This is a genomic window from Bartonella sp. PS17NMGDW (assembly GCF_042193555.1).
In the GTDB taxonomy this organism is placed as follows: Bacteria; Pseudomonadota; Alphaproteobacteria; order Rhizobiales; family Rhizobiaceae; genus Bartonella; species Bartonella grahamii.
The window spans coordinates 230,687-288,357 of record NZ_JBHILY010000002.1 but is presented as its reverse complement, the minus strand read 5'-3'; the positions used below and the strand labels follow the sequence as shown (position 1 = coordinate 288,357).

The window sequence follows — 57,671 nt, the reverse complement described above, 5'->3', positions numbered from 1 at the left end:
TTTCATATTAAGTAATAATTCTGAATAACGTGAAGTTTCTCAACACCTTCTTATTTTCTCAACACCTTCTTATATTGAATCAATCAAGATTATTTCTTGTACATCATAAGCAGGGTTAGTATGCAAATAGAATAAAAGCTATTTAAGAAAAAAATAAAAATGCTTCTTATGAACGCCATAAATAATAAGAACTACGTAACATTGAGAGCTCCTAAAGGTATAATGGATCGAGCTTATCTACCATACCGATAAGCATTATCATGGCATGAAATTATAGTATAGCAAATTTTATAAAATGGATTATCACGAAAAACTGTCCTGTTAAAATCAGCCCTTCATATATCAATCTACTTCATAATTTTTCTCATATTTTTAAGCTTAACTGTTTTATTCATCGTATTATTTTGTCCATTCAAAACTTCTTTTCAAGCCACATGATAACCCCTTTACTGAACAGCTCTTTGTATAATATGCATATATGTACTTTTACTTCGAGAAACAAACTCAGAAAAGAGATGCAATACTTTAGCCCTAATTTCCTGTACAAAAATTGCTATGGACCCAGTATACTTTACTGTTTTATCACGCGTACAGCTGCATAAAAATCCAGTTTTTATTTATATTTATCCCCTTATAAACAAGATAAGCACTAAAAAATACAAACTTTTGTTTTCCTTATTTTGCTATTCTCGTAACAATTTTTTCATTGTTTAGATCTCTTTAACGAGCGATATGTCATAATTTTAGTCTTATATTTCAGATTTTAAATTTCCAATATATGACGAAATAAAGGAGTTCAGTGTGCAAAATTCTCGTTGGTTTCGCGTTTCAATGCTCGCATCATGTATCTTAATAACAACAGTCATTGTATTGGGTTCACCTCATTTGTTGCACGCACAAACATTTAATCAAAATTTAGGGCCCAGTGGTTTACCACTTCCGCGATTTGCTTCGATTAAACCCACCAGCGTTAATGTGCGCGTCGGACCAGGAAGCAACTATTCTATCATTTTTACCTACAAAAAGAAGGGCTTGCCTATTGAAATCATTCAAGAATATGATCAATGGCGCAAAATTCGTGATGCAGAAGGCGATGAGGGGTGGGTGTATCAATCGCTTTTATCGGGAAAGCGAACTGCTATAACTATTCCATGGCAAAAAGATAAAACAAAAAGGCTGATGCTCCGAAAAAACCCCACCGACAACGCAGAGCTTGTGGCAGAAGTAGAACCTAATGTCATTGGCAATATCCGCCAATGTGATGGACAATGGTGCGAACTAAACATTAATAATATGCGCGGATGGCTTCAGCAACCCCAGTTATGGGGAATCTATCCTGATGAAAAAGTAAAAGGTTGGTAAATGCACAAACTCATTAAATTTAATTTTTATTCCTCATTGAATATCCTCACTGCCTATCACAAGATTGATTTTTTGGTTTCAATCGCACGATCAAATCAACATGTGAAATTTCCATACCTTCTGGTGGCTTAGGCAAATTTCTAATAATGGGAGCTTCTTCCAAATTGTAAGGAATATCAAGAATACGATTTTCACCTTCTATATAAAAATGGTAGTGATCAGAGGTATTGGTATCAAACCAAGTTTTTGAGCCTTCTACGGCAATAATCCGTAATAATCCCGCTTCCGTAAATTGATGAAGCGTATTATAAACCGTTGCTAAAGATACAGGTACACCTGCCCTCACTGCTTCCTCATAGAGCTCTTCAGCAGTAATATGACGATTTCCTTGAGAAAAAATCATATGCGCAAGTTCCAACCGCTGACGTGTTGGACGCAAACCATTCTGACGCAAACGTTTTTCTAACATAGAAATGGAATAATATTGCACAATTTTTCCACACTCTTTTGTGAACTGTTGCTCTTCATTCATATCTAAATCGTCTGCACTCACTGACATATTACAAACCCAAATATATTCCTGCTAAATAAGATCAAAATACAAAAAAATGGGAATAGTATGGTGTAATCTTGTATTCCATTTTTAAATAATTACCTGTGTAGAATACATAAAAAAGGCCTTTTGTCATTAAAAATGATATAAAATCATTTCCCTCTCTTTAAAATTTGCTCTAAAAGTAGGTTGGGAAAAGCGCAGAAATAAAAATATATGCAAATAAATGGAGTAACAATGGCTGAACAAAAGTCTCGCTACACTTATGAAGAGCTTCTAAGCTGCGCTCGCGGCGAAATGTTTGGTAAAGGTAATGCGCAATTGCCAGCACCGCCAATGTTAATGATTCATCGAATCACTCAAATTAGTGAAACTGATGGTAAATACGATAAAGGAATGGTTCGCGCCGAATTTGACATTACACCAGACCTGTGGTTCTTTAATTGTCACTTTATAGGCGATCCCGTCATGCCAGGATGTCTCGGACTGGATGGTATGTGGCAATTGACAGGATTTTTTCTTGGTTGGCTAGGCGAACCAGGAAAAGGAAGAGCGATATCAACAGGTGAAGTAAAGTTATCAGGGATGGTAACTCCACAAACCAAAATTCTTGAATATGAAATAGATTTTAAGCGTATTCGGCGTGGAAATTTAGTCTTAGGAATAGCTGATGGGTGGCTAAAAGCAGATGGAGAGACTATTTATAAGGCGAGTGATTTACGCGTTGCTTTATTCAAAGAAGATTGAACGTTATTTCCGTCAGAAAGAACTTTTCACTATTCTGTATGGAACGAGGAGGTATGAATGCGTCGAGTTGTTGTAACTGGAATGGGAATTGTCTCCGCGATTGGAAATGGACCTGAAGCTGTTTTAACCAGTTTACGTGAAGCAAAATCCGGAATTTCTTACGCACCTCAATATGCCGAATTAGGCTTTCGTAGCAGAGTTTACGGCAAACCTGATATTAATATAGAAGAACTCGTAGATCGACGTGCTCTACGTTTTCATGGGCGTGGAACAGCATGGAATCACATCGCCATGGATCAGGCAATTGCTGATGCGGGTCTAGAACCGCATGAAGTATCGAATGAACACACGGGTATTATTATGGGTTCTGGAGGTGCTTCAACTCAGTCAATCGTTGAGGCTGCTGATATTACACGCCAAAAAGGTCCAAAACGCATCGGTCCTTTTGTTGTGCCTAAAGTGATGAGTTCCACGGCATCCGCAACACTTGCAACTTTTTTTAAAATTAAGGGCGTAAACTATTCAATCTCTTCCGCATGTGCTACATCCAATCATTGTATCGGCAATGCTTATGAAACAATCCAATATGGAAAACAAGATCGCATTTTTGCTGGTGGTTGCGAAGATCTGGATTGGACATTATCTGTTTTATTCGATGCTATGGGTGCTATGTCCAGCAAATATAATGATGTACCAGAAAAAGCTTCGCGTGCTTATGACGCTAATCGTGATGGATTTGTTATTGCTGGTGGCGCTGGCGTTTTGGTTCTTGAAGAACTAGAAGTCGCTAAAGCGCGTGGTGCAAAAATCTATGGAGAAATTGTTGGTTATGGCGCTACATCCGATGGATACGATATGGTCTCTCCGTCGGGTGAGGGAGCAGAACGGTGCATGCGCATGGCACTTGCGACCGTCAAAAATAAGATTGATTATATCAATCCCCATGCAACAGCAACACCTGTTGGTGATCCTCCTGAAATAGAAGCGATCCGCCGTATCTTCGGAGCAGGTGATCAATGCCCGCCAATTTCTGCCACAAAATCTCTGACTGGTCATTCCTTGGGTGCAGCTGGTGTTCAAGAAGCAATCTACACACTGTTAATGATGCAGCATAATTTTATTTGTGAAAGTGCCCATATTGAAGAACTTGATCCAGCTTTTGCTGATATGCCAATCGTTCGTAAACGACGTGATCATCAACAACTGAATACCGTATTGTCAAATACTTTTGGCTTTGGCGGTACCAATGCAACGCTTGTTTTCCAACGCTATGAATAAACACACGTTCTTAGTAATTGAAAAAAGTACGGTCTTACGGAGAATAATATGAAAGGTTTGATGGAGGGCAAACGTGGCCTTATTATGGGGATTGCGAATGACCATTCAATTGCTTGGGGCATTGCCTGTCAGCTCGCACAAGCAGGAGCTGAATTAGCATTGACTTATCAAGGGAATGCTTTTGGAAAACGTGTTCAGCCTCTAGCTGATAAACTTGGCTGCAAATTAGTGCTAGAGTGTGATGTTGAAAAAATTGAAAATATTGACTACGTCTTTGAGCAACTTGAAAAAGAATGGAAAACTATTGATTTTATTGTCCATGCCATTGGTTTTTCAGATAAAACTCAGCTAAAAGGACGTTATGTTGATGTTACAACACGTGAAAACTTCCAACGCACGATGGTTATTTCAGCTTATTCCTTTACTGAAATTGCCCAGCGCGCGGGTAGGCTTATGCCCAATGGAGGAACACTTTTAACTCTTACCTACGGTGCTTCACAGCAAGTTGTGCCTAATTATAACATCATGGGTGTTGCTAAAGCAGCTCTAGAAGCTATGGTACGTTATTTAGCAGCGGACTTTGGTCCTCAAAATATCCGTGTCAATGCGATTTCCGCTGGTCCTGTTAGAACTTTAGCAGGTAATGGTATTGCAGCTGCACGTGCAATATTTTCACATCAACGCCGTAATGCCCCATTACGTCGTACCGTAAATATTCATGAAATTGGAAAATCTGCTCTTTATCTACTCTCTGACTTATCATCAGGTGTTACAGGTGAAATCCATTATGTTGATTCAGGCTATAACATCATGTCTATGCCAATACTTGAAGAGCTGAAAAAAAGTGATGATACTCAGGAAGGATAAAAATCATCGCACTTAGAAAAATATGACGTAAGGCACGTGTGCAGGTCTTTATAAGAATAAGTCTAATACAAAACCAGATACCTTGTTTTGCAAAGTGTTTCATAAAAATCCGGAATATTTCTTCAATCCATGGTTGATAAATTTTGTATTTTATGACGTTATTTACCTTACTAAAGCATACGCTTTTGCTGTTGCTTATAAATCAATCCCCAGCCCTCGCAGTGTGAAACAGAGATTAGGGGATTATTAAAATCCTTAGCTTCAGCTTTTGTATACCAGATTGAAAAAAATATTGCCTACCGTTTTATTTATTCTTGAAACGCAAAGGCAATCTAATTTAGGAAGAATATGAAGGCGTAAAGAAATCAATCATTAATCTGACTATTATTCTTTAATGAGGCTTTACAATTTTAAAAGCACCCACACAATATTTTTTTAAATAAGGGAGGTTACGCTTTACCTCACACCTTTATTTTCTCGTTCTTTAATGAAAGCATTTCTCTGATATATCAGGTAAAATAGAACGCCCAAAAACACTACGGCTGTTGCTCCTTCATGCATTTTTTTAAAAGATATCTCTCAATACACGCAATTCCATTTCACAATGGTATCTGTAGAACGTATAAAAATCCCCGTGAAGTACATAAATCCTTTTTGCTCCACCATTTTAATGTTTATAAAAATGACAAACCGACACCATCATTTTACTTGCCATGTTCTAATGTTGAAACACCCCTTGATGCTTGAGATGATTCATTAGAAGTATTTTTAATAATTTTTATCCACATACTAACCCGCTTGTGACAAGCAAACACATATTTTTAATTAATTCAATACAAAAATAAAATGAATTATTCATATAAATCAATTTTTTATCTTTATAATCACATTATTTTTTCAGTTTAAATGACAGCCACAAATAAGTACAATAACATTTTTTCAATTTTAGATTTTCAAATTTATAATTCCAAAAGTCATTTCTTGCATATAAAAAACAGAATTGACATGTGAGAAAATAAAAGGCGTAAACATCTCTACGGAACAGGCTCAAGTGCCAAGAGCTGTCTCAAGGTAGGATGTGTGATGATGCTCGGCTTCCTCCTTCATAAACATAAAGATGGGGACGTGCACAATGGCTTTATCGTTACACTATTTACGGTCACCGTCGCGAATTGGGCTTGGGAGTTTTAAGAGAGGTCTCTTTAAAACAAGCGCGTAAATATACAACAGCAATAGTGTTTTATTTTGGGCGTTCTATTTTACCTGACACATCAAGGTGTGAGGTAATCTCCATTATTTAAAAGATATGCTTTAGATAGCGTAAAACTGAATTTAAAAATGATGGTAGAAATGGAAACTGGTTTTCATCTTTAAAATTTCATCTTCTTCCCAAATTAGATTGTCTTCTTGTTTTAAAGAATTACACAAACAGAGACACACGATATCCCTGCCCCTATCGAGATATAAACGCTGTTACACGCAGCAAATAATATTGAAAATTGGATAATAGCAATGATATTTTTAGCTTATACGTTAATAAATAAGATGCTTCCACCTAATGAGTCTTGTATTATTCTGTTTGCAAATATCCTTGTATTATTCTGTTTGCAAATATCATTGTGAGATGAATTTAAGAGAAAATCAAAATATCTTCTTCATTACATTGCATAAATTCATTATATTACATAAACATGTGTAAGTGGAAACGATAATTTATTTTCAAAGAGATAGTTTTTAGACAAAAGCCAAAACTTTTATATTTCATCCATGTTTCATAAAGAATCGAATGATATGAATCTATAATTTCCTAGAATATGACTGTCTTATACAACCATCAATACAATCTATTTTATATGCCTATCATAGCATGTTTCTATTTTTTACAATTGGAATTATTTAAAAAAACAGGATATCATTGTATTTCATCCTTAAGAGTACGGCTTAGTAATGCGTTCGCCGCTTCAGTTATGTTTTTACCACAATAGAGAATTTGATAAATTTGTTCTACAATGGGCATTTCTATCCCAATACGTTGCGCCAACGTATGTACTTCCTTGGTATTTAAGTACCCTTCCACAACCTGACCAATTTGTTTTTCCGCTTCTTTGATATCTACTCCTTTACCAAGAAGTATTCCAAAACGGCGATTACGCGACTGATTATCAGTACATGTCAAAACCAGATCACCTAAGCCTGTCATTCCCATAAATGTGGAAAGCTCAGCACCCATAGCCCCTCCTAAACGACTGATTTCAGCTAGTCCTCGTGTGATGAGAGCTATTCGTGCATTTGCCCCAAATCCCATGCCATCTGATATTCCTGCACCAATAGCAATAACATTTTTAACTGCTCCCCCTAATTGAACGCCAATCATATCTGAACTTTTATAAACTCTAAAACTTTTGTCACAATGAAAAAGTTGCTGCAATTCTTTACCAAACTCAACATCAGAAGCTGCTATCGTCATTGCAGTAGGCCAACCAACAGCTAGTTCTTGAGCAAAAGTTGGTCCAGAAAAAACAGCTAAAGGAATTTTTTCACCTAAAATCTCACGAGCAACCTCTTGTAAGAAACGTCCGGTACCATGTTCTAAACCTTTTGTTGCCCAAATAACACGTGAATGCTGATCTAAATAAGGCTGAATGTTATACAAAACTTGATGAAATACATGGCTTGGAACAGCGATTAATATATTGTGACTTGCTACTATTGCAGTTTCAAGCGAAGCTTCAAGTAATAAATTTTCAGGAAATTGAATATCGGGTAAATATACTTTATTACAACGTTGTTCTTGTAATTCTTTGATATGTTGGGGTTTATATCCCCAAAGTAAAACATTATGACCATTACGGGCAAGAGCAATCGCTAATGCAGTACCAAAAGAACCAGCACCAATAACTGTCATTGCAACGGTTTTCATTAAGTTTTCTGATTATTCTCTAAATTTTTGATTTCAATGGCATATTATTATTACAAATAACTTTAATGCTATCTTTAATATAAATCCTGTAAATCATAAAAACGTTACCGCCTCGTAGCTTTTATCTCACACAACATAAAAACTTGTTTCTCACATTCTCTTTCTTTGTAGTAAATTGTATAAATATCACTTTTTGTATATCCTACAAACAGCTATTTATCTCAAAAATTAAGGCTTGACTAAATACTCCATGGAATTTCTCTTTTAAAATAAAAGTACATTCAAAATCATGATACTCATTCCACTGATATCTTGTACCTACCCCTCTCTTTAATATCCTACGAATTTCTTGTAAGAGCTGATACATGCCGCATCAGCTCCCACAGATATTTCTAACAACTACTCCACAGGAGACTGCGTACTTAGCCCCCCCTGCTCCATAGGCATTTCTGAGCCCTGTATCTTTTCTGGCTGTTTTCTTACGGATATATCTTTGTTTGATAACTGCTCAGATACTGAAGAACCATCTCTACTTGATATTTCCGGTTCAATAACACGTCCTGAACCACCCATCATATTATAATTCAAATGAGAGATAGCCCACCAAGTTCCCCCAATAATAACAAAAACGCAAATAGCAGCAAACCACAATGCGCTTAAATTCCACTTGGCATCTGGACCAGAGTTCAAGTGCAAAAAGAAAACAATTTGTACTATAATCTGAATGATAGCCATCCCAATAAGATACACAACTTTTGTACTAACTGCCCAACTTTCCATCATTCCATACATCACAGGAACAAAAGAACCTAGGGTGAAAAATACAGCCAGAATAAAGCCGACCAAATAGGAACCAGTACTGGGACCATGTGTTTCATTTTGCATGCTCATCACAACGCTCCTAATAGATAAACCATGGTGAAAACACCAACCCATACAATATCAAGTAAATGCCAAAAAATGGAAAGGCATGCTAAACGTGTTTTATTGTTCTGATCCAAGCCATTACGACGAAGATGAAAAAACATCACAACCATCCAAAGAAGACCAACACTTACGTGAAGTCCATGGGTGCCAACCAAAGCAAAAAATGCTGACCAATAAGCAGAGAGAATCTCCCGTCCAAAAAGCTGTAAACCCGTCGCAGGATCAATACCAGCATAAGCATTTGGATCGTAATAAAAGACCTCACCCAAAAGTTCATGAAATTCGTAAAGTTCCATACCAATGAAGCAACACCCAAATACAAAGGTAATAGCCATCCATAAACGCACACCACTGATGTTATTTTTATGTGCTTGTACCATTGTAAAACCATAAGTGACGGATGAAAACAACAAGAAAGCAGTCTCAACCAAAACAAATTTTAAATCAATAAACTCATTGCCCGCCTTACCACCACCATAAGAAGCAGAAAAAACAGCAAAACTTGAAAAAAGTGTCGAAAACAGGATCAAATCTGAGAGAATATAGACCCAAAAACCAAACGTCATTACCGAACTATTATCGTGGTGATGTTCATCCACAGCACTCACTTTATTCATTGTTACTGCACTCATACTGTCACTCCTTGTTCTTTAAGAACAGCTGTAAAGGCATCTTCAGTTTTTTGTACTTCTTCAGCCGGAATATAATAACCATGATGGTCACCTGTTAATGAATGACACACAAGCGTTGCAATAAAACCAATCAAGCCGACCGCAACAAGCCACCAAATATGCCAGACAAGCGCAAAACCAACAACTAATGAGAAAAATCCCGCAATAATTCCAGCCGATGTATTGGACGGCATATGAATTTTTGTAAATCCACTGGTAGGACGTTGATAACCACTTTTCTTCATATTCCAATAAGCATCATCAGACTGTATTTTCGGAACTATTGCAAAATTGTAAGAAGGAGGCGGTGAAGAGATAGACCATTCAAGGGTCCGTGCATCACCCCAAGAATCATTTAATGTTACAGGTAAATGTCCCTTATGTTTGATACCGTACCAAATCGCCAAAACAACTTGCAGCACAAAACAAAGGATACCAAGCAAAATAATAAAAGCACCCAATGCAGCAATCATAAACATCGGTTGCCAACTAGGTTCCATGTAATGCTGGAGACGACGCGTCCCACCCATTAAACCAAGTGCATAGACTGGGAAAAAGGCAAGGTAAAAACCAATGAACCAACACCAGAAAGATGCAATACCCAATGCTCGATTTGGTTTATAACCAAAAACTTTTGGAAACCAAAATGCAATCCCCGCTAAGTACGCAAAAACGACACCACCAATAATTGTATGATGGAAATGCGCTACCAAAAACAACGAATTATGAAACTGCCAATCAGCTGGCACAATAGATAACAAAACACCAGTTAATCCACCACCAACAAATGTAAAAATCATTCCCATGCACCAAAGCATTGGAGGCTCAAAGCGAATCCGCCCCTTATACATAGTTAGCAGCCAATTAAAGACTTTTACACCTGTTGGAACAGCAATAATCATTGTCGCAATACCAAAGAAAGTATTCACAGCTTCACCGCCACCCATTGTGAAGAAATGATGTCCCCAAACAAGAAGCGAAAGAATCAAAATAACCAACATGGCCCATATCATCGAAGTATAACCAAAGAGGCGTTTTGAAGAAAAAGTTGATACAACCTCAGAAACAATTCCAAAAGCAGGAACAACCAAAACATAAACCTCAGGATGACCAAAAACCCAAACATAGTTAATCCATACCATCGGATTTCCGCCACCAACATTAGAAAAGAAATTCATGCCCAAATAACGATCGCATGCCAAGAGTGCAAATGCTACAGTTAAGACAGGGTAAATAACTAAAATAAGGACATTGCTAACAAAAGCGCTCCAACAAAAAACAGGCATTCTCATCATCGTCATCCCAGGAGCACGCATCTTAATCAAAGTCGCAACAAAATTGACCGCCCCCATTGTTGTCGCTATACCAGAAAGTTGAAGTGACCATAAATAATAGTCTACCCCTGTATCTGGACTCGTTTGCAATTCTGTAAAAGGTGGATACATCAACCAGCCACCACGACCAAAATTCCCAACACCTAGGGATATGTTAATCAATATTGCCCCTGCAGCCGTAATCCAAAAACCTAGATTATTTGCAAAGGGAAAAGCAACATCACGCGCACCAATTTGAAGCGGTATAAGATAATTAAAAAGACCAAATAAAATAGGCGTAGCCATGAAAAAAATCATGATAGTGCCATGCGCCGAAAAAATTTGATCAAAATGGTCAGGTGGCAAATAACCTGCACTTTCACTCCCAAGAGCTAAAGCTTGATGTGTTCGCATCATGAGTGCGTCCGCAAAACCGCGAACAAGCATAATAATTCCAAGAACTATGTACATAATGCCTATGCGTTTATGGTCAACAGTTGTAATCCAATTTCGCCATAGAATCCCCCACCACCCAAGTGCTGTTAGAGCAACAACAGCAATTAAACCAACCACAACAATCGCAATACACGTGTATAAAACGATCGGCTCATGTGCAAGTGCATGAAAAGCACCTGCCGTAGGATCTGTAAGTCTTCCAAACATTTCTCAACCCATTTCAAATGAAATTCAAGTTTAAAAGAAACCCTATGTTAAAAGGGCTCTTTCTTTACTGATTCTTTAAATAACATCAGGATCAAATACTGAACATAGTGCACCCCATAGCGTCTGAGCAGCAGCACGTTTCATTAAATCCTCATTACATACCGTATTTTCATCGACACATCGATTAACAACACGATAGTAAAGGCGCTTCTCCACAGGTGCAAAATAACGAACTTCAGCATCTTTTTTCTTCGCAGCAATATCACCCATACGAGGCGCAATAGAAAGTTGACGATAAGATGCACGATCAAGTACTCGACCATTAGCCCGAGCTTTTACAATCCAATCCTCAAAGTCCTGCAAAGACACAGAATGCCACTTAAACCGCATACTCGAAAAACCATCACCACTGTAATTTGCTGAGGTTCCTTTGAATACTCCTTGCTCTTCAGCGACCAAATGCAACTTAGCATTCATCTGCGGCATAGCGTAAAGAACTGTACCCAGTTTGGGGACCCAAAAAGCATTGACAGAATTCTCTGACGTCAATTGCAATAAAACTTGACGCCCTTCAGGTGCATAAATCTCATTAATCGATGCAACACCATATTCAGGATAAATAAAAAGCCATTTCCAATCAAGAGAAACGGCATCTATCTGTAATGGCTTTCCTTCACCTACAACTTCCACTGGGAGAGGATTTGTAGGTTCCAGCTTATAAGTATAATAAGCTGTTAATGAACCTAAAACCATTACAATTACAATTGGAATACCCCACATCAACGCTTCAATTTTATTTGAATGCGCCCAATCAGGAGAATAGTCCGCTTTCATATTCGATGCACGATATTTTATAGCTAAAAATACCACACTCACCATAACTGGGATGACAACACAAAGCATCACCACCACACAAACAACTATCAAAATGAGCTGTTGACGTGCAACATAACCTGATGGCTGTATAACATCAATTTTACAACCAGATAAAAGCAGTGCTCCCCCTAAAATCACAAGCATTTCTAATTGTCGAACAAAGCTTTTCATCTCTATTTACCCCCGTCATATGCACCAAAAATTGTCATAAATATATACCTCGTATTGTACAGATTTGAAAATAATTATCAAGTGAATTCAATGCCTATATTACTCTTATCAAACGCTTATTCTTTACCTATCACAATTTAATTGTTTTGCTTAATTGTTTTGCAATATATTCAAGTGCAAACCAATATCCATCACCTCCACACCCAGTTATGATAGCGTCTACACCTGCAGATGTATAAGAGTAGTGACGAAAAGCTTCACGCTGGTAAATATGAGATAAATGAACTTCTACTTTTGGCCCTGAAAACATTTTTAGGGCATCAAGAAGTGCAACAGATGTGTGACTGTAAGCCGCTGGGTTAATAATCAATCCAGAACTTGCCTCTATTGCTTCTTGTATCCATGCTACCAACTGCCCTTCACAATTACTTTGATAAAAATTTATTATGATATCATTTTTTTTTGCCCATTCTCTGCATCTTTTTTCAATATCTTCCAGAGTCTCAGTTCCATAAATTTCTGGCTCACGTTGACCTAGAAAATTTAAATTAGGACCATTTAAAATCGTTATCATCTCAGACATAGCATGCCTTTTCTTTTAGACCTATCACTTATTAAAAATAATATTTAGCATGTTTTTACGACAATAAAGCCCCATCCTTAATCTCAAAGAATTCTGCGCGTCCTTTTAAGTCATCAAATAAAAGACGATCTGTTCCTGTCATAAATGTTTGTACAGCTAAATCATCAAGAATATCAAATAAAGCAGCACGTCGGTGCGAATCAAGATGAGCAGCCATTTCATCAAGAAGAAGAATGGGGGCTTTTTCCGACATCATACCTGTTAGACGAGCATGACACAAAACTAAACCTGTCAGCAGCGCTTTTTGTTCACCTGTTGAACACGATGTTGCTTCTATATTTTTATCAGCATAAAAAACCTGCAAATCTGCGCGATGTGGTCCTTCTAACGTCCGACCAGCAGCACGGTCCATTGCGCGATTATGCCGTAATCGATCACAAAATTGCTCTTCAACTTCAATTGCTGATATTTCACTAAGAGCTGTTTCCAAAAAACCATCAATTTGCAAAAAAGCTCGTGGAAAAGGTATCTGTGATGGCATTTGTGTAAACATATCATTTAAAAGACGAATAACATCAACACGCGCCGCAGAAATAGCTGTCGCCAGTTCTGCCATCTGCTTTTCTAAAGCATCAAACCAAGCACAATCTTCATTTCCATCTAAAAATAAACGATTACGTGCGCGCATAGCTCTATCATAATCGGCTATGCGGCGCCTATGCAAGGGATCAATCGCCAAAACCATACGATCCAAAAAACTACGGCGCTCAAGCGAAGGACCTGTAAAAAGACCATCCATAGACGGTGTTAGGACACTAATATGACAATAATCTGTTAGGCAATCACCCGACTCATTCACACCATTAATATGGACTTTTCGACTGTTATCGCTAACCTCCAAAGCTGTACCAATCTTTACTTCGCCATAAAGAGCGCATTCAAGACGCGCAAATACAACAAATCCTCCACCGCCACCATCTACAAAGCTAACGTCAGAATAAGCAGCACGCCGCAAACCACGACCAGGAGAAAGAAAAGATAACGCCTCTAAAAGATTCGTCTTACCAGCACCGTTATGGCCGGTAAAAACCACATGCTGACCAGAAAAATGAATATTGAAAAAAGGATAATTGCGATAACGTAAAAGCTTCAGCTGCCTCACTGCCACTTTGTGCACATGACTGGCCATGCATTGCAAAACAATTGCCCCCTAAACGCGAATAGGCATCAGTACATAGAGCACATCCGCATCATCATTATCACGAATCAGAGCTGGTGCTCCAGCCTCAGCCAACATAAAAACCATCTCGTCACTTGAAAGCTGCCCAGCAATATCCAAAAGATAACGTGAATTAAATCCTATCTCAAGCGGTTCAGATGCATAAGTTACTGATAATTGATCTTCTGCACTGCCCGAATCTGGGCTATTAACAACAAGCCTTAACTGTCCATGCTCAATCGTTAATTTAACTGCACGCCCCCGATCACTTGAAATCGTTGAAACACGATCAACTGCAGAAGAAAAGTCCTGCCTATTAACAATTAATTCTTTATCATTTCCAAGAGGAATAACACGTTGATAATCCGGAAATGTTCCATCAATTAATTTTGATGTAAAAATCACAGAACCTACAGAAAAACGAATCTTTGTCTCTGAAAGCTCTATACATACATCGCTATCATTTTCTTCTGAAAGAAGTTTTTGCAATTCTCCTACAGCTTTACGGGGAACAATAACACCGGGCATTCCCTCAACTCCTGAAGGAGCTTCCATCTCAACTTGTGCCAAACGATGACCATCAGTTGCAACCAAACGCAATTTCAAAACACCATCATTAATAACATGTAAATAAATACCATTAAGATAATAACGGGTTTCTTCAGTAGAAATAGCAAATTGCGTACAATCAAGTAAATGTTTTAAGCTTGATGCCGATAGAGAAAAACGATAACCAAACTGCCCAGGAAGCGACTCTGGAAAATCTGCCTTCGGAAGACATTGAAGCTGAAAATGTGCACAACCCGAAACAACAGACATTGTGCCTGCTTGATTCTCATCGACGGATAAGACAACTTCATTGCTATCAGGAAGTTTTCGAATGATATCATAGAGCAAATGTGCTGGAACAGTTGTTGCTCCAGCTTGTTTAACATTAACTGCAAAAGATTCCGTAACCTCTAAATCAAGGTCTGTTGCTTTTAACTGCACACGACCATTTTCTGCATCAATCAGCACATTCGATAAAATAGGAACAGTATTACGGCGCTCTACCACACGGTGAACCCGACCAAGAGACTTGAGAAATTGACTGCGATCAACTGTAATACGCATAAAAGCCCCGTATGATTTACTAAAAACTATAAGAATTCCTTAGCATTAAAATAGATCCTCTTCAAAGAATCGCCTGCTAGACTTTATTAAACCTCTCTTAAAATGGCAAGTCACTCCTGCATAAGAAGAAAATAAATCTTTTCATTAAATTCTTTAAAGTTTCTCCAAAGAAAGAAACGATAAACACTATACAGCCTGTTCTCCAATCAAACGCTTAAGCAATTCAAGTTCCTTAGCCAAGGTCTGATCACCACAAACCAAATCTTCAATTTTACGCACAGCGTGTAAAACTGTTGTATGATCACGTCCACCAAAACGACGCCCAATTTCTGGCAACGAGCGAGGAGTTAATACTTTTGCTAAATACATTGCAACTTGCCGTGGCTTCACAACCGTACGTGTTCGACGATTAGATAACAAGTCCTGTTTAGAAACATTATAATGACGTGCTACCGTACGCTGAATTTCTTCAATCCGAATACGCTTAGGTTCACCAGGACGTGTCAAGTGACCTAATAACTCATCAATCCGCTCTAAAGATAAATCAGACTCAAAAGATTGGCGAAACAAGAGCTGATTAAATGCACCTTCAATATCACGCCCCGACCCTAAAACCGTTTTCGCAATATATTCCAAGATATCATCAGAAATTGATACCATGCCATCATCTTGTTGTGCCACCTTCAACCGCTGGCGCAACATTTGCAAACGCATTTCATAATCTGGTGCTTCAATTTCAAGAGCTACCCCTCCCTGAAGACGAGAACGAACGCGAAGATCAAGCGATTCTAATTCTGCTGGCGGACGATCTGCAGCGACAACAACTTGTTTTGCACTATCAAGCAACATATTAAGCAAATGGCAAAACTCATGTTGTATCGACTTACCCTGCAAAAACTGCATATCATCAATAATCAAAAGGTCGATATCACGAAGCTGCTCTTTAAAAGAAAGAGCATCATTATCACGAATAGCTGTTGCAAAACGCCACATAAAATATTCAGCAGTTAAATAAATAACACGCGCAGACGTTAAACGCTTCAATGCAGAAGCAGCAATTGCTTGAAGCAAATGTGTTTTTCCTAAACCAACAGATGCGTGAATAAAAAGAGGATTAAAACGCAAAGCACTTTTATGCCCCTCCGCAATTGAACGCGCAGCTGCTAAAGCAACACGATTAGAAGCCCCCTCAACAAAACTTTCAAAAGTATAGCGAGAATCAAGTGGAGATCCAAAAACTCCCGTTTGAGAACTCTTAACTGAATGCTCTGCACAACTTTCAACAAAAGATGAAGTCGCCTGCTCCTCTAGTACAACAGAAGGAACACTTCTTTTACAAACGACATCTCTTGAAACGCGTTCCATACCACGAACAATAACTTCAACACGAAGAATTGCTGAATTCTCTTGTTTCCATAAATGAGTCAAAAGAGAACCATAGTGATTATTAATCCATGAACGTAAAAAAGCAGTAGGAACAGAAAGCTTTACAAGAGTATGGCTATATTCAGCAAGCTTCACGCGCCCAAACCAACTGGTATAAGCCTCAACACCAACCTGCACCTTTAATTGCGCCATAACACGTATAAAAGCCGCCGCACTTTCCTCCTCTGAAACAATAGAATGCCCTATAGAAGCATTTCTACAAACGTCCTCATCACTCTCTGTCATCCTATTCTTTATTATGTTCTCTGCCGACAGGATATTCACCGAAACCCTTTTAAAGGAACTAGCTTTAGAGTTCAATTTATCCACCATCTTTCATCCTGATAAAAATAAAATTCTGTCCTGCCAAACAGCTAAAATAAATCTAGCGAAGGCAAAACGCCCTACCCCAAATAAGATTACTCACCCTCCCCTAGGATAGCCTCATCACAACCCCACTAACAAAGATGACCAATAAGATTTACTTGCACTCATGATATGACCCACCCTTCTAAAATGGTAAACATATCTATTCAGAAAACTAAAAAATCGTCAGAAAACCTCCCCAGCACAAAAGCTTCAAAAAGCCTAAGTCAAAACATCTTGTACTCAACAAAATACAGAACAATGTGCTGGTGTGACCCCTTCATGCTTTTTAGTCTTCATAAGAACCATACAAAACAGCAGAGGTAAAATGCAAGAGGTCAAAATAAAATCAAAAAACCCGAAAAAAATGCTTGTATCAATGAGGAATGAAAAAAATATTGATTCAATTCATTTTTTTTCTCTAAATTTACCAACAATTAAAGAATCTCTTCAGATTTAAAAAAAAAAATAAAATGCTTGACAAAAAAGACTCTGTAAAAATCCACAAAGCTTGTGGATAACCATACCCCTCCTATAAACTTTCTCTCCTTTTTCAAGAGGAGAATCATTATCGATTCTTATTTTCGATAGAAACTTTTTGAAATAATAAACAAAAAGCCAGCATCCTCATGGATACTGGCTTGATTCTCAATAAAGGAGAAAAAGCTTAAACGCTGAGAGCCTTCAAACGTTTAGCTAAACGCGATACTTTCCTCGCAGCAGCATTTTTATGAAAAACTCCTTTAGAAACCGCACGCATAATTTCAGGCTCAAAATTCTTAAATGCAATCTCTGCAGATGCCTTATCACCACCCGCTAAAGCATCATCAAACTTACGTATAAAGGTACGAACGCGCGAACGGCGGGCCCTATTAACCTGTGTGCGCGCCGCAACCTTGCGCACCGCTTTTCGAGCAGAAGGTGTATTCGCCATAAATATAATCTCTCTTTCAACACCTTGGTAAAATGAGTCTAAAGAACAACTCTACCAATATAAATAAATTCAACCCAAGCAAAACTATAAAGCTGCCTATAACTGTGTGGCTTATAGCGCAATCCCAAAGCTAACGTCAATTAGATTTTCAAAGATAGTCATAAAAAAACGAAGCCAAACTCTTTGATCCGCAGCTTTATAGCTTAATAATAGACATTCCTTAACAAATAAAAGAATTTAAACGGCCAACTTACGCAAGACATATTGCAAAATCCCCCCATGATGCAAATAATCTAGCTCATCTTCAGTATCAATACGGCATAATAACGGAGCGGTTTTTATCGTACCATCAGAAAAAGTAATTTTCGCTACTGTCTTTTGACGAGGTTTCAAGTTATGAATTCCTTCAATTGTCACCTTTTCATCTCCCTTTAAGCCTAAAGATGTCCAACTTACACCCTCCTCAAAGACAAAGGGAACAATGCCCATACCAACAAGATTAGAGCGATGAATCCTTTCAAAAGACTGTACAATCACTGCTTTTATACCAAGAAGATTGGTGCCTTTGGCTGCCCAATCGCGCGATGATCCATTGCCATATTCAATACCAGCAAAAACAACGAGTGGAGTACCTTCTTGTTTATACGCCATTGCCGCATCGTAAATGGCTTGTTCTACCGCTGACGGATAATGAACCGTATAACCTCCTTCTCGACCATTTTCTCCCAACATGAAATTACGAATGCGAATATTGGCAAAGGTCCCACGCACCATAACTTCGTGATTCCCACGACGCGTTCCATACTGATTAAAATCAGCCACTTTAACACCATGATCCATTAAATATTTTCCGGCAGGAGAAGCTGCTTTAATAGAACCAGCAGGAGAAATATGATCCGTCGTGATTTTATCACCAAATAAACCTAAAATCCGTGCATCTTTAATATCTGGTAAGATATCAGGTGTTTTCTGCATATCATCGAAATAAGGTGGATTGCGTACATAGGTGGATTGCTCATCCCAAGAATAGGTAGAACCCGTAGGAATCTGAACTTTTTGCCAATTTTCATCTCCCTTAAAAACATCTGCATACTTTTCAGCAAAAACCTTACGCGTGACATTTTTTTCGATGAATTCCTGTATTTCTTGAGAAGTTGGCCAAATATCTCTCAAATAAATGGGTTGGCCATTTGAATCTTCACCAAGAGGTTCCTTGGTTAAATCTTTACACACCGTCCCGATGAGCGCATGTGCAACAACTAACGGTGGTGAAGCTAAATAATTCGCTTGCACATCAGGGGAAACACGCCCTTCAAAATTACGATTTCCTGAAAGAACTGCAGATGCAACTATACCATTGTCATTAATCGTTTTGGAAATAGCTGGATGCAAAGGACCAGAATTCCCAATACATGTTGTGCACCCAAATCCTACTAAGTTAAATCCTAATGCATCTAAATCTTTTTGCAGACCCGAATTTTGAAGGTAAGCTTCAACAACTTGTGAACCAGGTGCAAGAGAAGTTTTTACCCATGGCTTACTCTTGAGACCTTTTGCCACAGCATTTCGTGCCAAAAGACCCGCTGCAATAAGAACACTTGGATTCGATGTATTCGTACACGACGTAATCGCAGCGATCACCACATCACCGTGACCAAGCGTATATTCTTCACCCTCGACCTGATAACGCTTATCTTGTTCAGAAGTCTTCTTATAGTCTTCGACCAATGCCTTCTCAAAACCCTGCCCAACGTTTTCCAATGCAATACGTCCTTCAGGACGTTTAGGACCAGCCATAGAAGGAACAACAGTTCCCATATCCAATTCAATTGTATCACTAAAAATGGGATGAGCCACCATTTCGTCATGCCACATCCCTTGTGCTTTGGTGTAAGCTTCTACTAAGGCAATCCGATTTTCATCACGTCCTGTCATATTGAGATAACGCACTGTCTCCTTATCAATTGGGAAAAAACCACACGTCGCTCCATATTCAGGTGCCATATTTCCAATCGTTGCCCGATCAGCAAGCGTCATCTGCTCCAAACCAGGACCAAAAAACTCAACAAATTTACCGACAACACCCTTCCGGCGTAGCATTTGAGTCACCGTCAATACGAGATCGGTGGCTGTTACACCTTCTTTAAGTTTACCTGTTAGACGAAAACCAATCACTTCAGGTAACAACATAGAAACAGGTTGACCTAACATTGCTGCTTCTGCTTCAATACCACCAACACCCCAACCTAAAACCCCTAAACCATTCACCATAGTCGTATGCGAATCAGTTCCCACACAGGTGTCAGGATAAATCGTCTCACAGCCCTCTTCATTCTTCATCCATACACATTGTGCTAAATATTCTAGGTTAACCTGATGACAAATCCCTGTTCCTGGAGGAACAACGCGAAAATTTTGAAAGGCTTGCTGCCCCCATTTAAGGAAACGATAGCGTTCACCATTGCGTTCATATTCATGCTCAACGTTTTCCTTAAAAGCCATGGAATTGCCAAAAGCATCAACAATAACTGAGTGATCAATGATGAGATCAACGGGAATGAGAGGATTGATTTTTTCAGCGTTACCGCCAAGTTTAACCATAGCATCACGCATTGCAGAAAGATCAACAACTGCTGGAACACCTGTAAAATCCTGCATAAGAACACGTGCAGGACGGTAAGCAATTTCTGCCCCAGCGCTCCCTTTGTCGTTTAACCACTTAGCAACATTGAGGACATCCTCTTTTTTAACTGTGCGACCATCTTCAAATCGCAATAAATTTTCGAGAATAACTTTCATCGAAAACGGTAAACGAGAAACACCTTCAAGCCCATTCTTCTCCGCTTCGATCAAGCTATAATAAGTATATTCTTTGCCACCAACATTTAATACTCTGCGACAATTAAAGCTATCAATTTGAGTCATGACTGTCCACCCTCATACTATAACCACCCAATTTCCAGGAATGAACAACACAAACTACGATTCAAGGTCGCAGCTTGAGCGCAGACGCTATCACCTCCGCTATCCATTTCCCCCTCCACCTCTCATAGGCAAATGCGGAAATCAGCGCCAGAAACCATTTTACACCAGATATTGATGTAAGGTATCCCTTATAGAACTATTTCTAGAACTATTCTAGGTACAATTGCACAAAAAATGTGTTTTTTATTCTATAATGCAATAAAGAATATGAAAATAAAAACAAAATAGGTAATCACATGGTGTTATCAGGTAAAGATTTAGCCGCTTACAGAAACGAGGAAATTCTGTTTAAAGGTCTTTCTTTTTGTTTATTTTCACAGCAACTGATGACAATCACCGGTCCTAATGGTATCGGAAAGTCTACATTACTCCGAATCATTGTCGGTCTTCTTGAAGCTGCTGAAGGTCATATAATACTTAAAGACCATGATCAAATATACCCTGTTGCAACTGCGTGTCATTATCTTGGTCCTCAAAATGCTATGAAACCTCTCTTATCTGTCATTGACAATTTGCAATTTTGGGCAGATTTTTACGGTCAACATTTACGCTTTGTGCATGAGGTTCTTGCCGATATTGGTCTTTCTAACCTTGAACATTTACCCTTTAAAGCTCTATCAACTGGACAACAAAGACGCGTAGCTATTGCTCGCCTTTTGCTCTCCTATCGTCCTCTTTGGATTTTAGATGAACCAATATCTGGGCTTGATAACCATGCTCAAAAACTCCTTGCTCGTATTTTCCAGCGTCATCTCAATCAAGGTGGTATGATTATCGCTGCAACTCATAATTCCCTAGGTATTCCAGAAAACCATAAAATCGCTCTGGAAAAATTTTTACCTCTCTAGGAGAAAATAAAATGAAAGCACTGTTCTGGCGTGACCTTAAACTATTATTAGCGCCACAAGCCTCTTCACTAACAGGACTATTGTTTTTTATCGCTTTTGTTGTCATAACCCCCTTTGCCATTGGACCAGATCCCAAAATTCTTGCACAAATAGGGCCTGGTATATTGTGGTTTGGAGCCCTTCTTGCAGGACTCCTCAATCTGAACAAACTTTTCCAAATCGATCGCGATGATGGTAATCTCGACCAATTTATCCTTTCAGGAAAAAGACAAAGTTTTACACTAATTGTCTTTACCAAATGTCTTGCCCATTGGGTAGGAACAATGCTTCCTCTTATTTTTGCTACACCTATTTTAGCCCTCATGCTCCATTTAGATGTAGCAATAACTTTTACAACAATACTTACCCTTTTATGCGGAACACCAGCCATTATTTTTATTGGCGCCATAGGTGCTGCACTCGCAACCTCATTGTTGCACAGTACTCTGCTTATTTTTATCATTATCTTGCCGTGGATCATTCCAATTATGATTTTTGGTGTTTCGACTGCTACAGCCCCAATAAATCCAAATATTTCTTTTCTCACGTCCTTGGCTCTTCTCAGCGCTTTTTCACTTCTTTTGAGTCTCTTTGGCTCTTTTGTTGCTGCGATAACGCTTAAACTTTTATCAGAATAATAAAAGATGATTGCCGCATTGAAAAACTCTGCCTATTATGAATTTCATGAATGAACTATCTCGTCCATATAAAATCAGGTCACTCCCTGAAAGTTTTATCCTTTTTATGAAAATAAGCAGTGTCGTCTTACCTTGGTTGGCCGGTATAACATTGTGTTTCCTTATTTTAGGGCTTATTCTGGTGATGCATTCCCCTGATGACTATCAACAAGGCATTACTGTTAAGATTATGTACCTTCATGTACCCTTTGCGTGGTTGTCTACATTCTGTTATGTAACGATGAGTGCAGCAGCATTAGGAAATCTGATTTGGAAATATCATCTTGCTGATGTGGCCCTTAAATGTGGGGCGCCTATTGGGGCAATTTTTACCGCCTTGGCTCTCATGACAGGAGCACTTTGGGGGCGACCTACATGGGGAACATGGTGGGTCTGGGATGCACGTTTAACATCAGTTTTAATTCTGCTTTTTATCTATCTTTCCATTATCCTGCTCGGACGTGCTTTTGAAAACCAAGTAAAAGGTGCTCGCGCTACTGCAATTCTTACACTTGTTGGATTTGTTAATATCCCTGTTATTAAATTTTCCGTTAATTGGTGGAATACATTGCATCAGCCAGCATCATTGTTACGTGCTGGAGGATCAACAATCGACAATGCTATGTTATGGCCTCTTATAACAATGCTATTTTGTTTCATCTTTATGTTTATTGCGCTCTATTTGATGGCTATGCGAAATGAAATCAATAGTCATTATATCCGAATACTTCAGATTAAAAAATCCCGCCGTGCACAACAACAGGACTCTTCATCATGCTCGACCTAAATGGCATCCAGGGCGGACTTTTAGGAAATCTATCTCAGAAAATTGATTTTTTCCTTAGCACCCTTAAACACGAGCAAATTGTTGTTTTAAGCTATGTGCTTTCTGCAATATCCCTCTTATGTCTTATTGGATATATTCTTTGTAAAGCCCTATACCAAAAAAAAATTCTCCAACAGCTAAACAAAAAAGAGCTGCCACAAAAAGAAAAGTATAATGAAAAACATCCCTCCAAAACTTAAAAAAAATATATCTTTGCCTGTTCTGCTTGTTTTTTTTGGACCATTTGTGCTTTTTCTTCTTCTCATGGTGTTTTTTTTCAACTTTATGGATAAAAAATACCTTCAAGATTCTTCTCTTCTCCCAAACGCATTAGCTGAAAAATCTGCTCCCAATATTCATCTTCCTCTTCTTTATAAAGAAAGTTATCTCAATTCAAAACAGTTTAAAGGACGTGTCACATTGGTTAACTTTTGGGGCTCTTGGTGTTTGCCATGCCGCGAAGAGCATCCTATTCTTATGAAAATTGCACAAGATAAACGTTTTGATCTGATTGGTATTAATTATAAAGATAACAAAACAAACGCCCTACGCTTTTTAAACAATTTTGGTAATCCTTTTAAATTTATTGGCTTTGATGTTTCAGGATATACAGCCATTGATTGGGGAATATATGGACCCCCAGAAACCTTTCTCTTGAATAAAGAGAGCATCATTATTGTCAAACATGTTGGTCCCTTAACATGGAAAATTTATCAAAAAAAAATTCTACCAAAAATTGAACAAGCGCTCATGACAGAAGAAAAATAAAATATCAACATATTGATTTATAAATAATAATTTACCATTTTTATCTATTAAATGAAAATGCCCTATACTATGAGATTTTTAAAATTTCTATATGTTGAATCAAAAAAACATTTAAGATAAAGACTAAAAATACCTTTTATGAATTGTCTAAACGTGAAAATAATTGGCAATATTTTAAGTTGAAAAATATAATAATGCAGGTTTGTAAAAACATAACGTTTTATCATGCTATGTATGCTATTTTATTTATATGGATCCTCATTCTTCTTAGGAAAATTTGACAAGAGCATTACCATTGTTGATTCAAAAACATGTGCAAAGAAATATCTGTAGAGCAAACCTCCCAAGTATGACAAAAATTTAAGTAGTTTTCATTTTTTTATCGATTAAATATCTGTTTAGGAGCTTTATTTTTGATTATTTGGACAAAACAATATTGTTATAGAAACATCGTTAGATTAGTGAAAGAAACCAACTATTATTTTCAAAATCATATAGTGTTCTGTCTCCGCTTTTTTATCTGAAATGCACATTGTTATGAGGGGACTTCACCACTATTTTCATCTTTATAAAATAACAAATCCATTCCTTCGCAGCGTTATTGGTATATTTATTCCCATTATACTATCTGTTCGTAATAGACTCCATAAATTCCATATTGAGTCTATACATTCTTATTCTTTCGATAATTTATCTTATGATTATAACTAATAAGCTTTTTTGACTCTTAATAAGATAAATTCGAGTAAGCAAATATGACTATAATCAAAAAATCTCATTTAACAGAAAAGATAAGTTATGAGTACATGATCAATCTATCAATGAATATTATAAAAGAATTCATTGTAAGAAATAGGCTTTTGAGATGAAAAAAATAAACAAGAAGCTTTTTCGAGAGGAGAAAATATATTTTACAGAGAACTCTTTTTTAAGCACTCTGTGACGTGATTACTGATTTCAACAGAAAGATCACTCGTATACATTAAAAAACTCTAAGACAAGAAATATTCTAGAAGTTTATATGAGCTTATGGGTAAACTTTTATAACGCAAATAAAATAGGCTTTTGTTGCAATCATCATTTTTTATGAAAAATATTTGATTATGTTTTTTCTTCTAAAAATTCTTGTGGTGTAAAACAATACGTTTTTGAGCAAAATTCACATGTGACTGAAATATATTTATTTTTAACCATTTTATTGCGTTCATCAATAGAAAATCCTTCTAGGATTCCTTTAATTTTTTCGTGTGAACAAGAACATTGATCGACAAGAGAAAAAGGATTAAAAACTCTAACACCTTGTTCATGAAAAAGACGGAACAAGAGCTGTTTACTACCAACTTGGGGATCTGTTAATTCTGAACTTTCAATCGTTGCCATGAGTATTTTAGCTTCCTGCCATTGGTTATCCAATTGGGTGTGGGTTTTCGTTTCTTCTCGCTTTTGATGAGAGACATCTATTTTATGATGAGAGGATTCTTGAGGTAAAAGTTGGATCAAAATACCTCCAGCTCGCCAGCTTTTCTGCGTTTTTCCTTGTTGGTCACGATTAATTAATATAGCAACAGCCAAACGGATATCGGTAGGAATTTGTTCTGATTGATCAAAATAAATACGAGAAGCTTCTTGTAAATTTGATCCATCTAATGCAACTATCCCTTGATAGGGTTGCATATGGGGACCTTGATCAATTGTGAAGGCTAAAGTGCCTTTCCCTAAAAGGGTTTCTGAAGAGATTTGATTATTGTCTATGGCTTGTTTAAGCTGTTCTTTATCAAAACGAGCGTATCCACGTAAACTGGAAGGAGGCGAAAAATCGCATACCAACATATTAACCGGTCCATCGGAATGAGTTTGTAAAATAAATTTTCCCGTAAGCTTTAGAGAAGTTCCAAGCAGAACAGTTAAAAGTAAAGCTTCTGCTAGAAGATAAGAAACCGGTTCAGGGTATTGATGTCTGTTAAGAATAGAATTTAAAGTTTCCCCAAGTTGTACGGCACGTCCACGGATATCAAGTTCTTCGACTTGAAAGGGAATAACAGTATCATCTTCATGCAAGAAGTTGTTGTCGAGAGAGGCTTCATCTTTAGCTTGTTTACTCATAGCTTTGCCTTTTTTATATAATTTGTTGTAGAGGAGCTATTGTGGAGAGAAAAACGCATCTTGTAAACACCAAGAAAGAATTGCTTTTTGAGCATGAAGACGATTTTCAGCCTCATCGAAAACAACGGAGTGCGGTCCATCAATCACAGAATCAACCACTTCTTCACCACGATGAGCAGGAAGACAATGCATAAAAAGAGCATCAGATTTTGCTAATTTCATGAGAGCTTCATTGACTTGATAAGGCTGAAAAATAGAACGACTGCGAGCACGAAATTCTTGTCCCATGGAGACCCATGTATCGGTCATAATACAATCAGCATCTTGAGCTGCTTTTTGGGGACTATGAGTTAGTGTAAGGTGTGCTCCTCGTTCACGTGCCCAATGTATAAATTTTTCTTGTGGTTCACTGCCCTTTGGAGTAGCAATACGCAAATGAAAATCAAAAAGAGCTGCGGCCTCAATTAAGGAATGGAGCACATTATTACCATCCCCCATCCACGCGAATATTTTGCCAGCAATTGGCCCCCGATGCTCTTCATAGGTTAATATATCTGCTAAAATTTGGCAAGGATGTGTATCATCTGTAAGGGCATTAATGACAGGAATTTGTGCATATTGTGCCAATTCGAGCATACGTTGATGTTTTGTTGTTCGTAATATCACGATATCCACAAAACGGGATAAAACACGAGCTGTGTCAGCTATAGTTTCACTATGACCAAGCTGCATCTCTGAACCCGTGAGCATGATTGTATCTCCCCCAAGCTGGCGCATACTGATATCGAATGAAATACGGGTTCGTGTGGATGGTTTTTCAAAAATCATCGCAAGTGTTTTACCCATAAAAGGTTTTGAACCTTTCCCTGCTTTAAAAGACGCTTTAAGGATTTTTGCATAATCGATCAGTGCGCGCGCTATTGCTGGCGTTAAAATGGATAAGTCCGTGAAATGACGAAGAGCATTTGTCATGTGTGTAATATTTGTCTTTCTTTGTTTACTTGCGAAAGATAAGCTATTGCTTTTTCAATACGATGCAAACTTTCATCTATTTCTTCTTCCCTAATGATAAGAGGAGGCAATAAGCGCACAACGTTGTTGTTGGCAGCAACACTTAAGAGATATTCATTTTCTAAAGCATTAACGACAAGATTTGAAGGCACAACACACTGAATACCCACCATTAGGCCCATCCCCTGAACTGCGCAGATAATATCAGGATAGATATTGAGAATGTGCAAAAGTCCACTTTTTAGTTTATCCCCCATGCGCTGAACATGGTTGAGAAAATTTGGCTCTAACAAAATATCAAGAACACTATTTCCTACAGCCATTCCAAGAAGATTTCCTCCAAAGGTTGAACCATGGGTCCCAAGTGTCATGCTTTTTGCAACTTTATCAGTTGCAAGGCAAGCACCTAATGGAAATCCTCCTCCTAATCCTTTTGCGAGGGTAAGTATATCAGGAAAGACATCACTCCATTCATAAGCAAAAAGCTTTCCTGTTCGTCCTATACCCGTTTGGACTTCATCCAAAATCAATAACAGACCATTATCATCGCATATTTTGCGCAAAAATCTTAAATATTCATGAGGGACCGTTCGTATTCCTCCTTCTCCTTGAATAGGTTCAATAAGAATAGCGGCGGTATTTTTATTAATAGCGTTACGCAAAGCGATTTCATCACAAAAAGGTACTTGAATAAATCCACCAGCTTTAGGTCCAAAGCCTTCAAGATATTTTTCATGCCCAGTCGCAGCAAGTGCTGCAAGTGTACGTCCATGGAATGCCCCTTCAAAAGTAATTATTTCAATGCGTTCTGAATGACCCGCAGCATAGTAATAATGACGCGCCGTTTTGAATGCGCATTCCAATGCTTCAGTGCCTGAATTGCAGAAAAAAACCTTATCCGCAAAACTATTTGCACAAAGCCGCGTAGCAAGAGCTGATTGTTCAGGGGATTGAAAAATATTAGAAACATGCCAAAGTTTTTCAGCTTGCATTTTGAGCGCATCAACTAATTTTGGATGTGAATACCCTAATGCATTAACAGCAATGCCAGATGTGAAATCAAGATAATGTTCTCCCTTATCGGAAATAAGCCATACACCATGCCCCTGTTCAAAATGCAAATCTCGTCGTGCGAAGCATTCATAAAGTGGTTGTATAGAGACGGCATCCATCATAATTTCCTTTATATTTTAACCTTTTCAATATATATACAAAGCAACACTACAAATAAAATAACATGGTACATTTCGTTACGGTGCTTTCAACATTTCATTACGATTAATGATTACACCTATGGAATAGATCATTACACCAATTGAAAAAAAGTCAATGAAGGTTCTACAAATAAGCATTTTTGGAAAAATCCTTAAACAAAAGTAAAAGTTTAACCTATGATTGATTTGCAAGTTGGGGAAAACATTCTAAATAAACTCTTCAAGAGGTAAAGACTCTTGTCATAGAGTGAGTGCATATTGTAATTTATTATATAATAAGCAAGATGATGTGTTTTGGTTTGTAAGTCCAAAGGTTGGATGATTTTCTTATGCTCGCTTAGAGTGTAAAATTCTTTCATTCAGCGTAGTGAAAACATTATTAAAACATTTGAAGATGCAAAGGGGGAGAGCATCTTAGTGACGTAATCGGAATGGAGTGCTGGTATGGGTTGGACATGTGAACGCGTTGAGCTTCTTAAAAAGCTTTGGAGTGAAGGGTTAAGTGCAAGTCAAATTGCTGCTCAATTAGGTGGGGTCAGCAGAAACGCAGTCATCGGCAAAGTACACCGATTAAAGTTGCCAGGACGCGGTAAAACACCACAAGGAAGTGCGCGTACGCAAAAAACCCCCGTGGGAAGCAGCCCATCATCTCCACGTGTGCGTCGCAACACATCCACGGTATCGCCAATAAACACATCATCTGTAGGTATTGAAGAACCAGTTTTAAAGACAGAATTTGTAGCAGAAGATGTAAAAGAAGTTGATATGTCCACAAAATCCAATGTAGTTGTGCCTATATCACGTCAACTTAATCTTTTACAATTGAGTGAAAATACATGTAGATGGCCGGTTGGCGATCCATTATCAGCAGATTTTCATTTTTGTGGTGCAGATTCTGATGAAAATAGCCCCTATTGTGCCTTTCATGCTAAGCTAGCATTTCAACCAATATCTGAAAGACGTCGGATAAGAGTGTAATATCCTCGACTGAATCTCATATTCTAAACCTTCTGCGCTTCGTTATTAAATTTTAATTATCGAATTATTATGAGAAAGAAATTTAATAAAGCTTTTAATGAGTGAAAAAATTTCTTCATGAAACTATTCAACGAAATTGTATCTTTTGGCGCTATTGCACAATTATGTATTGTAAAGTTATATTCCTGTTTATTTTCAAGATTCTCTTTAATTTAGTTGCACTACTTTTAACACTATCCATAGCAATATCTTTTGAATAAGATAATTTCTCATGTTTTTATTCTTCGTGTATTTAATAGAGTAATGCTGTGGTTTATAAAAATAATTTATCGCGTTGCAACCTAAATGAGACCCATCAATATCTCTTTCATTTTAAGCCTCTTATATTGAATCAATCAAAATCTTTCGTTTAAGCGTCACGAGCAAGATGAGAGCTGCGAAGAATAAAAACACTTAAAGAAAAGCATGCCTTTTATAAATGCTTTCAAGGAACAAGGGCTTCAAGGGGTGTCGCAACATTGGAAGCTAGCAAAGTGTGTGATGATGCCATCTTGCTCTTTTATTAAGTATAAAGATAGGAGTGCTTAATGGATTTATCGTTATACCCTTCACGGATGCTGTCGCAAAATAGGCTTGGGAGCGTTGAGAAATGTTTCTTTAAAACAAGCCTGTGAATATATGCAACAATGTCATTCTGTTTTGCGTGAGGGATGTGCTCCATTAAAGAACGCGATAAACAAAAGCGTGAAGCAATACGTAGAATGTAAAATGATATATTTATAATTATTTATAAAAAATTATAAATAAGGGGATATTGTATTCAAGACTCTTACGAAATATACGAAAACAATAAATTATTACGTATAAATAAATATTAAACCTAGAACGACCACAATAACATCACTTTCCTTTTCCCGACACAAAACGGCGCAACCAAACATAAAGTGCACCTTCTCCGCCATGTTGACGCCCTGCTTGCTCAAACGCGTGGACATAATATCGAAAAGCTGGTGTTGATAACCAATACGGAACAAATCTATACAAAGTTCCATCGCTCCCAACGGATCGTCCTTTTCCTGTAATCACAAGGACATAACGTAATCCTCTCTGCTGAGAGGATTGTAGAAATTTTTTTAAGAAAAAATAAGCTTCTTCCTGCATATAACCGTGGAGATCAAGGCGCGCCTCAAGAGGATAACGACCTTGGGAAATTTTACGATGTGCAACATGATCAAAGAAATGAATCTTTTGTGCTTGTGTAACTGCCCTCTTTTCGCTTTTAATAATTGTCGAGGGTTGTTGATTTTCCTGAGACAATGAGGAGATTTGAGTTACAAGCTGTTTTTTATCATTAATATTTGCAATAGTTTCTGAAGTAGAAGAGAGCATCTTACCGTGAAGCGGTGTTATCGTACGACAAACCATCTCCCATAAAAGGCGATCTTGTGAAGCCAATAAATCTCTTTTTTGTCTCCATTTACTTGAGGACATTTTAATTTCTCATAAATCATTGAATGCTTATGGAAGAAAAACAAAAAGTATTTTAATTTTCATTTTCTGTAGCAAAAAGCTTCCAGTTTGGATCTGATGATAAACTATTGCGAACAAAAGTCCAAATATCTCTGATTTCTACAATAGCATCAGGATCACCGTCTATACGCTCGCCCTGTTCATTATAAGTAACAGAAATCATCTCACTGACAATACGTATCGTTAGAAGTTCATCCTTTTCTTGTATTGCCGCCGCAACAAATTCGATCTTATTAATTCCAACAAAAGTGAACTCTATTCTCTCTTTATTTTTTTCTCGTTGCTCAATAGCCGTACAAAAGCTCTCAAAAACATCCTGACAAAGCAAGCTTCTAAGTTGATTGCGATCACCTTTGGCAAAAGCTGTTACAATCATTTCATAAGCAATTTGTGCACCTTTTATAAAAAATTGAGGAGAAAATTGAGGATCAATTTTATGCAATTCCCGCAAATTTTTATTCAAAATACTCCCCTCCGGTGCAATTTTATCAATTTCACTAAAGTCGTCTTTTTGTGAATTTTTCTGATGAGGGAACGAAACAATATTATCAGTCGTTTCTGCTTCAACCTGTTTTTTAGAACGACGTGAATAAGGATCAAAGGGGGGCTTTTCAAACCCAATTCGTTTCCCTAATACATTACGGAGCTGCACAAAAATAACAACCATAACAACAAGAGCTATGACAAGTATAACGTCAAATTCCATGGGCGCTGTCAATCTCCAAAGCTTAAATCTCTAATAAACATTGCAGTCAATACCATTTATCAATAAATATGTAAAATAAGGAATCCTACCATTCAAATATTTTTATAGATTTTATATTAAATGGAGTGCTCTTAAGAATTTCTCCCCTTACTCATCCAGAAGGAAATTTGCATGTGATAAAATTTTATTCTATAAATCCTCGTTTTTTTGTTGTTATCTTTCTTTGCAGTCTTTTAATCGAGATCGCTGGTTTTATCTTTGTTGGTCAAGAAATTGGTATTTTAGCAACTTTGAGTTTGGTTATTCTCACAGCCATAGTTGGGGTTGTTTTATTGCGAGTTCAAGGGTTTAGCCTTTTAAAAAACATACAAACTGAACTTATCCAAGGACGCACATTAGAGAATAATATTATTAATGATGTTTTCATCATGTTTAGTGCAATTTTACTTATTCTTCCTGGCTTTGTAAGTGATCTCTTGGGAATATTACTTCTTATTAAACCAATTCGCTCTGTTGTTTGGCATTTTTTTACATCATTACAAAACAAAATGAATCTCAATACTAAAAGAAAAAATGACGCTGAAAAAGTAATTGATCTTAACGCAGAAGATTACACAATTTATGATACGACAGAATCTCCATGGCGCAAAAATGATGATAACCATTGAAATGCCTAAAAAACCTGTAACAAACTAAAAAAATATTCAAGATAAAGAGCGCATTTCTTGCAACCTTTTGCAAGGCGTGATAACCAGTTTGGTCTTTAGATCTAAAATAAATATACATATTATAATGAGAGAGGTTCGTCGTATGGCCGAAGATGAAATGAATAACAGTGGTGGAGAGCCGGTTTTTGCTGTATTAACTCAATATTTAAAAGATTTATCATTCGAAAACCCAGGTGCTCCTCGTTCATTGCGTACACGTGAAAAATCACCACAAATTGATATCAATATTAACGTCAATGCTAACCCAATTGGTGATGACAATTATGATGTCGTTTTGTCTCTCTCCGTCAAAGCCAATGATGAAACTGAAACCTTATTTCATGTAGAACTGATTTACGGTGGTGTTTTCCACCTTAAAAACATTCCACAAGAACATGTTATGCCATTGGTCTTTATTGAATGTCCCCGTCTTTTATTCCCATTTGCTCGCCAAATTATATCTAATGCTACTCAAAATGGTGGTTTTCCACCTTTATGGATTGATCCTATTGATTTTGCAGCCCTCTTCCAAAAGCGTCTCGCTGAAGAACAAAACGACAATCAAATACAACCCTCTTAAAAAATTTATTCTTTTGCTATCATAAAGCCCCTTAATATATTATTGGTATATTAGGGGCTTTTTTTCTTTAGACGACTTTTGCGGCATGATAAGCCGCAAGCATTGCGATATTGACAACATCTGTATCGCTTCCACTAAACGGTACAATTTGGACAGATTTTTCCAATCCAATTAAAATAGGACCAATGATGGTTGCTCCACCAAGTTCTTGTAACATTTTGCTTGCAATGGAAGACGCGTGATATCCAGGCATAACCAAAATATTAGCGGGCTCTGTTAATCCCATAAATGGATATTGCTGCATCAATTTGGAATTGAGTGCCACATCAGCGCTCATTTCTCCATCAAACTCAAAATCAACCTTGCGTTCATGCAAAATATTAATCGCATCCTGAATTTGCTGTATGATCTGCCCTTTCATATAACCAAACGTAGAAAATGCTAGAAATGCTACCCGTGGTTGATATCCAAATCCACGTACAAACGAAGCGGTTTGTTCCGCTATATCCGCAAGTTCTTCAGCATTAGGATTTTCATAAACGGCTGTATCCGCAATAAACACAGTTCGTCCACGGCAAATAGCCATTGAAATACCAATCAATCGTTCTTTTGGTTTTTCATCAATCGCACGACGTATATCGATCAGCGCTGTTTCATAATTGCGTGTCACCCCTGTAACCATTGCATCAGCATCTCCTAGTGCCACCATACACGCAGCAAAATAATTGCGATCATTATTGATACGACGATGACAATCACGCAACAGCCAGCCTTGACGCTGCATCTTTTTATAAAGATAATTCGCATAAGCATCTGTACGGCAAGAAAGCTTAGCATTCATAATAGAAATACCTTCACGCTCCAGATCAATTCCAGCGATAACAGCCGCTTCTCTTACTTGCTCTTCACGACCAACCAAAATCGCTTGTCCTAATTTTTGATGAACATAGGAAACGGCCGCCCGCATAACTTGCTCTTCTTCACCTTCTGCAAAGACAATTTGTTTTGGCGCTTGACGAACATGATTATAAATCCCACGCATCATCGAGGAAGTAGGATCACGTCTCGCATTCAAATCGCGCTCATAGGCCTCTAAATCATCTATGTTCTTTTGCGCAACACCACTTTCCATTGCTGCTTTTGCTACCGCTATTGAAACAACCGTTAATAAACGCGGATCAAAAGGAACAGGGATGATATAATTAGGACCAAATTTTAATCGCTTTCCACGATAAGCTTCTGCAACGCTGTCAGGCACTTCTTCGTGCGCTAAATTAGCAAGAGCCTTTGCCGCAGCAATCTTCATGTCTTCATTAATAACTCTTGCACGCACATCAAGTGCACCACGAAATATATAAGGAAAGCAGAGAACATTATTAATCTGATTTGGATAATCGGAACGCCCTGTTGCGACAATGGCATCATGACGCACTTGCATAACCTCTTCCGGCGTAATTTCTGGATCAGGATTAGCCATAGCAAAAATGATCGGCTGTGGTGCCATGGATCTTACCATTTCAGGAGTAAGAGCGCCTTTAGCAGAAACCCCAAAAAATATATCTGCTCCTTCCATTGCTTCCATAAGCGTACGTTTATCTGTTTGAATAGCATGCGCAGATTTCCATTGATTCATTCCCTCTTTGCGGCCTTCATAGACCACACCCTTTGTATCACATAATATGATATTTTCGGAACGAAAGCCCATCGCTTTAATCAGTTCAATACAAGCAATCCCTGCAGAACCAGCACCATTACAGACTAACCGCGTATTTTGCATATCGCGCCCTGTTAAAGTCAAAGCATTGAGAACACCAGCAGCAACAATAATTGCTGTACCATGTTGGTCGTCGTGAAAAACAGGTATATTCATCACCTCGCGTAGGCGGCTTTCAATCATAAAGCACTCTGGCGCCTTAATATCTTCAAGATTAATTCCACCAAAAGAAGGTTCTAAATGACGCACCAAATTGATAAAACTTTCTGTATCGTTTATATCAATTTCTAAATCAATGGAATCAATATCCGCAAAACGCTTAAACAGCACTGCTTTGCCTTCCATGACCGGCTTAGAGGCAAGGGCTCCTAAGTTACCTAACCCTAAAATAGCGGTTCCATTTGAAATAACAGCAACAAGATTGCCTTTTGCTGTATAATCATAAGCTAACGCTGGATTTTGAGCAATTGCCTTAACTGGAACTGCAACACCTGGTGAATAAGCAAGTGCTAAATCATGCTGTGTTGCCATAGACTTTGTTGCAACAATCTCAAGCTTTCCTGGTCGACCACGACTATGAAAATCTAGAGCTTCTCGTTCGCTCGCACTGTAAACAGTTTGAGACATTTTCTGATCCTGCTCGCTCTCTTTCATCTCACTTTATTTTCTCCAAAAACAGTGTAAATTTTGCTTGATAATGCGTATAGTCATTAAATTTGATTCATATATTAGAAATCGCTATTCTTGCCTTAGCAAATCTGATGATGCGTTGCAATTTAGAGATAAATAGATATTGAAGTAAACAAAAAAGAGTAAAAACTTCACTTAAAGGAAACAGGCCTCATACAAATGGATAAAAAAGACAACCATAAAAATAATTTAATTCCACAGCCTGCCTCCTCATCTGCTTCCTCTCAAGAACGTCTGACACCTATGATGGAGCAGTACATAGAAATCAAAGCCGTACATCATGATTCTCTTCTCTTTTACCGAATGGGGGATTTTTATGAATTATTTTTTAATGATGCGATTGAAGCTGCTCAGGCTTTAGGAATCACACTCACAGCACGCGGAAAACATTTAGGACAAGATATTCCTATGTGCGGTGTTCCCGTTCATGCTGCTGATGATTATTTACAAAAACTGATTGCTTGTGGTTACCGAGTTGCTGTTTGTGAACAAATAGAAGATCCTGCTGAAGCAAAAAAACGTGGCTCAAAATCTGTTGTTCGGCGTGATGTTGTTCGCCTTGTGACACCTGGAACAATAACAGAAGAAAAACTCCTTGATCCAACACGCGCAAATTATTTGATGACACTTTCCCGTCTAAAAACTAGCGATGGAGAGGAATTTGCTCTTTCTTGGATTGATATCTCAACAGGCATATTTCGTGTAACAGAAAGCCGCCAAGAAAAACTTTTAGCAGATATTATGCGTGTGGATCCACAAGAAATCATTGTTGCTGATTCATTCTTTCATGATAAATCTCACAAATCACTTTTTAATGTTCTTGACCGTATCATTTCACCTCAACCTGCTTGTCTCTTTGATGCACTAACCGCTGAACGCGATATTTGCAATTATTTTAAACTCTCAACTCTTGAAGGTGTTGCTGATTATTCACGTTCCGAACTCTCTGCAATTGTAGCTGCTATTCGTTATATCGAAAAAACACAAATAACGCATCGTCCTCCCCTCATGCAGCCTGAGCGCCAAAATGAAAGTGCAACTCTTTTTATTGATGCCGCAACCAGATTAAGCCTTGAACTTATTCGTACGACATCAGGTCAACGGGATGGAAGTTTATTAAAAGCTATTGATCGCACTGTAACAGGAGGAGGATCACGCCTTCTTATTGACCGCCTTATTGCTCCCCTCACCACTCCTTCAGCTATTGATACGCGTTTGGATTCTATCGATTTTTTTCTACGTAATCCTTCTCTTGCAGAAGCGATAAAGCTTATTTTAAAAGGGGGACCAGATATGCCCCGCGCCGTTTCACGTTTGGCTCTTGGACGAGGAGGTCCCCGTGATATGGCGACAATCCAGCGCGGCTTTGAAATCATTCGTGAATTGCATCAACTTCTTAATAATGAGCTTCTGCCTCAAGAAATAAGTGATGTACAACAGATGTTCTCAAACTTACCCACAGCGTTATACTTTCATTTAGAACAAACATTAGCTGATGATCTCCCACTCCTTAAACGTGATGGTGGTTTTATTCGTTCAAATTATCATAAAGAGCTCGATGAAATGCGTGCTTTACGTGATGAATCGCGCCGTGTCATTGCTGAACTTCAAGCGCAATATGCCCAAGAAACAGATATTAAGACGCTTAAAATAAAGCATAATAATATTCTAGGTTATTTCATTGAAGTAACCAGTACACAAGCATCTGCTCTTACAAATAATCCACAAGCTAAAGCACGTTTTATTCATCGGCAAACAATGGCAAATGCTATGCGTTTTACGACAACAGAGCTTGCTGACCTTGAAAGCCGTATTGCCCATGCTGCCAATCACGCATTAACACTTGAACTAGAGATTTTTGATATTCTCGTTCAGGAAATTACCGAACAAGTTGATTTTATTCGTAAAGCCTCTGAAGCACTTGCTATTTTAGATGTCTCTGTCGCCTTAGCATATCTTGCTGAAGAACAAGGATATTGCCGCCCTAAAATTGATCTTTCACTTACCTTTCATATCACAGCAGGACGCCATCCTGTCGTCGAGCAAGCACTCCGCAAACAAGCAGCAGAACCTTTTATTGCCAATAATTGTGATCTCTCTGTGCAAGAAAATCAGCAATATGCAGCAATCTGGCTGTTGACAGGGCCTAATATGGGAGGAAAATCAACTTTTTTGCGGCAAAATGCTCTCATTGCTATTATGGCGCAAATGGGGTCCTTCGTTCCAGCGACTTCAGCACATATTGGTGTCGTTGATCGCCTGTTTAGTCGTGTCGGGGCTTCCGATGACCTTGCACGGGGACGCTCAACCTTTATGATGGAAATGGTTGAAACAGCAACGATTCTCAATCATGCTAGCCACCATTCCCTTGTTATTCTTGATGAAATAGGGCGTGGGACATCAACCTTTGATGGACTTTCTATTGCTTGGGCTGCCGTTGAATATCTCCATGAAGTTAACCATTGTCGTGCTATTCTCGCTACCCATTTTCATGAAATGACTGCACTTACCGAAAAACTTGACAGACTGCATAATGTAACCATGAAAGTCAAAAATTGGGATGGTGATGTAGTTTTTCTTCATGAGGTCACACCAGGAGCTGCTGACCGTTCCTATGGTGTACAAGTCGCAAAGCTTGCTGGACTTCCCCCAGCAGTTATTACACGAGCAACAGATGTACTCCATCAATTAGAACAAGGTGAAATGGCTGGAAAAGGACATAAACTCATTGATGATTTACCGCTCTTTTCTCTTAAAGCAACATCTCCCGTCAATGAAGCAAGAAACAAACATTGTGTACTTCACGAAGCTTTAAAAAATATCCATCCCGATGAACTCTCTCCTAAACAAGCTTTAGAAGCAATTTACCACCTCAAACAGCTTGAAAAGAGCAACCCTTTATAGAAAACGGATGTTATTTTTTATTAAAAAGCTTTCTTAATAGGAGATAAAGTATCCCTTTTTGATATGCCACAGCATAAACTGTTGTTTACCGTATTCCCATCGCTTTTCTACACAATATATTTTGATAAGTGTAATGCATATAGAGGCAAAATCCTATGTATTATATTTCATATTTCCTTAGATCAATATTGGCCCGTATACAAAAAATTGGTCAATGTCGAATATTTTTACAAGATAGTCGTTTTTTGCAAAGATTGTCATGAAATCTCCTCCACCTTGCAAATACGCAATATTTAATGAATTATGCTTTTTCATAATCAATATTATTGTTATCATAGCAACAGTTTTAGTTTAAAGCTGTCGGTGTTGGGATGCCACTCCATTTTGCATAATAACTTCACAGATAATGGGTCTCGCATTTTCTTCACATTTTAAGTTATAAAGAGCTCTTTTACTGTTTTCATATGAACCATATAATCAAATATATCACAGCAGTATTTTATTTTCCTAAACATCCTTGAACTCCTTCCCGCATCTCAAAGGATAAGGATTTTCATTCGAATCAAGTCTGCAAACAGTCCAGATTCTAAGAGATTTACCTTGACTTCCTAGTCATGTGATTCACCTAAACTCAAAGCCTGATAAACAAATCTAAGAATATTCACCACACACTAAAAAAATACTTAAATATATTAAGAAGAATACCATATATCACAGCTCTAAATGACAGTGTTTTACGGTATTGCAAGATAATGCCACCACTACAATAAATATCTTTCATAAATATGAGTAACAAGAAATCGTAATTTCGTATAAAATTGGAATATGATATGAAAAGTAATCATACCATATCTATCTTTATCTGTCTTACCTAGCTGCTAAAATAAGCAATCCTCAGCAGCTTTTAGTTGTATTGATAGCTTTTTAATCATACTCATCATGACTCGAAATATTCTGTTAAGTTCATAAACTCATAAAATAATTAGCTTAGAATATCGTGCAAAAGATGCAAAAAATCAGAATACTATCTCTCTTTTATAAGACGCGTCATTCATCTCATCAAATATTACGTACTGCACCCTTTGCAGCAGATGTGGTCATCGCTGCATAGGCTTTGAGAGCCTTTGAAACTTTACGCTGACGCTTCTCAATCGGTTGCCAAGCACCTTTTCCTTTTGCTTCCATCTTAGCACGGCGCTGCTTCATCTCAATATCATCCACCAACATATGAATTCTACGATTTGGAATATCAATTTCTATGATATCCCCCTCCTCTACCAACGCAATTTCTCCTCCTTCAGCAGCTTCTGGTGAAATATGTCCTATCGAAAGCCCTGAACTTCCCCCTGAAAAACGCCCATCTGTAACAAGTGCACAAACCTTGCCCAATCCTTTAGATTTGAGATAACTTGTTGGATAAAGCATTTCTTGCATTCCAGGTCCACCACGTGGACCTTCATAACGGATTAAAACAATTTCACCTGTTTTAATCTTATCAGTTAATATAGCTGAAACAGCTGAATCTTGGCTTTCAAAAATTCTTGCCGGACCTTTAAAAGTTAAGATTGATTGATCAACGCCTGCTGTTTTTACAATGCAGCCATCTTTTGCAAGATTTCCATAAAGAACTGCCAATCCTCCATCTTGTGAATATGCATGTTCCCTATCGCGAATCACACCTTTTTCACGATCAAGATCAAGGGTCTCATAGCGACAAGATTGGCTAAAAGCTGTCTGTGTTGGAATACCACCAGGAGCAGCACGATAAAATGTACGAACTGTTGGTTCATTAGTTTGTTTCACATCCCAACGGTAAAGAGCTTCTTTCATTGTTTTTGCGTGAACCGTATAAGTTGACGTATCAATGAGTCCTGCCGCATCCAGTTCACCTAAAAGCCCCATAATACCACCAGCGCGATGAACATCTTCCATATGTACATTCGCGACAGCAGGAGCAACCTTACATAAAACAGGAACACGACGTGAAAGATGATCAATATCCGTCATGGTAAAATCCACTTCACCTTCTTGCGCCGCGGCTAAAAGATGCAGTACTGTATTGGTTGATCCCCCCATAGCAATATCAACGGTCATTGCATTTTCAAAAGCCTTGCGTGAAGCAATAGAGCGCGGCAAGACTGTTTCATCATCTTTTTCATAATAACGTTTAACCAATGCAACAATCTGTTTTCCAGCTTCTTCAAAAAGCATCCGTCGATCTGCATGTGTTGCTAACATTGATCCATTTCCGGGAAGCGAAAGCCCCAATGCTTCCGTTAAGCAATTCATGGAGTTGGCTGTAAACATTCCTGAACAAGAACCACATGTAGGACAAGCAGCACGCTCCATTTCAGCAACTTCTTCTTCTGAATTCTGTTCTGAAGCTGCTGCGACCATGGCATCGACCAAATCAACCCTTAGATCTTGATCCTTCCATTTAATCTTACCTGCTTCCATAGGACCGCCGGAAACAAAGATTGTCGGAATATTCAACCGTAAAGCAGCCATTAACATACCAGGCGTAATTTTGTCACAATTAGAAATACAGACAAGTGCATCCGCACAATGTGCATTAACCATATACTCTACAGAATCAGCAATGATTTCACGTGAGGGCAAAGAATAGAGCATTCCATCGTGCCCCATCGCAATTCCATCATCTACAGCAATGGTATTAAATTCTTTCGCAACACCACCGGCTACTGCTATCTGTTGTGCGACTAATTGCCCAAGATCTTTTAAATGGACATGCCCTGGTACAAATTGTGTAAAAGAATTCGCAATCGCAATAATGGGTTTACCAAAATCAGTATCTTTCATCCCTGTTGCACGCCAAAGTCCGCGGGCTCCTGCCATATTACGCCCGTGGGTCGATATTCTTGAACGGTAAGAAGGCATTATTTTTTTCCCCTCAAATAATTCCATTTTGCTTGTTGTGCTGTAACTTCATTATAAAAACAAGAGCTTTAATATTCAAAAGAGAAAAATACCTTGTACTGAGGCATTTGAAGCACAAAATTAAAAGCTCTGCATAAACTTTTTCATAAGGCCTTTGTTTTTTTATTACCTGTTAATCAACATCTAATCCCTGTGCAATTCCACGTTTGAGACAAATATCAAAACGCTTCAGTGTGGCACGAACTGTTCCAGATTTTTGTATGCAAGATTTGGCCAGATTTGGTAGGTATATTGAATCTATCTGTTTGCGTAATTTCTGGAACAAGAAGACAGCCTAATTTGGAAAGAATATAAAAGCATCATGTAAAAATCTATCATCTCCTTACAATTCAGCTTTACACTTTTCAAAAGCATTCATAGCAATATCTTTTTAATAATGATGACGCATTATCTCATGCTTTTGTTTTTACACTCTTCAATGGAGTTACTCCCCTTAGGAAGAACAGAACACCCCAAACAAAATACACTTTTATAGCCTTCATGTACTCATTTTAAAGAAACATCTTTCAATGCGCTCGAGCCCATTTCACGATAGCGCCCATGAATGGTATAACAGCCCCCGTGAATAATATAAATCTATAAGGGACATCTTCACATTTATGAAGAAGCAAACTGACACCATCATACATTTTTTCATCCCCAATATTGTGAACGTCCTTGGTAATTAAGGCAATTAAAAAGAAATATTTTTATTCCTTTCTTCAACTGTTTTTATCCACAGAACTCTCCCTGCTTATGACATACAAGCAAGAGACTTTAATTGTTGCAATATAAGAAGATCTCAAATGAGAGAGCCTTATGATATTCGGGACTCTCATTCCAGTTGTAAAAAATTAATTATGAATATAAACCAATACTTATCTCATTATAAATCACATTACACCCTTTACGAAAAAACAGATAAAATTTATAAAGAGTACAGCGTTTTCTCATCAGGTAATCTAGTGCAGAGTTACAATTTGTAGTTCATGCTCATTGGCTCCAGCAAGAGCGATAGAACGCTCATCGGATAAAATGATAGGATAACCTGTTTCACCAAAGAGAGCCCATATCGTAATTCCTGGGGTCATTGGTGGAAGATCTGGAAAATTTTTAGCCAAATCATCTGTACAAACTTTTTTTAAATAGGCAATCTGTCCCGCATCAGAGTAGGATGTGTTCTGAAACGACAAGTTCTGTTTATGTTCTCCCATTTCACTGTTCCTTTACGCCTTAACTTTTATGACTCACCACTACTGACTTTAATTGGAATCTGTTTTATTTCTTTTTTTAACTTTGGTTGATACAGATTAATTGATAAAAGACCATTTTTCAACTCTGCATTTGTAACATGCATCCCTTCCGCGAGAACAAAGGTTCGCTGGAATTGTCGCGCAGCTATACCGCGATATAAATATTGATGATTTTGGTTGTCTGTTTGTTTACCATGAATAACCAATTGATTATCATCGAGCAAAATATTAAGATGGTTAACCTTAAATCCAGCAACAGCCAAAGTTATCCGGATATGATTTGCATCATCATTTTTATGCAAACGTTCAATATTATAGGCTGGGTAAGCCTCATCAGCTTTACCGATACGTTGCAATATTTTTTCTACGGTTTCAAACCCTAAAAGAAAAGGATTGGAGAAAGGTGTCACATGTGTCATTCATGAGTATCCTCTTTAAAAAGGCTTTACTTGACCAAACTCTATAAAAGCGTTCGCTGCATTCCTCTCATATGGCGAGCGTGAATGATAACTTCAAGAGAGAAGATTTAAGAGAGTTCAATGCCTCAAAGTACCATAAAATTATCAAAAGTGCGAAATTTATCTGGTATATTATATAATGAAAGTGAAATTGAAGAAATATTTCACCGTTTTTCTGTGCAACGTCCAGCGCCTAAGAGTGATCTTATCTATACAAATATTTTTACGCTTTTGGTTGCCGTTGTGCTTTCGGCTCAAGCGACAGATGTAAGCGTTAATAAAGCGACAAAAGAATTATTTCGCCTTGCTGATCAACCGGAAAAAATGGTTGCATTAGGAGAAGAAGAAATAGCACATCATATCCGTTCAATTGGTCTTTGGCGAGCAAAAGCACGCAATGTTTATGCACTTTGCAACTGTTTAATTGATTGTTATGGCGGTCAAGTACCTGATACGCGTGAAGCACTTATGTCCCTTCCTGGAGTGGGGCGCAAAACGGCTAATGTTGTTTTGAATGTTGCTTTTGGTCAGCCTACATTGGCAGTAGATACACATATTTTTCGCTTAAGCAATCGTCTTGGTTTAGCGCCTGGCAAAACACCGGAGATTGTTGAGAAAAAATTATTAAAGATTATACCAATCCATTATCTTCGTCATGCACATCATTGGCTGATTTTACATGGACGCTATGTTTGCCAAGCACGTAAAGCACAATGTAGGCAATGCATTATTGCTGATCTATGTAAAGCAGCTATCAAAACAAATGCTATTCCGGCACCTTTAGTTGAGCTTCAAGGCAATGGAGCTCCGATTTTTTTGTAATACGGTCTTGCTATTTTGTGTATACTAGCTTATGGAAACACTATTAGAACCGCCCGGCAGGGCATGCCGTGGCTGTTTAAATGCTTGTTCAAGCGTTGGTCCGCTTGAGTGAATAAAATGTTTGATTGAATAAATTAATGTACGGAGTAGCAAAATGCCCAAGATGAAGACCAAATCATCCGCTAAAAAGCGGTTTAAAATCACTGCGTCAGGCAAAATTAAAGTAGCAGCTGCCGGTAAGCGCCACGGTATGATTAAGCGTTCGAATAAATTTATTCGCGATGCACGTGGAACAATGGTTTTGTGTGAACAAGATGCTAAAAAAGTCGTTCAGCATTATTTGCCGAATGGTGTTTAAACCTTACGCTTTTGATTTTGAGGAGATTATAATATGGCACGTGTGAAAAGAGGTGTGACAGCACACGCTAAGCACAAAAAAGTTCTTAAACAGGCTGAAGGTTTTTACGGTCGTCGTAAAAATACCATTCGTGCAGCTAAAGCAGCAGTTGATCGTTCAAAGCAATACGCTTATCGTGATCGCAAAAATAGGAAACGTACTTTCCGTGCTTTGTGGATTCAGAGAATTAATGCGGCTGTTCGCGCAGAAGGTTTAACTTATGGACGTTTTATTGATGGTTTATCAAAAGCCGGTATTGAGGTTGATCGTAAGGTTCTTTCAGATATAGCGATCTATGAGGCAGAAGCATTTTCTGCTTTAATTGCCTCGGCAAAAAAGGCTTTGGAATATTTAAAAGATACGACACCTAATGCTTTCGAAGGCGCTGTCAAATAAGCCAGTCGTGTTCTCTTAAAGCATTCATTTATTCGAGGTCCCGTGCTGGCTATTGCGAGTGCGGGTTTTTCTTTATTAAAAAATAGGCAAAAATATGAATGATATTGAGCGTCTGGAACAAGAAATTTGTTTAGCCTTAGAGGCAGCGGGTGATGAACAAGCACTTGAGGAAGTGCGTATTGCAGCATTGGGTAAAAAAGGTAGTATCTCTGAAAAATTAAAAGAATTAGGAAAAATGGATGCTGGCGAGCGTCATAAAGTTGGACCAGTTCTTAATGGATTAAAAAATCGTATTTTAGAATTATGGGCACAAAAGCGTGATCTTCTGAAAAGACAGGCAATGGATGCTCGGCTTTCTCGTGAAACAGTTGATGTTACCTTGCCTGTTCGCTCTTCACCTATAGAACGGGGGCGCATTCATCCTATTTCACAGGTAATTGAGGAAATTATTGCCATTTATACGAAGTTGGGTTTTTCTCTTGCAGAGGGACCTGATATTGAAACAGATTATTATAATTTTACGGCATTGAATTTTCCTGAAGGGCATCCAGCACGAGAAATGCATGATACCTTCTTTTTTGATGTCGATAAAATGGGAGAACGAAAATTATTGCGGACCCATACATCACCTGTACAAATTCGCACACTAGAAAAACAAAAAGCACCGATACGGATCATTATTCCTGGAAAAACGTACCGCATGGATTCGGATGCAACACATTCTCCCATGTTCCATCAGGTAGAAGGTCTTGTCATTGATAAAACCTCCACCATTGCCCATATGATGTGGTTACATGAAACCTTTTGTAAAGAATTTTTTGAAGTTCCCTCTGTAAAAATGCGTTTTCGTCCCTCTTTTTTCCCTTTTACCGAACCATCTATGGAAGTGGATATTCAATGTGATCGTTCTGGTTCAGAAGTAAAATTCGGAGAAGGACAGGATTGGTTGGAAATTTTAGGATGCGGAATGGTGCATCCTCATGTGTTGAAAAATGTTGGTTTAGACCCCGATGAATATCAAGGCTTTGCTTGGGGAATGGGCATTGATCGTATTGCCATGTTGAAATACGGTATGCCTGATTTACGGGCTTTTTTTGATGCCGATCTGCGTTGGTTAGACCATTATGGCTTTCGTTGCTTTGATATGCCTGCTTTTTTTCCTAATAGAAATATGTGATCTTAGTCATCGCTTTCATGTGAGGTTTTAAAATGAAATTTACATTGTCGTGGTTAAAAGATCACTTAGAGACAAATGCATCTTTAGATGAAATTTGTGAGAAACTAACAGCTATAGGTCTTGAGGTTGATTACGTTGATGATCGGTCTTCTTTAAAAGGTTTTGTGATTGCAAAAGTTTTAACTGCAATAAAACATCCTGATGCAGATAAACTCCAGATTCTGTCCGTCGATACAGGGATTTCTACACCTGTTCAAGTTGTCTGTGGAGCACCAAATGCGCGTGCAGGTCTTGTTGGTGTTCTGGCACTACCAGGCACTTATATTTCAGGACTCGATGTGACATTATCTGTAGGAAAAATCCGCGGTGTTGAAAGTTTTGGGATGATGTGTTCGCAAGCGGAGCTTGAATTATCAAATGAACATGACGGGATTATCGAACTTCCAGAAGATGCACCTATTGGAGATTCATTTGCAGCTTATGCTGGTTTAGATGATCCGATTATTGATATTGGTTTGACCCCCAATCGCTCTGATTGTACAGGTGTTCGTGGTATTGCCCGTGATCTTGCTGCCACCGGAATGGGAAAATTAAAAGAATTATCCTTGTCAAAATTTGAACCTTCCTTTGAAACACCTCTCGATATTTCATTAGATTTTTCACAAGATTCATCATTATGTTTAGGTTTTGCTTGGCGTGAAGTTCGCAATGTTCAAAATGGAGCATCGCCACAGTGGATGCAACAGCGTTTGAATGCAATTGGTTTGAGACCGATTAATGCGCTTGTTGATATGACCAATTACATCAGTTTTGACCTTGGTCGTCCACTCCATGTTTTTGATGCAGATAAAATTAAAGGTAATTTGTGTGTACGTTGTGCTCGTGAGGGAGAACAGCTTCAAGCACTGAACGGAAAAATCTATCATTTGGGCGCTAAGAATTGTGTCATTGCAGATGACGATGGGATTGTTTCGATTGCCGGTATCATGGGCGGTGAAAGAACGAGTTGTGATGAAACAACACATCGTGTTATTATTGAATCGGCGCTTTGGGATGCGAAAAACATTGCACAAACAGGAAGAGCATTAGGTCTTATCAGTGATGCGCGTTATCGATTTGAACGAGGTGTTGATCCGGCTTTTATGGAAACAGGGCTTGAGATTGCAACAGAATTGGTCTTACGTCTTTGTGGTGGTGAAGTATCTAAGAAGAGGATCGCTGGCTATCAGCAACAAGAAATCAAACAGATCGTTTTTCCTTTTTCTGAAATTAAACGTTTAACCAATTTGGAAATAGAGCCTGAAAAAGTCATCTCTATTTTAACAAAACTTGGATTTTTCGTTGAAGGAAAAGGAGATGTCGTTACAGTAAAAGTACCATCATGGCGCCCTGATATTATGGGGAAAGCCGATTTGGTGGAAGAAGTCATGAGGATTTATGGGCTAGATAAAATTAAACCTATTCCTTTGGAAAACTTCGCAGAAGGAAAAGATCAAATTTTAACATGCGCACAAATTCGTTCACGTGCTACACGTTTGGCTTTAGTGCAACGTGGTATGAAAGAAGCGGTAACATGGTCTTTTATTTCTGAAAATCAAGCTCTTGCTTTTGGAGGAGGTCAAGAAAAGCTTAAATTGGTTAATCCTATTGCTGCTGATATGTCAATGATGCGTCCTTCCCTTTTACCTGGTTTGATTATGGCGGCACAGAGAAATGCTGATCGTGGTTTTTCCGATCTTGCTTTGTTTGAAGTTTCCAATATTTATGAAGGCGATACCCCTGATAAACAACACCGTGTTGTTAGTGGGATTCGTCGTGGAACAGAGCAATTTAAAGGGGCTGGTCGTTTTTGGAATGGAAATGCAACCGTCGTTGATGTTTTTGATGCCAAAGCAGATGCTTTAGCTATTTTAGAGGCATGCGATATGGATGTTGGAAAAGTGCAGATTGAAGTTGGAGCGCCCGATTGGTATCATCCTGGTCGTTCAGGTGTCATAAAACTTGGATCAAAGATTATTCTTGGTTTTTTTGGTGTTTTTCATCCTGCTACATTAGAAAAGTTAGATGTCAGTGGCCCTTTATGCGGCTTTGAAATTTTTCTAGACAGAATTCCAGAATCAAAGAAAAAAACGACCAAAAGCCGTCCTCCTTTGAAACTCTCACCTTTTCAAATGGTGCGGCGTGATTTTGCCTTTATAGCGGATAAAACTGTTGCCTCTTCTCTTATTATTCGTGCGGCAAGTGGAGCCGATAAAAAACTTATTCATTCAGTGCAGATTTTTGATATTTTTGAAGATTTAAGCTTTGGCGAAGATAAAAAATCTGTTGCGATTGAAGTAACTATTCAGCCCATAGAACGGACTCTAACAGATGAAGATTTAGAAAAGCTTGCCTTAAAGATCGTGGATAATGTTACCAAAATGACAGGTGCATATTTGCGCTACTGAGTATTTTCATTTTTTATGAGATATTTTACATGAAGTGGGAGCATTTTTGAGTGCTCCCTTTTTATTTGGCATTCAAGAGCGATAGAGCTTCTTGAAAGCGGTGCTCCTTACCAAAACAAGCTGCTTAAATCATCAATTTTTTCAATATGAAAAAAACTATTTCTAAACATCTTGAAAAGTTATTTTTTCTCTTAATCCTTCATTGCAAATGTAAAAGATAACTGCTATTGCTAAATGATAATGCAAATTATTTGCAATAAAAAGAAAGCATATAGAGGAAAGAGAGAATCAATGAACGTAAAAACGTTTTTCAGCATAGTTTTTGGAAGTGTTATTTTTTTTACACCCAATTTTGCTTTGTGTGCTGGTAAATTTAAAGCTGTTACGACATTCACTATCATTGCTGATATGGCACGCAATGTAGCAGGTGATGCCGCTGAGGTTGAATCCATTACAAAACCAGGTGCGGAAATTCATGAATATCAACCCACCCCACGCGATCTTATGCGTGCCCAGGGAGCTAACCTTGTATTGTGGAATGGATTAGAGTTAGAGCTTTGGTTTGAAAAGTTTTTTCAAAACATCAAGGATGTTCCAAGTGTTGTTGTTTCAAAAGGTGTTGTACCCATTAAAATTGGTGATGGCCCCTTTAGCGGCAAACCCAATCCTCATGCGTGGATGTCACCGACCTCTGCTTTGATTTACGTTGATAATATTCGCGATGCTTTTGTAAAATATGATCCTGAACATGCTGAAATTTATAAAGAGAATGCTGAAATTTATAAACAGAAAATTCGTGCAACAATTGATCCAATTAGGGCTGAATTAGAAGCCGTACCACAAGATAAACGTTGGCTTGTGACCAGTGAGGGGGCTTTTAGCTATTTGGCGCGTGATTTTGATCTAAAAGAACTTTATTTATGGCCCATCAATGCTGACCAGCAAGGAACACCACAGCAAGTCAAGCATGTTATTGATATGGTTCGCAAATACAATATTCATGCAGTTTTTTCTGAAAGCACTATTTCCCCTGCACCTGCTAAGCAGGTTGCCAGAGAAACAGGGGCTAAATACGGTGGTGTTCTTTATGTTGATTCTTTAAGTGAGAAAAATGGTGAGGTACCCACTTATATTGATTTATTACGTGTCACGAGTGGGCGTATTAGCAATGCTTTATTAGAGGGAGTAAAAAGCCAATGATGGAATCTGGAATATTTGCCCAAGGAGTAACGGTAACTTATCGTAATGGACATACAGCTTTACGCGAAGTAAATTTTGAAAGTCCAAAGGGTTCTATTACGGCATTAGTTGGTGTTAATGGATCCGGTAAGTCAACGTTATTTAAAGCGATTATGGGGTTTGTACGCCCCTCAAAGGGAAAAATTCGCATGTTTGATTTGCCCGTTGATATAGCTTTGAAAAAAAACCTTATTGCTTATGTTCCTCAAAGTGAAGATGTTGATTGGAATTTTCCCGTCTTGGTCGAAGATGTTGTATTGATGGGGCGGTACGGTCATATGAATTTCTTTCGCTATGCCCGTACACAAGATTATGAAGCCGTTCGTATTGCCTTAGAACGCGTTGATATGTTGGCTTTTGCCAAGCGCCAGATTGGAGAACTTTCTGGTGGACAGAAAAAGCGTGTTTTCCTAGCACGCGCTCTTGCACAGAAAGCAAAAGCTATTTTATTAGATGAGCCATTTACAGGGGTTGACGTTACAACAGAAGATAAAATCATTGCTTTGTTACAAGATCTTCGTAAAGAAGGAGCAGTGATCTTGGTTTCAACTCACAATTTGGGTTCTGTTCGCGAATTTTGTGATCATACAGTTTTAATAAAAGGAACCGTTTTAGCTTCTGGGTTAACAGAAAAAATCTTTACAAAGGAAAATCTGGAGAAAACTTTTGGAGGGTCTTTGCACCACCATATTTTTGATCTTCAAAGCACAAAAAAAAATGATGTTTTCATGGGAAGAAAGCAGGCTGCAGTTTGTGAAGATATTGAAAGAGTGGAGAACGTTGCATGATTTCTTGGTTGCTTGAGCCACTAAGCTATCAATATATGGTGAATGCAATGTGGGTTTCTGGGTTAGTTGGGTGTGTTTGTGCCTTTCTTTCAGCTTTTTTGATGTTAAAAGGTTGGTCATTAATTGGTGATGCTCTTTCCCATTCGATTGTTCCTGGTGTAGCAGGAGCTTACCTTTTAGGGTTACCTTTTTCACTCGGTGCTTTTTTTTCTGGTGGTCTTGCAGCAGCAGCAATGCTCTTTTTTAACCACCGGACAAAGCTGAAAGAAGATACCATTATTGGACTCATTTTTTCTTCCTTTTTTGCCTTTGGGTTGTTTCTCAAATCATTAAAACCAATGGCTGTTAATATTGATACGATTGTTTTGGGAAATATTTTAGCCGTCAGTTCATCAGATATTCTACAATTGGCTTTTATCGGCTTTTTTTCGTTGCTTATATTGCTTTTGAAATGGAAAGATCTTCTTGTTTCGTTATTTGATGAAACGCATGCGCATGCCATTGGATTAAATGTAAAGTTTTTAAAGATTCTCTTTTTCACATTACTTGCTGCTTGTACTGTTGCTGCTATGCAAACCGTTGGAGCGTTCTTGGTTATTTGTCTTGTTGTGACACCTGGGGCAACAGCCTATCTTTTAAGTGATCGTTTCGTGAATATCTTGGTTATTGCAGTTATAATTGGAACATTCACGAGTGTTTTGGGTGTTTATGTGAGTTATTTTTTAAATGCACAAACGGGGGGGGTTGTTGTGCTTTTTCAAGCATCTTTATTTGTTTTGGCTTTTATTTTTGCTCCTAAACATGGGTATATTGCTGCGCGCTTACGTATAAATGCGGCAAAAAAGGGTGTAATATTATCATGATTGATCAATTACTGCTTCCGTTTCAGTTTTCTTTTATGCTTAAGGGTATGCTTATTGTCATGATTCTTTCTATTCCCATGGCGATGCTTTCCTGTTTTCTTATTTTGAAAGGATGGGCGCTGTTAGGCGATGCCATTTCTCATGCAGTTTTTCCAGGTGTTGTTGTTGGCTATATGACAACACCATGGGTAATCGCATTTTTAACTTCTTTGCCATTTGCTTGGTTTCAGCATATGCGTCCAGAGAACATTACAATGACTCTGATTACTTGCGGTGCTTTTGTTGCAGGAATGGTGTGTGCACTATTAACGGGTTTTTTAGGGAGCAATAGCCGTATCAAACAGGACACGGTAATGGGTGTGGTATTTTCTTCGATGTTTGGTTTGGGGCTTGTTTTAGCCACGTCTATTTATAGTAGCTTAGATTTGAATCATATTCTATTTGGTAATCTTTTGGGTGTTAACTGGCTTGATATAACACAAACGGCGATTATTTCTGCTGTTGTCACTTTCATTTTAGCAGCAAAATGGCGCGACTTTATGCTGTATATTTTTGATACAGTTCAAGGACATGCAATGGGGTTACCAATATCTCTACTCCACTATACCCTTCTAACGATGATTTCTCTTACAATTGTTGCGGCTCTGAAAGCTGTAGGTATCGTGCTCGTTATTTCTTTACTGATAGCACCAGGAGCAATTGCTTATCTTGTTACAAAGCGGTTTTCTTTTATGTTAATGATCGCGATACTTGTTGCAGCTTTTTCTGGTTTTTTAGGGATTTATCTCAGCTTATTTATCGGCTCTGATTCTGCTTCCACAATTGTGTTGATCTTGACGTTGATTTTTATGGCTATTTTCATGATGATTTTCTTTCGTCAAAACACAGTTCAAGAAACTTGAAAGTGTTAAATTTCATGCATATCAGCCATGCATTTTTATATATTGTTTCTCATTTTTATTTTAATTAGAGTTCCGAGTGCTAGGTTATTTTTCCTCCTAATGTCTAGCAGGTGAATGCAGTGCATTTTCTCCCCCCCCAACGCTGCATTCTTAATTAAGAGGCTGCATTGATTTATTCTGCAGCCTTTTTATTTTTTTGATTTTCTAAAATCTCTTCTCTTTTCTTGAAATCATTTAAAATGATTATCATATTGCGTAAGCTATTCGGTATTTTCAAGGAACTTATAACAGCAAAGACGCTTACGCATAAAAGGGTAGAACGTAATTGTGCACTCGGACATGTAAACAGAAAAAAACAGATACAATGTTTTTGTAGAAGGTTTTGCGTAGAGGAAAATAGTACGAGAAAATGAAAAACGATTTGAAGATATCGCATCTTTTGCGTATCTGCTATTATATAGCAGGTTGGATAATGGTTATATTAGGTATTATCGGTGTAGTATTACCTATTATGCCAACTGTGCCTTTTTTATTGGTTGCCTCATGGTGTTTTACGCGTTCTTCTCCACGTTTTCATCAATGGTTGAATAATCATCGTATTTTTGGTCCCCCTCTTAAGCGATGGGAAGAAAAAAAAGCAATCTCTCCATTCGTTAAAGTTTTTGCAATGATGAGTATGACAGGAGGATTTTTATCCTTTTTCGTAATGGTACACCCTCCTTTATGGATTTCCTTACTTGTTGCGGTTATATTATTGCTAATTGGCATTTATATTGTAACACGTCCATCTTCATAAGGATAGAAAAGGCTTTATGAGATATTCTTTTTAGCTTCGACTTATTTGTAAAAACTATGAGGACTTTTAAGTTTTGAATATAAGCTCTCCATATCCAAAATGCATATGAAGTAGTAAGCTTTTTGAAAGCAATTAATTAATAATATGTTTGTGAAATGATTTTTATGAACAAAGAAGACTGTTTACGCACACTCAAAATGTTCTCACTTGGATAAACCACATTCATGGAAGAGAGTCATTATTTTTATAAGACATGTTTGTATGAATCTCTATATATACGTCATTGAAAAGTCATTGATATGATAGCCTTTTCTTTCTAAAAAGACGTTTCGTTTGTTTTCATATCTCTTAATGAGGATATAATACAAAGCTTACTAAACATCATCATTTTATACTTATACAGTTAAGAAACCGGTCTATTATATTAATCTTTAATGTTACATCTGTTCTTAGCTTAAGGATAATTCTTAAAAAACAACAGAATTTTTCAGATGGTTTTATGCATACACGCATTCTTATTATAATATGCGAATAAATAAATTCTCTATCTTTGTATAAGCTTATTCGAAATAAAAATATTATTGCATTCTCTGTTGTTAATGAGGTCATGCCCCCCATGTAAAACAAAAGGTCTCCCAAATCATGTTATTTACACATTTATTTTTATGAAACATTTCTCAACGCTTTACGCATTTCATGATAGCAGACCATACATTGGATAAAGTAAAATCTCCTGTAAAGTTTATAAAATCTATTTGGGCACTATCATCCTTGCCTTGCAAAATGCACACTGATAGTCACCATGCTATTTGTCATCCTCCAATGTTGCCTTAGCAATTCCTAATGTTACAATTGTAGCTTATCATTTGGTTTTGTATATTTTGACGCTAGTTTTTTTACCAATTTATTTTTTTTCAAAGAATTTTAAAGGTGTTCTCAAAGGGGTTTCAAAGCCTTTTTTCATTTTTACTATGGAAACGCATTTTTTCTGATTTTCGGTAATTTTTGCAATTTTAGGCGTCAAAATTTATTTTGACAAAATGCGCATTTAATGGTCAAAATTGTACATAAAAACAACAAATTACCACGTATTCCTACTTAATCCTATCTCTTCCCACTTAGTACAAAACCTACTGTCGAGCTACAACAACAACCCTTAAAAATTGAAAATCTTCATACACGCAAGGAGATTAGTGTGCTTGATTTAACAGGGTTGAAATGAGAAAAATTTATGATATTCGCGCTCATTCAACATGCAAAATGATAGTATCTTGTTATGCCGTATAACACCGTTATTTATGAAAATGATATAAGGAAGCCCCCTTGGCTAAACTTCCCTAGCACGTTAAGTATTTTTTTAAATCTGATCTGTCGATCCTTATGTAAGTGAAGCGTATGCGTGGTAGCCCAAGTAGAATCTGCTCAAAAAACAGCCGAACTATTTACAGATCAGCAAAGGTTAAGAACCCCATCTTTAGGGCAGGACAAAAATCAATCTTATAAACAATATGGTGAGTCAATATACTCGTTTTAAAGAACCGGAAACTACGTCTTTATAGATCTAGCAATTCGCTTTTTATTACTAAAAAAATTGAGATAACGTTGTACTTCTTTTGAATTACCGATCGTTTTTTCAGGATTATCTGAAAGTTTTACGGCTGGTCGACCATTAGCATAGGTCACCTTACAAACAAGGGAAAGAGCATCAAGAGTTTCGATTTCCTGAGGTGCACAGCCTGTAAAGTCATTGGTAAGATCCGTGCCCCATCCAAAACTCATGCGCACTCTACCATGGAAATGATGATAGGTTTTTTCAATTGTATTGACATCAAGAGCATCAGAAAAAATTAAAAGTTTTTCGCGTGGATCTTTTCCTTTTTCTTTCCACCATTGAATAATACGTTCGCCACCTTCAATAGGGGGCGCACTATCGGGTCTGAAACCTGTCCAATCAGCGACCCAATCTGGTGCATTGCGTAAAAATGCTTCTGTACCAAAGGTATCAGGTAAAACAATGAGAAGATTTCCACCATAATAACGGTTCCAATCTTGCAAGACTTGATATGGAGCTCTGCGTAATTCATCATCGTTGTTGCTGAGAGCCGCAATAACCATGGGCAATTCGTGTGCATTGGTTCCAAGAGCTTCTAAATCCGTATCCATGGCAAGAAGAACATTAGAAGTTCCAGTAAAAGAATTACCAATGCCTTCTTTTAATGCTTCCACACACCAGCGCTGCCATAAAAAAGAATGGCGACGCCTTGTCCCAAAGTCAGATATTTTAATATCAGGCAATTTTTTGAGACGTTCAACTTTACTCCACATTTTTGCTTTAGCACGCGCATAAAGTACATCAAGAGCAAAACGATCTAGTTTTTTGAGAGCTGCACGTGAACGTAATTCACTGATAATAGCAAGGGCTGGAATTTCCCACATAGAGCTATGAGCCCACGAACCATAAAAATGAAGCATATATTGGCCATCTTTGCGGGTTAGTTCATATTCTGGGAGTTGAAAATTCTCAAGCCACTGAAGAAAATCCGGTTCAAAAATTTGTTTGCGTCCATAAAATGTATTACCAGCAAGCCAGATCATTTCTTTTTTTGTAAAGCGCAAACTAAGAGCATGATCAAGTTGAGCACGTAATTCACTCTCATCAATATCATCGGCAAGACGTATTGTTTTAGAGCGATTTATGAGGGAAAAAGTAACATTAACATCAGGATACAACCCCCAAATCATCTGTACCATAAGAAGCTTATAAAAATCCGTATCGAGAAGTGAACGAATAATGGGATCAAGTTTCCAAGTATGATTGTAAACACGTCTAGCAATATCCGGATGATTCATAACCCTTTTTCTTTCAGTCTCATAGAATCTAAAATTATTGTGCACCAATATGGTCAATATAGGGAGTGCAGAAAATATAACAATTCTGTGGCTTTGAGCAAGAATAAAAAAGCCTGTTATTTTTTCTGTTTTTAAGATTTAAGAATACGTATGATTTCATGTTGACCTATTTTTTTTAACTTTATTCCTGCGTTAAGTTTGGCATATTTCTTACCGTCAACACTAAGCATATTTTCAGATCCCCATTTTACTTTGATAGTATAGATGGCATCATAAAATTTTATTTTTGTTTCATATTTAGGCCAAGAGGAGGGTAAATGTGGTTTTAAAAACAACAGATTGCCTTGACGTTGAATCCCAAGAATGGCTTGTATCGCGGTATGGTAGAACCATCCTGCTGAACCTGTATACCATGTCCAACCGCCTTGTCCACGACGTGGTTCAATGGCGTAGATGTCTGCAGCCATAACATAGGGTTCAACACGATAAACTTCAGGATTTTTACCATGGGTGATTGGATTGATCATAGAAAATAGAGAATAAGCTTTGTCTGCTTCACCCATCTCAGCAAGCGCTAGAATGCTCCAAATAGCACCATGCGTATATTGACCACCATTTTCTCGAATGCCTGGAGGATAACCTTTTATATAACCAGGTTCGAGAGTACTTTTATCAAAAGGAGGCCAAAAAAGACGTATAATGCCGGCTTTTTTGTCCCATAGATGTTCAAGCATAGAAGCCATTGCTTGTTTTTGGCGCTTAAGTGATGCCATTTGAGAAATGACAGCCCAAGATTGCGCAATGGTATCAATTTGGCATTCATCATTTATTTTAGAACCAAGGGGTGTTCCATCATCAAAATAACCACGTCGATACCAAGCGCCATCCCAACCATTTTTTTCTAAAGCTGTAGTCAAATGTTTAAGGTATGCACTCCATGTGTTAGCATGGTTATGGTCGCCACGTTTTTTGGCAAGAGGAATAAATGCTTGTAGTGTAGTGCCAAGAAACCAACCCAACCAAGTACTTTCCCCTTTTTCTCCAATGCCCACTAAATTCATGCCATCATTCCAATCTCCGCCTAAGATGAGAGGAAGACCATGTTGACCACAACGTTTGATGGCAAGATCTAAAGCTAAAGAACAATGTTCATAAAGTGTTGCTGTTTTTTGAGATTGCGTGGGTTGAAAATAAGCATCTTGTTGTTCTATCTCTAGAGGAGGGCCTTCAATGAACGCAATGGGAATATCAAGAAAGTCGTACTCACCAGTGGTGTTAACATAAAGGGCGCTACCATAGGCTAGCCAAACAATGTCATCAGAAATGCGTGTGCGAACGCCTGCGTTGGTGTCAGGCAACCACCAATGCTGTACATCACCTTCGGGAAATTGATGGGCTGCAGCGTTTAACAATTGTTCACGTGCCAGTTGTGGTTCAAGGAGGAGTAAAGACAAGCTATCTTGCAATTGGTCACGGAAGCCAAATGCACCACTAGCTTGGTAAAATCCTGCGCGTGCCATGATGCGGCATGCATAGGTCTGATAAGGGAGCCAATGATTGACCATAATATCAAAAGAGGGATCCGGTGTTTTAACTTGAAAAGGAGAAACAAAATCGCTCCATTGCTGTTTTTGTTTTGTGAGCAGAATTTCAAAATCACTTGCACGTACTTGATTGAGTAATTTTTCAGCTTCTTGTCTATTTTCAGCACTACCAAGATAAAAGATGATTTCTTTTGTTTGCCCTGCTTGAAGATCAATATCATAGGAAAATGCTGAACAAGGATCACATCCTGCTTCAATGGTATTCGAAAGAGCACCAGCTTTACGGATCGCAGTTGGATGCGTTACGGTTCCCGTTGCACCAATAAATTCAGCACGATTGGTTGTGGTGCTGGTTGGCATTTCAGATGCCGATAAGAATGTGACTTGTTGAGATTTTTCAATGTGATAAGGATTTTGAATAAAATGTACACCCCTTTTGTCCTCATAAGAGGAAATAATGAAGGGGGCATATTTTGTACGGGTATTTCCCAAAACCCATTCAACATAATTATAAAGGCGTAAACTGCGTGGTTT

Annotated in this window: 46 protein-coding genes and 1 pseudogene (1 of these 47 cut by a window edge); 24 read left to right on the top strand and 23 right to left on the bottom strand. The window is 38.0% G+C overall.

Annotated features, from left to right (window positions below; all coding sequences use genetic code 11):
- Positions 1-801 precede the first annotated feature (801 nt).
- Entirely contained in the window at positions 802-1,362 is a 561-nt protein-coding gene (locus ACFIJK_RS02565) for an SH3 domain-containing protein (protein ID WP_375626269.1), read from the top strand.
- A gap of 46 nt (positions 1,363-1,408) precedes the next feature.
- Here the strand turns inward: ACFIJK_RS02565 and irrA are convergent, their stop codons facing one another.
- On the bottom strand, positions 1,409-1,921 hold the full coding sequence (gene irrA / locus ACFIJK_RS02560) for an iron response transcriptional regulator IrrA (protein ID WP_375626267.1): 513 nt from the start codon (positions 1,919-1,921) through the stop codon (positions 1,409-1,411).
- A 231-nt stretch (positions 1,922-2,152) separates the two neighbouring features.
- Here irrA and fabA point away from each other — a divergent pair, with 231 nt between their 5' ends.
- The 3 genes from fabA to fabI are packed head-to-tail and all read left to right on the top strand — an operon-like array spanning position 2,153 to position 4,807.
- Positions 2,153-2,662 (top strand): 3-hydroxyacyl-[acyl-carrier-protein] dehydratase FabA, encoded by a 510-nt coding sequence (gene fabA / locus ACFIJK_RS02555; protein ID WP_375625418.1) that lies wholly within the window; start codon positions 2,153-2,155, stop codon positions 2,660-2,662.
- 57 nt (positions 2,663-2,719) lie between these two features.
- On the top strand, positions 2,720-3,940 hold the full coding sequence (gene fabB / locus ACFIJK_RS02550; RefSeq protein WP_375619287.1) for a beta-ketoacyl-ACP synthase I: 1,221 nt from the start codon (positions 2,720-2,722) through the stop codon (positions 3,938-3,940).
- 48 nt (positions 3,941-3,988) lie between these two features.
- A complete protein-coding gene (gene fabI / locus ACFIJK_RS02545; RefSeq protein ID WP_273787460.1) occupies positions 3,989-4,807 on the top strand; it encodes an enoyl-ACP reductase FabI in 819 nt (272 codons plus the stop codon).
- Between the two features lie 1,912 nt (positions 4,808-6,719).
- Here the strand turns inward: fabI and gpsA are convergent.
- The 11 genes from gpsA to acnA all read right to left on the bottom strand — a co-directional run bounded on the left by gpsA (position 6,720) and on the right by acnA (position 20,913).
- Entirely contained in the window at positions 6,720-7,727 is a 1,008-nt protein-coding gene (gene gpsA, locus ACFIJK_RS02540; protein ID WP_375625419.1) for an NAD(P)H-dependent glycerol-3-phosphate dehydrogenase, read from the bottom strand.
- Positions 7,728-8,126: 399 nt separating this feature from the next.
- Positions 8,127-8,618: a cytochrome o ubiquinol oxidase subunit IV gene (gene cyoD, locus ACFIJK_RS02535; RefSeq protein WP_375626263.1), complete on the bottom strand. Its 492-nt coding sequence runs from the start codon at positions 8,616-8,618 to the stop codon at positions 8,127-8,129.
- Positions 8,618-9,286, bottom strand: a complete 669-nt coding sequence (locus tag ACFIJK_RS02530) for a cytochrome (ubi)quinol oxidase subunit III (RefSeq protein ID WP_375619284.1) — start codon at positions 9,284-9,286, stop codon at positions 8,618-8,620. Before ACFIJK_RS02530 ends, cyoD begins: the two co-directional genes overlap by 1 nt.
- Positions 9,283-11,301, bottom strand: coding sequence for a cytochrome o ubiquinol oxidase subunit I (gene cyoB / locus ACFIJK_RS02525; RefSeq protein WP_273787464.1), 2,019 nt, complete (start codon positions 11,299-11,301; stop codon positions 9,283-9,285). Before cyoB ends, ACFIJK_RS02530 begins: the two co-directional genes overlap by 4 nt.
- A 75-nt stretch (positions 11,302-11,376) precedes the next feature.
- Entirely contained in the window at positions 11,377-12,348 is a 972-nt protein-coding gene (gene cyoA / locus ACFIJK_RS02520; protein ID WP_273787465.1) for a ubiquinol oxidase subunit II, read from the bottom strand.
- Between the two features lie 130 nt (positions 12,349-12,478).
- Positions 12,479-12,931 (bottom strand): type II 3-dehydroquinate dehydratase, encoded by a 453-nt coding sequence (gene aroQ / locus ACFIJK_RS02515; protein WP_375625423.1) that lies wholly within the window; start codon positions 12,929-12,931, stop codon positions 12,479-12,481.
- A gap of 55 nt (positions 12,932-12,986) precedes the next feature.
- On the bottom strand, positions 12,987-14,120 hold the full coding sequence (recF, locus tag ACFIJK_RS02510; RefSeq protein ID WP_375625424.1) for a DNA replication/repair protein RecF: 1,134 nt from the start codon (positions 14,118-14,120) through the stop codon (positions 12,987-12,989).
- 21 nt (positions 14,121-14,141) lie between these two features.
- Positions 14,142-15,263, bottom strand: a complete 1,122-nt coding sequence (dnaN, locus tag ACFIJK_RS02505; protein WP_375626259.1) for a DNA polymerase III subunit beta — start codon at positions 15,261-15,263, stop codon at positions 14,142-14,144.
- Between the two features lie 186 nt (positions 15,264-15,449).
- The gene (gene dnaA / locus ACFIJK_RS02500; RefSeq protein WP_375626257.1) at positions 15,450-17,021 is read right to left on the bottom strand and encodes a chromosomal replication initiator protein DnaA; all 1,572 of its coding nucleotides are present in this window, start codon (positions 17,019-17,021) and stop codon (positions 15,450-15,452) included.
- Positions 17,022-17,721: 700 nt separating this feature from the next.
- Complete coding sequence (rpsT, locus tag ACFIJK_RS02495) at positions 17,722-17,988, bottom strand: 30S ribosomal protein S20 (protein ID WP_012754537.1); 267 nt, start codon at positions 17,986-17,988, stop codon at positions 17,722-17,724.
- 237 nt (positions 17,989-18,225) lie between these two features.
- Positions 18,226-20,913, bottom strand: a complete 2,688-nt coding sequence (gene acnA, locus ACFIJK_RS02490) for an aconitate hydratase AcnA (protein ID WP_375626254.1) — start codon at positions 20,911-20,913, stop codon at positions 18,226-18,228.
- Positions 20,914-21,209: 296 nt separating this feature from the next.
- On the opposite strand from acnA, the gene ccmA reads away from it, so the two are divergent.
- From ccmA to ACFIJK_RS02465, 5 genes are read left to right on the top strand one after another with little or no spacing between them, the layout of a single operon-like run.
- A complete protein-coding gene (ccmA, locus tag ACFIJK_RS02485; protein WP_375625429.1) occupies positions 21,210-21,821 on the top strand; it encodes a heme ABC exporter ATP-binding protein CcmA in 612 nt (203 codons plus the stop codon).
- An 11-nt stretch (positions 21,822-21,832) separates the two neighbouring features.
- A complete protein-coding gene (gene ccmB / locus ACFIJK_RS02480) occupies positions 21,833-22,498 on the top strand; it encodes a heme exporter protein CcmB (protein ID WP_375625430.1) in 666 nt (221 codons plus the stop codon).
- Positions 22,499-22,544: 46 nt separating this feature from the next.
- Positions 22,545-23,324 (top strand): heme ABC transporter permease, encoded by a 780-nt coding sequence (locus ACFIJK_RS02475; RefSeq protein ID WP_375626251.1) that lies wholly within the window; start codon positions 22,545-22,547, stop codon positions 23,322-23,324.
- Complete coding sequence (locus tag ACFIJK_RS02470) at positions 23,312-23,563, top strand: hypothetical protein (protein WP_375625432.1); 252 nt, start codon at positions 23,312-23,314, stop codon at positions 23,561-23,563. Before ACFIJK_RS02475 ends, ACFIJK_RS02470 begins: the two co-directional genes overlap by 13 nt.
- Positions 23,538-24,131, top strand: coding sequence for a DsbE family thiol:disulfide interchange protein (locus ACFIJK_RS02465; protein ID WP_375626249.1), 594 nt, complete (start codon positions 23,538-23,540; stop codon positions 24,129-24,131). The genes ACFIJK_RS02470 and ACFIJK_RS02465 overlap by 26 nt, the downstream gene beginning before the upstream one ends.
- Positions 24,132-25,232: 1,101 nt before the next feature.
- On the opposite strand, the gene ACFIJK_RS02460 is transcribed toward ACFIJK_RS02465, so the two are convergent.
- Genes ACFIJK_RS02460 through ACFIJK_RS02450 form a run of 3 tightly spaced genes read right to left on the bottom strand, consistent with a single transcriptional unit; the run spans position 25,233 to position 28,417 of the window.
- A complete protein-coding gene (locus tag ACFIJK_RS02460) occupies positions 25,233-26,234 on the bottom strand; it encodes an Hsp33 family molecular chaperone (protein WP_375626247.1) in 1,002 nt (333 codons plus the stop codon).
- A gap of 36 nt (positions 26,235-26,270) precedes the next feature.
- Entirely contained in the window at positions 26,271-27,206 is a 936-nt protein-coding gene (gene argF, locus ACFIJK_RS02455; protein WP_375625435.1) for an ornithine carbamoyltransferase, read from the bottom strand.
- Positions 27,203-28,417 carry an aspartate aminotransferase family protein gene (locus ACFIJK_RS02450; RefSeq protein WP_375626245.1) on the bottom strand — a complete coding sequence of 405 codons (1,215 nt, stop codon included), beginning with the start codon at positions 28,415-28,417 and terminating at the stop codon, positions 27,203-27,205. The genes argF and ACFIJK_RS02450 overlap by 4 nt, the downstream gene beginning before the upstream one ends.
- Before the next feature lie 486 nt (positions 28,418-28,903).
- Here ACFIJK_RS02450 and ACFIJK_RS02445 point away from each other — a divergent pair, with 486 nt between their 5' ends.
- Both ACFIJK_RS02445 and ACFIJK_RS02440 read left to right on the top strand, forming a co-directional pair.
- Positions 28,904-29,437: a GcrA family cell cycle regulator gene (locus ACFIJK_RS02445; RefSeq protein ID WP_375626243.1), complete on the top strand. Its 534-nt coding sequence runs from the start codon at positions 28,904-28,906 to the stop codon at positions 29,435-29,437.
- 443 nt (positions 29,438-29,880) lie between these two features.
- Positions 29,881-30,201 (top strand): annotated as a pseudogene (locus ACFIJK_RS02440) (integrase arm-type DNA-binding domain-containing protein); the annotation flags it as partial.
- Between the two features lie 136 nt (positions 30,202-30,337).
- Here the strand turns inward: ACFIJK_RS02440 and ACFIJK_RS02435 are convergent.
- Together ACFIJK_RS02435 and ACFIJK_RS02430 are read right to left on the bottom strand one after the other, a co-directional pair.
- Complete coding sequence (locus ACFIJK_RS02435) at positions 30,338-30,928, bottom strand: Smr/MutS family protein (RefSeq protein WP_375626241.1); 591 nt, start codon at positions 30,926-30,928, stop codon at positions 30,338-30,340.
- Between the two features lie 52 nt (positions 30,929-30,980).
- On the bottom strand, positions 30,981-31,673 hold the full coding sequence (locus ACFIJK_RS02430; protein WP_375625438.1) for a Tim44/TimA family putative adaptor protein: 693 nt from the start codon (positions 31,671-31,673) through the stop codon (positions 30,981-30,983).
- A 173-nt stretch (positions 31,674-31,846) separates the two neighbouring features.
- On the opposite strand from ACFIJK_RS02430, the gene ACFIJK_RS02425 reads away from it, so the two are divergent.
- Both ACFIJK_RS02425 and secB read left to right on the top strand, forming a co-directional pair.
- Positions 31,847-32,341, top strand: coding sequence for an FxsA family protein (locus ACFIJK_RS02425; protein ID WP_375626238.1), 495 nt, complete (start codon positions 31,847-31,849; stop codon positions 32,339-32,341).
- Positions 32,342-32,483: 142 nt separating this feature from the next.
- On the top strand, positions 32,484-32,960 hold the full coding sequence (gene secB / locus ACFIJK_RS02420) for a protein-export chaperone SecB (protein ID WP_375625440.1): 477 nt from the start codon (positions 32,484-32,486) through the stop codon (positions 32,958-32,960).
- A gap of 67 nt (positions 32,961-33,027) precedes the next feature.
- On the opposite strand, the gene ACFIJK_RS02415 is transcribed toward secB, so the two are convergent.
- Positions 33,028-35,328 (bottom strand): NADP-dependent malic enzyme, encoded by a 2,301-nt coding sequence (locus ACFIJK_RS02415; protein ID WP_375626236.1) that lies wholly within the window; start codon positions 35,326-35,328, stop codon positions 33,028-33,030.
- A 195-nt stretch (positions 35,329-35,523) separates the two neighbouring features.
- On the opposite strand from ACFIJK_RS02415, the gene mutS reads away from it, so the two are divergent.
- A complete protein-coding gene (gene mutS / locus ACFIJK_RS02410; protein WP_375626234.1) occupies positions 35,524-38,268 on the top strand; it encodes a DNA mismatch repair protein MutS in 2,745 nt (914 codons plus the stop codon).
- 1,059 nt (positions 38,269-39,327) lie between these two features.
- Here the strand turns inward: mutS and ilvD are convergent.
- From ilvD to ACFIJK_RS02395, 3 genes are all read right to left on the bottom strand, one after another.
- The gene (ilvD, locus tag ACFIJK_RS02405; protein WP_375625443.1) at positions 39,328-41,166 is read right to left on the bottom strand and encodes a dihydroxy-acid dehydratase; all 1,839 of its coding nucleotides are present in this window, start codon (positions 41,164-41,166) and stop codon (positions 39,328-39,330) included.
- A gap of 1,001 nt (positions 41,167-42,167) precedes the next feature.
- Complete coding sequence (locus tag ACFIJK_RS02400; RefSeq protein WP_012754519.1) at positions 42,168-42,419, bottom strand: DUF1150 domain-containing protein; 252 nt, start codon at positions 42,417-42,419, stop codon at positions 42,168-42,170.
- Between the two features lie 26 nt (positions 42,420-42,445).
- Positions 42,446-42,877 (bottom strand): Hsp20 family protein, encoded by a 432-nt coding sequence (locus ACFIJK_RS02395; RefSeq protein ID WP_375625445.1) that lies wholly within the window; start codon positions 42,875-42,877, stop codon positions 42,446-42,448.
- Between the two features lie 120 nt (positions 42,878-42,997).
- On the opposite strand from ACFIJK_RS02395, the gene nth reads away from it, so the two are divergent.
- The 10 genes from nth to ACFIJK_RS02345 all read left to right on the top strand — a co-directional run bounded on the left by nth (position 42,998) and on the right by ACFIJK_RS02345 (position 52,743).
- A complete protein-coding gene (gene nth, locus ACFIJK_RS02390; RefSeq protein ID WP_375626231.1) occupies positions 42,998-43,738 on the top strand; it encodes an endonuclease III in 741 nt (246 codons plus the stop codon).
- Positions 43,739-43,892: 154 nt separating this feature from the next.
- Complete coding sequence (gene rpmI, locus ACFIJK_RS02385; protein WP_012754516.1) at positions 43,893-44,096, top strand: 50S ribosomal protein L35; 204 nt, start codon at positions 43,893-43,895, stop codon at positions 44,094-44,096.
- A 33-nt stretch (positions 44,097-44,129) separates the two neighbouring features.
- A complete protein-coding gene (rplT, locus tag ACFIJK_RS02380) occupies positions 44,130-44,531 on the top strand; it encodes a 50S ribosomal protein L20 (protein ID WP_375626228.1) in 402 nt (133 codons plus the stop codon).
- Between the two features lie 94 nt (positions 44,532-44,625).
- Positions 44,626-45,708 carry a phenylalanine--tRNA ligase subunit alpha gene (pheS, locus tag ACFIJK_RS02375; RefSeq protein WP_375626226.1) on the top strand — a complete coding sequence of 361 codons (1,083 nt, stop codon included), beginning with the start codon at positions 44,626-44,628 and terminating at the stop codon, positions 45,706-45,708.
- 32 nt (positions 45,709-45,740) lie between these two features.
- Complete coding sequence (gene pheT, locus ACFIJK_RS02370; RefSeq protein WP_375626224.1) at positions 45,741-48,155, top strand: phenylalanine--tRNA ligase subunit beta; 2,415 nt, start codon at positions 45,741-45,743, stop codon at positions 48,153-48,155.
- Positions 48,156-48,446: 291 nt separating this feature from the next.
- Positions 48,447-49,355, top strand: coding sequence for a metal ABC transporter substrate-binding protein (locus ACFIJK_RS02365; RefSeq protein WP_375625450.1), 909 nt, complete (start codon positions 48,447-48,449; stop codon positions 49,353-49,355).
- Positions 49,352-50,182: a manganese/iron ABC transporter ATP-binding protein gene (locus ACFIJK_RS02360; RefSeq protein ID WP_375626222.1), complete on the top strand. Its 831-nt coding sequence runs from the start codon at positions 49,352-49,354 to the stop codon at positions 50,180-50,182. Before ACFIJK_RS02365 ends, ACFIJK_RS02360 begins: the two co-directional genes overlap by 4 nt.
- Positions 50,179-51,045: a metal ABC transporter permease gene (locus ACFIJK_RS02355; protein ID WP_375625452.1), complete on the top strand. Its 867-nt coding sequence runs from the start codon at positions 50,179-50,181 to the stop codon at positions 51,043-51,045. The genes ACFIJK_RS02360 and ACFIJK_RS02355 overlap by 4 nt, the downstream gene beginning before the upstream one ends.
- Complete coding sequence (locus ACFIJK_RS02350) at positions 51,042-51,947, top strand: metal ABC transporter permease (RefSeq protein ID WP_012754509.1); 906 nt, start codon at positions 51,042-51,044, stop codon at positions 51,945-51,947. Before ACFIJK_RS02355 ends, ACFIJK_RS02350 begins: the two co-directional genes overlap by 4 nt.
- Before the next feature lie 409 nt (positions 51,948-52,356).
- On the top strand, positions 52,357-52,743 hold the full coding sequence (locus ACFIJK_RS02345; RefSeq protein WP_375626219.1) for a YbaN family protein: 387 nt from the start codon (positions 52,357-52,359) through the stop codon (positions 52,741-52,743).
- Positions 52,744-54,288: 1,545 nt separating this feature from the next.
- On the opposite strand, the gene pncB is transcribed toward ACFIJK_RS02345, so the two are convergent.
- A complete protein-coding gene (gene pncB, locus ACFIJK_RS02340) occupies positions 54,289-55,593 on the bottom strand; it encodes a nicotinate phosphoribosyltransferase (protein ID WP_375625455.1) in 1,305 nt (434 codons plus the stop codon).
- Between the two features lie 131 nt (positions 55,594-55,724).
- A protein-coding gene (locus ACFIJK_RS02335; protein ID WP_375626216.1) for a GH36-type glycosyl hydrolase domain-containing protein crosses the window boundary here: on the bottom strand, positions 55,725-57,671 show its end. Its footprint extends 6,621 nt past the window's final position; only the last 1,947 of its 8,568 coding nucleotides appear in the window; its start codon lies beyond the right edge, outside the window — the gene reads right to left on this strand; the stop codon is at positions 55,725-55,727.

Bases quoted from the DNA above. Each gene is read 5' to 3' on its own strand.
- irrA (WP_375626267.1), bottom strand. From the start codon at position 1,921: ATGTCAGTGAGTGCAGACGATTTAGATATGAATGAAGAGCAACAGTTC.
- rplT (WP_375626228.1), top strand. From the start codon at position 44,130: ATGGCACGTGTGAAAAGAGGTGTGACAGCACACGCTAAGCACAAAAAA.
- ilvD (WP_375625443.1), bottom strand. From the start codon at position 41,166: ATGCCTTCTTACCGTTCAAGAATATCGACCCACGGGCGTAATATGGCA.
- fabA (WP_375625418.1), top strand. From the start codon at position 2,153: ATGGCTGAACAAAAGTCTCGCTACACTTATGAAGAGCTTCTAAGCTGC.
- pncB (WP_375625455.1), bottom strand. From the start codon at position 55,593: ATGAATCATCCGGATATTGCTAGACGTGTTTACAATCATACTTGGAAA.
- acnA (WP_375626254.1), bottom strand. From the start codon at position 20,913: ATGACTCAAATTGATAGCTTTAATTGTCGCAGAGTATTAAATGTTGGT.
- ACFIJK_RS02445 (WP_375626243.1), top strand. From the start codon at position 28,904: ATGGGTTGGACATGTGAACGCGTTGAGCTTCTTAAAAAGCTTTGGAGT.
- cyoA (WP_273787465.1), bottom strand. From the start codon at position 12,348: ATGAAAAGCTTTGTTCGACAATTAGAAATGCTTGTGATTTTAGGGGGA.
- gpsA (WP_375625419.1), bottom strand. From the start codon at position 7,727: ATGAAAACCGTTGCAATGACAGTTATTGGTGCTGGTTCTTTTGGTACT.
- rpmI (WP_012754516.1), top strand. From the start codon at position 43,893: ATGCCCAAGATGAAGACCAAATCATCCGCTAAAAAGCGGTTTAAAATC.
- pheT (WP_375626224.1), top strand. From the start codon at position 45,741: ATGAAATTTACATTGTCGTGGTTAAAAGATCACTTAGAGACAAATGCA.
- ACFIJK_RS02475 (WP_375626251.1), top strand. From the start codon at position 22,545: ATGAATGAACTATCTCGTCCATATAAAATCAGGTCACTCCCTGAAAGT.
- rpsT (WP_012754537.1), bottom strand. From the start codon at position 17,988: ATGGCGAATACACCTTCTGCTCGAAAAGCGGTGCGCAAGGTTGCGGCG.
- dnaN (WP_375626259.1), bottom strand. From the start codon at position 15,263: ATGCGTATTACAGTTGATCGCAGTCAATTTCTCAAGTCTCTTGGTCGG.
- ACFIJK_RS02395 (WP_375625445.1), bottom strand. From the start codon at position 42,877: ATGACACATGTGACACCTTTCTCCAATCCTTTTCTTTTAGGGTTTGAA.
- fabI (WP_273787460.1), top strand. From the start codon at position 3,989: ATGAAAGGTTTGATGGAGGGCAAACGTGGCCTTATTATGGGGATTGCG.
- ACFIJK_RS02470 (WP_375625432.1), top strand. From the start codon at position 23,312: ATGCTCGACCTAAATGGCATCCAGGGCGGACTTTTAGGAAATCTATCT.
- pheS (WP_375626226.1), top strand. From the start codon at position 44,626: ATGAATGATATTGAGCGTCTGGAACAAGAAATTTGTTTAGCCTTAGAG.
- ACFIJK_RS02530 (WP_375619284.1), bottom strand. From the start codon at position 9,286: ATGAGTGCAGTAACAATGAATAAAGTGAGTGCTGTGGATGAACATCAC.
- ACFIJK_RS02345 (WP_375626219.1), top strand. From the start codon at position 52,357: ATGAAAAACGATTTGAAGATATCGCATCTTTTGCGTATCTGCTATTAT.
- ACFIJK_RS02465 (WP_375626249.1), top strand. From the start codon at position 23,538: ATGAAAAACATCCCTCCAAAACTTAAAAAAAATATATCTTTGCCTGTT.
- ACFIJK_RS02430 (WP_375625438.1), bottom strand. From the start codon at position 31,673: ATGGAATTTGACGTTATACTTGTCATAGCTCTTGTTGTTATGGTTGTT.
- ACFIJK_RS02460 (WP_375626247.1), bottom strand. From the start codon at position 26,234: ATGAGTAAACAAGCTAAAGATGAAGCCTCTCTCGACAACAACTTCTTG.
- ACFIJK_RS02400 (WP_012754519.1), bottom strand. From the start codon at position 42,419: ATGGGAGAACATAAACAGAACTTGTCGTTTCAGAACACATCCTACTCT.
- dnaA (WP_375626257.1), bottom strand. From the start codon at position 17,021: ATGGTGGATAAATTGAACTCTAAAGCTAGTTCCTTTAAAAGGGTTTCG.
- fabB (WP_375619287.1), top strand. From the start codon at position 2,720: ATGCGTCGAGTTGTTGTAACTGGAATGGGAATTGTCTCCGCGATTGGA.
- ACFIJK_RS02435 (WP_375626241.1), bottom strand. From the start codon at position 30,928: ATGTCCTCAAGTAAATGGAGACAAAAAAGAGATTTATTGGCTTCACAA.
- argF (WP_375625435.1), bottom strand. From the start codon at position 27,206: ATGACAAATGCTCTTCGTCATTTCACGGACTTATCCATTTTAACGCCA.
- ACFIJK_RS02450 (WP_375626245.1), bottom strand. From the start codon at position 28,417: ATGGATGCCGTCTCTATACAACCACTTTATGAATGCTTCGCACGACGA.
- ccmB (WP_375625430.1), top strand. From the start codon at position 21,833: ATGAAAGCACTGTTCTGGCGTGACCTTAAACTATTATTAGCGCCACAA.
- cyoB (WP_273787464.1), bottom strand. From the start codon at position 11,301: ATGTTTGGAAGACTTACAGATCCTACGGCAGGTGCTTTTCATGCACTT.
- ACFIJK_RS02365 (WP_375625450.1), top strand. From the start codon at position 48,447: ATGAACGTAAAAACGTTTTTCAGCATAGTTTTTGGAAGTGTTATTTTT.
- secB (WP_375625440.1), top strand. From the start codon at position 32,484: ATGGCCGAAGATGAAATGAATAACAGTGGTGGAGAGCCGGTTTTTGCT.
- cyoD (WP_375626263.1), bottom strand. From the start codon at position 8,618: ATGAGCATGCAAAATGAAACACATGGTCCCAGTACTGGTTCCTATTTG.
- aroQ (WP_375625423.1), bottom strand. From the start codon at position 12,931: ATGTCTGAGATGATAACGATTTTAAATGGTCCTAATTTAAATTTTCTA.
- ACFIJK_RS02360 (WP_375626222.1), top strand. From the start codon at position 49,352: ATGATGGAATCTGGAATATTTGCCCAAGGAGTAACGGTAACTTATCGT.
- mutS (WP_375626234.1), top strand. From the start codon at position 35,524: ATGGATAAAAAAGACAACCATAAAAATAATTTAATTCCACAGCCTGCC.
- ACFIJK_RS02350 (WP_012754509.1), top strand. From the start codon at position 51,042: ATGATTGATCAATTACTGCTTCCGTTTCAGTTTTCTTTTATGCTTAAG.
- ACFIJK_RS02355 (WP_375625452.1), top strand. From the start codon at position 50,179: ATGATTTCTTGGTTGCTTGAGCCACTAAGCTATCAATATATGGTGAAT.
- nth (WP_375626231.1), top strand. From the start codon at position 42,998: ATGCCTCAAAGTACCATAAAATTATCAAAAGTGCGAAATTTATCTGGT.
- ACFIJK_RS02415 (WP_375626236.1), bottom strand. From the start codon at position 35,328: ATGAAAGAGAGCGAGCAGGATCAGAAAATGTCTCAAACTGTTTACAGT.
- ccmA (WP_375625429.1), top strand. From the start codon at position 21,210: ATGGTGTTATCAGGTAAAGATTTAGCCGCTTACAGAAACGAGGAAATT.
- recF (WP_375625424.1), bottom strand. From the start codon at position 14,120: ATGGCCAGTCATGTGCACAAAGTGGCAGTGAGGCAGCTGAAGCTTTTA.